Below are 44,985 nucleotides of genomic sequence, written 5' to 3'. Positions count from 1 at the left end.
GGCTCAAGCCGGGCCCACTCGCCGTTCGTCAGATCTCCACGTCCCACGAGACGTGATCATGAACGAACAAGATCCATTTTCGCAACAGACCCTAGGCGGACGGCAACCCGCGCAGGTGGCGTACGAGCTGCCCGAGGGCGGTCCAGCTCTCGACGGTCTCGCCGTCGCCGACCGGATAGTAGAAGCCCGGCCGGGAGCTGTGGCCCAGCTGCACCGGTCGTCCCTTCAGCGGCGTCTTTCTCGCGGTGTCGAGCCCGGCCTCCCGGACCTCCGCGGGGCCCAGTACGAAGGCGTACGGCAGCGGGGGGTGTTCGAAGCGGGGCGGGGCGCTCAGGTCCCGGCGCGCCTCGCGCAGCTGGCACATCATGGTCTTCAGCCCGTACCGGGTCACCAGCTCGTCGGCGAGCTTCGGCAGGGCCTCCAGGGCCGGCTCCTCCCCGGGGCCGTAGCCCAGGGTGAGGGTGACGTCCTCCTCGACGCCCTCCGGGGTGCGGATCACGCGCAGGGTGGCGACGGCGGGCCGGTCCGAAGTGCCGACGGCCACCGTCCAGGTGGACCGGGGTGCGCGCTCGTACGCCAGGTCGGTCAGCTGGCGCCGCGACCAGGTCAGACCGGCCGGCTCCGACGTCCCCCAGCCGGCCGGCGGGCCGTCGGCCAGCGCCTGCCAGGCGGCTTCGAGCGCGCCGCCGAGGACGAGGTTCTCCGTGGGCCGGTGGAGGGTGCGGAAGGAGACGATGAGCTGACGCTCGCCGGTGGGCGAGACCTCCTCGAAGGCGTCCGCCACCGGGGTCTCGCCGTTCTCGTTGCGGTCCGGGGAGAAGGCGTCGTCCTGCCAGCGCAGCACCGCCCCGGTCAGCCCGTCGTAGTAGCCGCACCGCTCGTCCTGCACCACCCAGCGCGAGGACGTGGACTGCAGCAGCATGCGGGTGGGCAGGGAGAGCCGGCAGTGCGGCGGGGTGACGATCTGCAGGGTCCGGTCGCTCTCCAGGGCGGCCCGCAGCGCCTCGGCGAGCCAGCTCGTCATGGGGACGACCGGCCGGTCCTGGAGGACGACGGCGACCTTGTCGGTGAGCATGTCGACGGCCGGCTGGGCGGCGGCGGGGACCGGGACGGCCGTGACGCCCGAGACGTCGACCGGGCGGGCCGCACCGACGGTGCCGGGAGCGTCCGGCGGCCAGACCCGGCCACCCAGGAGCATGGTCAGACGGGCCGCGAAGGCGCCCGCCAGCTGCTCGGCCTGGGGGACGCCCACGGCGGCACGGGCCTCGACCCACCACGCCGGGCCGTCACCGGACGGCTCGGCGCCGGGCCCCAGCAGCCGGGCCGCCTCCCCCGGCACCTGGAGCATCAGCGGCACCTCGATCGAGACGAGCGGCCGGCCCTCCGCGTCGCAGAGCTGGACCACGGCACCCTCGCCGGTGGTCTCGACCCGTAGGTCCGGTCCGCCCGCGAGCAGGCCCGCCAGGACGCTCAGCGGGTCCGGCATGCGCTCGGTGAGCGCGATCACGTCCTTGGTCATGCAGTGTTGTTCCTTTTGCTCATGTGTGATCGGCTGTCGTCCCGGTGCCGCCGGCCGCGGCGGCGGGCACAGCGGCAGGCGCCGCCCGGATCACCCGGATAGCTCGGTCGCCGTCGCCCCGAGCAACGCCTTGGCGCGGACGAGGAGGTCGCCGTCCGCCAACTCCACCGAGCCCGTTGCGACATCGGTGACGATGCGCCACAGGACCTTGGACCATTCCCCGACGAAATCCTCCGCCCCCACCACCACGTCGCCCCGCTCGGCGAGCAGCGACTCGTGGTTCCCGAGCGTGCTGTGCCACCTCGCCCGGATCCTCAGGTCTCCGCCCTCACGGGTCAGCTTCCATTCGGCGGAGAAGGTGTCCGACCCCCAGAACACCTCGGCACCGGAGAACTCCGGTCGCCGGACCTCTTCCAGCAGGGGCACCAGATCGTCGAGCATCACCGCGATGTTGTAGCGGTACGTCAGCCGGACCGGTACCTGGTTCCACACGAGGACGGCGTCCTCGGATTCGGAGGAGTACATCTCAGCGACCGCATCCGCCAGATCAGCAGCTGAGGCGATCCGACGCGGCCCGATGGGGCAGCGGCCCTCCCGGATCTCGAATTGCGTCTCGCGGAGGTCACGGATTCCGGCCAAGGGATCGCGTCCGTACTCGTCGACGTACTCACGGCGTCGCGAGTCGACCTCGTCGGGATGCGCCAGGGAGCAGTAGTGCCAGAAGTCGACCAGCACCCGGAACGCGTCGTCGAGGGTGAACTCTCCCTGAACGTGCTCGACGTAGTGGTTCTCCACCCTCACGCCTTGCGGGCTGATGGTGGCGGTGTGCGCGTTGCCGTCCAGATCCTCCGGCGCGAAGCCCGGGTCGGCCTTGGCCTCGGTCACCAGGTCGATCGCTTCCAGGATGGACAGCGGCGAGAGCTGGATGTCGGCCGTCACCCACTGTCCCAGGACGCTCAGCTCGGCAGGCCCGGAGAAATCCGGCACCCCGAAGGCGCCCGTGCCGAAGTACTTGGTGCGGGTCACTGCTCTGTTCTCCTTCTCGCCGGCACGACAGTCGTGTACGAGCCGGCTCGCGTGCGTGAGTCCGTTGAGGACGCTGCGGATTCGGGCCGACGGGTCCTTCCAGGCCCTACTTCGGTGGGCGGCGCGGAGGGATGACTCGTACCTGGCCACCTCGCGCGCTGATCCATGACTCGAGTTCCACGCCGGCCAGTTCCCGGGACGATGCGCCACTGAAGACGGTGATTGGCCCGAAGACGGTGCCTGTCAGGCCGCGCACCACCGTGGAGTCGTCGACCGTGACCTTGAAGGTGTTCTGAAACAGGACCGCATCGGTCAGGTCCGCTTCCCTCATGTCGACGTCGAAGAGCGAGGCCCCCATGATCCGTGTTCCTTTGAAGCCCGCTCCGGACGCGTCAACCCCGTGCAGCGATGCCTTCACCATGTCGGCGCCGTCGAGCCGCGCCGAACGGAGCACGGCCCCATCGAGGTTCGCTCTGACGAAGTCGGCGCCGGTCAGATCCGCCCCGGTGAGATCCGCCGACTGCAGGTCGGCCCGGTAGAAGGACGCTCCCGCAAGTCGCACACCCGCCAGGACAGCCTGCGTGAACCACGAGCCCGCGAAGTCGCCGCCCGACAGGTCCGCACCCCGGAAGTCACGCTCCATGCCATTGAGGTTGTATTCCTCCGAGGCGAGCCATTCCTGCAGTTGCCCTGTCGCTTCCGGGTCGGCCGGGAGCACAGTCGGCTTCCAGTTGTTACGTATACCAGATGACACGGTCTCCCCAACCGCGGCTTGCGTCAACGGCCTTGAGACTGTCGATTGCCGCTTGATTTGCGCTCCGAACGTCGGTGATAACTATGCGCCCATGTCTCACCGACGGCCTCGGCCATGTCGACGGCGCGCCGGCACTCCCGAACAGCCGGGGCAACCCGCCTGGATCGCAAAACTCAGCGCCATGTGGTCACCCGGGCGGCATCGGCTGTTCCGGCGCCCCGTTGAACAGGTAGTCGTACATCGCCTGAATGTAGGAGCGGAGAGTCTCCCTGTCGGGAAATTCGATATCGGTCAGCCTCTCGTATTCGGCCGGCCCGAATGACTCGTCCGCCAGAGCCTGGGCAAATCCCGAACGGACCGCTTCGACGAACGACTCGTTGAATCCCATCAGCGTGGGCCTGAGGTATCCGCTCGTATCATAGCCCTCCATCATGTTGAGATACCCCTTGACAAAGCGCTCGAATCGCTCGTCCACTGAACTCCTCTTTTACGGGTGACGGGTTGGCGAACATGGCGTGCAGGGTCAACTTACCATCGTGGATGCGGACCGGAACGATCGATCCATCTTCGAAGTCAACCGGCTTGAACTCGCTGAGGTTGTTGGGGTCGCGATAATAACTGCTGAATCGATCACGAGCTTCTGACCCCAAGATGTCCTCGATGGATGTTTCCTTCGGCATTTCCCCGGTTCGCGCGAACTCGTCGCGGAAATATGCGTCGGCACGCACCATGTCCTCCGCACCTCGTAAGTCGTGCTCGACGCCGAAGAGGCTGTAGCCCTCCCCAGCAAGCCATTCCTCCACCTGACGTGTCGCTTCAGGACCGGCCGGGAACCGGCCGGCTTCCAGCTCACGGGTACCGGATGACATGATCGCGCAACCCTTCACTCGCTCAGCGCTTCGCGGACGTGCTGCCGCACTTCCTCGTCACCGACCGCCATCACGTACTCGCCGAACCGCAAGGCCTCCGGCCCCTTGGCGCGGTGGACGATGGGAATGGCATGGATCAGCGAACGCGAAGAGCATCTGACGTTCAGCACGCTCATGGCCAGCTCCACGGCCAGGCGCCCGTCGACGGTGGACACCCCGGACGCAAGGTCCACCAGCTGAGTGGGCAGGTCGAACCGGCATTTCTGACCTGCCGCCAGGAATCGCACGCCGCGAGCGATGACGTCCTTGATGTCGTCGAGCAGCGCCTGAAGCGTGGCGTTGTCGAACAACTCGCCCAGCTTGTCCTCGAATACTCACTGTCGGCGAGCCGCACCAGTGCACGGGCCGCGTCCAGACGCAGCGCCTCGGTTCCCTTCTCCCGCGCCAGATCCCGCTCGGCGACAGCGTCCGCGAGTTGCGCGAAGGTGCTGTCCACCGAGAACTTCCGGTCGATCGAGAAGTCGTACCAGGGAGTTTTCTGGGATCCGCGGCGGCGAGGATCACAGCTTCGTTCCCGCCGCCTCGCCCCAGGTCGTCAGCACCACGCAGGCCAGGAACCGCTCGATCTCGGGCACGCCGGAATCGTTCATAAGGGCGACGAGCTCGGGGACGCGGTCAGGTGACGCGGACTTTCGAACGCGTCGTAGATCATACCGTCGATGTCATCCGTCGGCTGCCCATCGAAATCCGTACCGAGCAATTCACCGTAGCCGTGCATTGGCTTCTGCTTTCACTGGCTTGCTGCCCCCGAGCTACTCGCCCTCGAAACGAGGACGAGCAGCTCGGTGAACCGGTCACCCGCCGCGGGAGCAGCGGGTTCCGGCGAAGCGAACGGGTTGCGTCGGGGTTTACCTCGGCGGGCGGCGCGGAGGAACCACTTGAACCAGCCCGCCTCGGGCGCTGATCCATGACTCGAGTTCTGCGCCTGCCAGTTCCCAAGACGATTCGCCACTGAAGACGGTGATCGGCCCGAAAACGGTGCCTGTCAGGCCACGCACAACTGTAGAGTCATCGACTTTGATCTCGAAGAAGTTCTCGTAGAGGACGGCATCGGTCAAATCCGCCCCCCTCATATCGGTGTCGAGCAGCGAAGCGCCGAGGATTTTCGTTCCGCGGAAGCTCGCTCCTGACGCGTCGACGTCGCACAGTGAGGCCCGGGACATTTTCGCCCCGTCGAGCCGCGCCGATCGGAGCACCGCCTCGTCCAGGTTAGTCCTGACGAGATCCGCACCGGTCAAATCCGCACCGGTCAGATCCGCCGACTGCAGGTCGGCCCGGTAGAAGGAGGCTCCGACGAGTCGCACACCCGTGAGGACCGCATCGGTGAACCACGCGTTTGAGAAATCCCCGCCCGAGAGGTCGGCGCCGCGGAAGTCGCACCCCATGCCATTGAGGTTGTACTCCTCCGAGGCGAGCCACTCCTGCAGTTGCCCTGTGGCTTCCGGGTCGGCCGGGAGCGCAGTCGGCTCCCAGTTGTTACGGATACCAGATGACACGATCTCCCCAACCGCGGCTTTCAACAACGGCCTTGAGGTTGTCGATTGCCGCTTGATTTGCGTTCCGAACGTCAATGATAACTATGCGCTTATGCTTTTCAATCTGCTTCGCCAGCTGCTTGTTGACCCACGCCTCATTATTGGCCGGGTCGAACGCACCCTTGAACGGCTGGGACTTGTCACGCACATTGTTGAACGGCGGCCAGTCCGAGTGGACACCCTTGATGTCATAGTACTCGCCAGTGGTCGCGGAATAGAACTCGCCCTCATCTGCCAGCTCCGGGCGACGGATGTCCGCCGGGAGGCGCCCCTGCTCCCGCAGGTCTAGGCCGACCCGAGCCTCATCCATCGATTTGTCATCGATCTTGTTCCGGTGGTCCGGGTCGTGCTTCAGGTGGTCGAATTCCTCCGGAGCCCGCTTTTCGACTTCATCGAGGTGGCCCCAGTGCGCCGCCTTTTCCTCCGCCGTCAACGCCGGAAGCGGCTCGTTCGCACGATCACCGGGCGTCGTGCCCGACTCGCCCGGCTTCTCCGCCTGGCTGCCTGCACCGTTGCCGGATCCGTCGTCAGCGGAACGAGCCCCCGACTTGTCGCCGCCCGCGCCGTTGCCGTGCGCCCCATCGCCGCCGTGGGCACTCTCCGAGTGGCCACCGGCACCCGCACCAGGGGTGTCGCCGTAGCCGTCGGTGCCGTGACCGCCGCCACCGGAAGGCGTGTGCGCACTGCCGCCACCACCGCTCGGCGTGTGTGCACCGGATCCACCGCCCGACGGCGTGTGCGCGCCCGAGCCGTTGCCGGTCGGGTGGTCCGCGGCGTGGCCGCCCGTGGTCGGCGTGCTGTGCGTGCCGCCGCCCCCGCCTGATGGGTGGGATCCGCCGGTCGGGTGGGGCGGGGGCGTCGGGTGGCCCGTCGAGTTCTCCACGCGGCTAGGGCCGCCGGCGCCTTCGAGGACCTTCTCCTTGGCCGGTGCGGTCTCGTGTTCCCTGATGTTGGGCAGGTCGTCCTTGTGCGGCTCCCTGACGGGTTCGGTGTCGGGTACGGCGTTGCCGTGCTCGTCCCTGATGACACCGTCGTTGCCGATGACGCGCTTGTTGCCGGCGTGGTCGACGTACTCCCGGCCGGGGGGTGCGGGCGTCTTGTCGCCGGAGCCGGCGGGAGTCGAGGGCGAGTCCCCCGTGTGTCCGGGGGCCGGCGTCGCGTCGGTCGGGTGGGGTGACGTGCCCGTGGGCATGTTGCGGGCCATGTCGTCCACGCCCGCCCGGCTGGCCTTCAGGCTCTCCATCAGGTCGCCGACCTTGAGCTTGGTCAGGCCCGCCGCCTTGCCGAGGTAGCTCATCGGGTCGACGAGCGCGCCCGCCTTGCCCGCTGCGGTCAGGGCTTCCGCGCCCACGCCCAGCTTCCCGGACTTGCCGAGTTTGAGCGCCGTGCCCGAGCCGATGGTCAGGACGTTGAACACCACCGTCCCGAACGCCCGGGAGGGGTCCTTGCCCCACTGGTCCCACGCGACCAGCGACTTGCCGAAGTTACGCAGGGCGGCCTTCTGGCGTTCCCGCTCGCTGTGGTCGGTCGGGCCGAGCGTCTTGTCCATCACCCAGTCGTACGGCGTGATGAGGTAGCCGCTGATGCCACCGAAGACATCGCCGATGCCCGACCAGGTCTTCTTGAAGTTGTCCCAGTCGAAGACGTTGACCATGCTGCCCAGGCCCTTGAGCGTGCCCAGGACACCGTCGACGAAGAAACCTTTCAGCGCACCGCCGACATTGTCCTTCGTCCACTCCCACGCAGCCCGCAGGCCCGTGTACTCACGCTCATCGACGGTCCCCCAGGGCGTCTCCTTCGCGTCCTTGACGTCGCTCTCCTTGAAGCCGTACATGCCGGCCTTGTGCGACCCGTCGTCCACGACGAAGTGCGTACCGCCCACCAAAGCGGTGATCTTGTTGGCCGCGTCGCGCTCGACGCCCTGGAACGCCACCCACGTCGTACCGACCTCACGGACCAGACGGGCATTCTCGTCGATCTTGCCCTGGTCCTGCTGCCAGTCGTCATCGTCCTTGTTGTCCGCGACGAACTTCTCCGCTTCCACGCGGAGTTGCTTCATCTTCTCCACCAGCGGACGCGCGGTCGACGCGAAACTTGTCAGCGCACCACTGACGGACTCCAGCTTCGTGGCGAAGTCATCCGCCTTGTCCCGCACCGGAACCGTCGAGTTGAGCAACTGCTCCTGCTCGGGCGCGTCATAGACCGGGTCCAGCGCCTGGAAGGCGTTGTGGACGTCCCGGCCCGTGCCGCGAATGCTGGAGGCGGTCTTCTTCAGCGACGCAGCATGCGTCTCCAACGTCTCCAGATTGCCGGTGAAGGTCGGTATCTTCCCCAGATCGATCACTTCTTGGGGCCCTTCAGCTCTTCCGCGGTCGGAGCCTTGGAATACTCCCTCTGCTTGTTCGCCGCCATCTCCAGGTCACCCTTGACGTACTCCTCGGTGGCCAGGCGCGCCCCAGTGATCGACTTACCCGTCCGGACGGGAAGGAACTTCAGGTCGTTCTCCGTCTTCTGCTGGAACTCCTGCAACGCCTGGGCCACAGGGCCGAACGCACCCCCCTTGGGCAGCTCCGTCCCGCCCAGCACCATCGTGCCCGCCCATGTGGCGGCGCCCACCAGGCCGTCGCCGTACGACGTGAACTCCTCCTCGAACTTGCTCGCGGCCTCTGCGGTCTTGCTCAGGACCCCGCGCACGCCATCCGGCTTGATGTCCCAGTCGGGCACGACGCTCCCCCGTTCCGTGAATGAATCTTCCCGCCGCCGGCTGCCTCGCCCCAGCGCCGCTCCCTGCCTTGGCAGTCGTCCGTGACACGCCGTCGTCCGTGACACCGTCGGCCGGAAGCCGGGTTCATCCCTACTTCTGCGCAAATGAACGACAAGAGCTTATGTGTGCGCCCCCTCTCCTGACCTGCAACGACCGCCCGCATGGCGCGCGTTGTTACGAATTCACGACAATCGGAAGCCGGTCCCGTGGCGCGGGCGGAGGGCACTCGGAGCCCACTGCGGCGTGCGGCGGGAGGGTGGCACCGCGTCTGCATGCGTGACACCCTGACGACCGTGATCATCAGGGTGAGCGAGGCACGCGTACGTCCTGAGCGTTTCGAGGCGTTCCGCGAAATGATCGTTTCTGCGGTACGCGCGTTTTCCGGCCGATACCCAGGGCTGGTGCAGCACGAGGTGCTGCTCTCGCCGCCTGGTGCGCTGCTGTACGTCAGCCGCTGGCACAGCGAGCAGGATCTGATCGGCTACGCCGGCGAGCACTGGCGTGACCAGCCGGTGGTCCTGCCGGGCGAGGAGGAGTACCTCCTGGCACCGCTTCAGGTACGGCACTTCATGCTGGAACCCCTGAGCTAGCGGGTGTGCCGCGTCAGGTCGGGCGGACGGGCAGGGCTTCGACGCTGTTGCCGATGAAGCTGCGCTGGCGGGGCAGTTCGACCTCCGGGACGGCGAGGTCGAGGTCCGGGAAGCGGGTGAACAGCTGCTCCAGGGCGATCACTGCCTCCAGCCTGGCCAGCGGGGCGCCCACGCAGTAGTGCACGCCGTGCCCGAAGGAGAGGTGGCGGGCGGTGCCCGGGCGGGTGAGGTCGAAGCGGCCGGCGTCCGGGCCGTGGAAGGCCTCGTCGCGGCCCGCCGCGGTGTAGCCGGCGAGGACCGGGGTGCCCTGCGGGATCCGGTGTCCGCCCAGGTCCAGGTCGCGGGTCGGGTAGCGGAACGGGAACCAGCTGACCGGGCCGTCCCAGCGCAGGGTCTCGTCCACCACGTCCGACCAGCTCGCCTTGCCGTCCAGCACCAGCGCGAGCTGGTCCCGGTGGGTGCACAGCGCGCGGACGGCGTTGCTGATCAGGTTGAGGGTGGTTTCGTGGCCGGCGACCAGCATCAGGCGCATGGTGCCGATGAGTTCGGCCTCGCTGAGCCGGTCGCCCTCGCCGTCTCCGTCTCCGTCGCCGTCGCGGGCTGCTATCAGGGCGCTGGTCAGGTCGTCGCCCGGGGCGGCCCGGCGGGCGGCCGCGATGGTGCCCATCAGTTCGATCAGCTCGCGGGCGGCGGCCATCTTCTCGGCGGGGCCGGCGCCGGTGTCGATGATCACCGTGTAGGAGAGGTGGTGCAGCCGTTCGCGGTGCTCGGGATCTACGCCGAGGAGTTCGCAGATCACGCTCATCGGCAGCGGGAGCGCGAAGTGGGTGCGCAGGTCGGCGACGCCGTCCGGGTCGGCGGCGGCCGCCCGGCCGAGGTCGTCCAGGAGGGCGGCGGTCAGCTCCTCGATGCGCGGGCGCAGCCGCTCGACCTGGCGGGCGGTGAAGGCGTTGCCGACGAGGGAGCGCAGTCGGCGGTGGTCGGCCCCGTCGGCGGTGTGCATGCCCTGCGCGTTGGCGAAGACCCGCAGCGGCCAGTCCGCGGGAATGGTGCCGTCGTTCAGTGCGGGGCAGTGCCGGGAGTCCTTGGCCACGTCGGGGTGGGCGAGGAACTCCTTGAGCGCGTCGTGGCCGAGGACGACGGCGCCGGGCACCCCGCCGGGCAGGACCACGTCCGCGACGGGTCCCCGGGCGCGCAGGGAGGCGTTGACGGCGTGCGGGCAACCGCCGGACGGGTCGACGGCGTAGGGGGGTGCGGGCTCGGCCCCCGGTGCGGGGGCGGCGGCGTGGGCTGGGGTGTCGGGTGACAAGCGGGCTCTCCTGACCGTTGGGACGATTCGCGGCCAACAGTGCGTCGCGGAGGGCCCGTTGGACAAGAGCGGGTTACCGGGTCGTGATCACGGTGGTGGCCGGCCGGGCGAGGTGCAGCCGGGTGTGGTACCAGCCCGCGGCTTCCTTCCCGGCCGGGTCCTCGCCGAGCGCGGTGACGGCCGCCACCGCGCGCCGCTGCTCCTCCGGGTCGGTGAAGCGCCGCTGCGGGCTGGTGCCTTCGGCCCGTTCGACGGTGAGCCCGTACGACTCCAGGCAGGCGGCGATCGCCCGGTAGTCGTGGGTGCGCAGGACGAACGCGGCCACCGGAACCGGCTGTCCGACGGCGGTGAGCAGCCGGCCGAAGGTGCGCTCGGTGAGGAAGCTGGTTCCTCCGGTGACGGTGATCAGGCCGACTCCGGGGGCGGAGCGCTGCAGCTGCTCCCCCGGGTCGGTGGTCTCCAGGTCCACGGCGTGGCCCTCGTCGAGGAGTCCGGCCGCGACCGCGTACGCGACGGCGGGCGCCGAGGCGTCGATGCCGAGGGCCGGGACGGCGTCGGGGCGGCGGCGTGCGGCGTAGAAGTCGCGGTCCCGGGCGATGAGGGCGGTGGTGGTGAGCCGGGCGGCTGCCGGGGCGGTGTAGTGCGCGTACAGCTCGTCGAGGGTCACGTCGTGGTTCACCAGTGCGGCGTTGATCCCGTACGAGCAGCACAGGTCGAGCATCGCGGGCCGGGTGGTGCCGAGTCCGGCGGCGAGGGCGCGGAAGACCGGTTGGGCGTGGGCGGGGGTCTGGTACGCGTAGGGACCGAGGCGGGTGAAGTACCCGCGGGGGTCGGGGAGGGTGTAGACCTCGTCGAAGCTGGTCATGCCGGTCGGGCTCATCGGGCGCGGTTCTCCTCGGAGGGCCGGAGGGGTGCCGTTCGGTGGTGGGCGGCGGGGCGCGGTTCCAGTCGTATCCGGGCGCGGGCGCTGCTGGAAGGCGGCCGTTCCGGCCACCGTGACCGGGTGGCACGGGCGGCCGGTGACACGCCCGTGGTGCCGGTCGCGGCGCGGCGGGGCGGCATAGGTTGGGGGGATGACGCAGACACGGCGGACTCTCGAGGGCAAGGTCGCCTTGGTGGCGGGGGCGACGCGGGGCGCGGGCCGGGGCATCGCGGTCCAGTTGGGTGCGCAGGGCGCGACAGTGTACGCGAGCGGGCGCAGCACGCGCGGCCGCCGTTCGGAGTACGACCGCCCCGAGACGATCGAGGAGACGGCGGAGCTGGTCACGGCGGCGGGCGGGCGCGGGATCGCGGTGGCCGCGGACCACCTGGTGGCGGAGCAGGTCGAGTCGCTGGTCGGGCGGATCGAAGCCGAGGAGGGCCGTCTCGACGTGCTGGTGAACGACGTCTGGGGCGGTGAGCGGCTGTTCGAGTGGGACAGCACGGTGTGGGAGCACGACCTCGACAGGGGGCTCCGGCTGCTCCGGCTCGCCGTGGACACCCATGCGATCACCAGTCATTACGCGCTGCCGCTGCTGCTGCGGGAGCCGGGCGGGCTGGTGGTCGAGATGACGGACGGCACCGCGGACTACAACGCCGGCCACTACCGGGTGTCGTTCTTCTACGACATCGCCAAGGCGGCCGTGCTGCGGATGGCGTTCGCGCTCGGGCACGAGCTGGGGCCGCGCGGGGCGACCGCGGTGGCCCTGACGCCGGGCTGGCTGCGTTCGGAGATGATGCTGGACGGCTTCGGGGTGACGGAGGCGAACTGGCGCGACGCGCTGGGGAAGGTCCCGCACTTCGCGATCTCGGAGACCCCGTCGTACGTCGGCCGGGCGGTGGCGGCGCTGGCCGGGGACCTTGAGGTGGCCCGCTGGAATGGGCAGTCGCTGTCCAGCGGACAGCTCGCCCGGGAGTACGGTTTCACCGACCTGGACGGGAGCCGGCCGGACGCCTGGCGGTACCTGGTCGAGGTCCAGGACCCGGGCCGCCCGGCCGACACCACCGGCTACCGGTGAGCCTGCGGTTCGGGCAGCTGCAGTTCGCGGCCGGGGCCGAGCGGGGCGAAGAACCGGGCCACGTCCTCGTCGGTGACGTCGCGCAGGGCGGGCGGCGACCAGCGCGGGGTGCGGTCCTTGTCGACGACCTGGGCCCGGATGCCCTCCACCAGGTCGCGTGAGCGCAGCGCGTGGCAGGAGATCCGGTACTCCTGGGTGAGGACCCGCTCCAGGGTGGTCAGGCCGCGGGCCCGGCGGACGGCCGCGTGGGTGACCTTGAGGGCGGTCGGGGACTTGGCCAGGATCGTCCCGGCGGTCTCCTTGGCGGCGGGGTCGTCCTCGGCGAGGAGCCGCTCGACGATCTCCTCGACGGTGTCGGCGGCGTAGCAGCGGTCGATCCAGTCCCGGCGGGCGGCCAGCTCGCCGGGGTCCGGGGCGGCGGAGTACTCCGGGAGCACCTCGTGCGCGGGCGCCCCGGCGAGGGCGGCGGCCAGCTCCGGGAGCCTGGCGGCGGGGACGAAGTGGTCGGCGAGCCCGCACAGGATCGCGTCGGCGGCGCCCACGGCCGTGCCGGTGAGCGCGAGGTGGGTACCGAGCAGGCCGGGGGCCCGGCCGAGGAGGTGGGTACCACCGATGTCGGGGACGAAGCCGATGCCGGTTTCGGGCATGGCGACGCGGGAGCGTTCGGTGACGACGCGGACGCTCCCGTGGGCGGAGACGCCGACGCCGCCGCCCATCACGATGCCGTCCATGAGGGCCACGTACGGCTTGGGGTAGTGCGCGATCAGGGCGTTGAGGCGGTACTCGTCGCGCCAGAAGGCGGCGGAGGCCGAGGTGCCGGCCTTGGCGTCGTCGTGGATGGCCCGGATGTCGCCGCCGGCGCACAGCCCGCGCTCGCCGGCTCCGCGGATGACGACCTGGGCGACGGCCGGGTCCTGGTCCCAGGCGCTCAGGGCCTCCTCGATCCGCAGCACCATGGGGTGGGTGAGGGCGTTGAGGGCCCGGGGGCGGTTGAGGGTGATCATCCCCGTTCGGCCTTCGGTGTGGAACAGGACGGGCTCGTCTGCGGCGGCTTCGCTCTTCACGGCAGCCAGTATGTGTAGCGTGGGTGGCCGTGCGAAAGATCGTCCTGATGATGTCGGTCTCACTCGACGGGTACATCGAGGGTCCGGACCGGCAGATCGACTGGCATCTCGTCGACGACGAGCTGCACTGGCACTTCAACGAGGTGCTCCGCCCGATGGGGGCCTTCCTCAGCGGGCGGGTCGTCTACGAGCTCATGGCCGCGTACTGGCCGACGGCGGACGCCGATCCGGCGAACGCCGGGCCCGTGGCGGACTTCGCGGGCATCTGGCGGGACAAGCCCAAGTACGTGTACTCGCGCACGCTCCGCCAGGAGGACGTCGGCTGGAACTCCACCGTGGTACGGGACGTCGTACCGGAGGAGGTGGCCGCGCTCAAGGCGGCCCCGGGCGGCGACCTGGTCCTCGGCGGAGCCGATCTGACCGCCTCGTTCCTGCGCCACGACCTGGTCGACGCGTACTGGATCTACGTGCACCCGGTGCGGATCGGCCGCGGCAAGCCGCTGTTCCCGCCCGTGGAGGGGCGGGTGCCGCTGCGGTTGGAGGGCACGCGCACCTTCGGCAACGGGGTGGTGCTGCTGTCGTACGCGCGCCCCTAGGACCGGCGGCGGGCGCCGGGCAGCGGGGCGGCGGCCCGGGTCAGCCGCGGGGACGGGACCGGTGGGTCTGCCAGGCGGCGAGGGCCTCGGTGCGGGAGCCGTCCGGGTGACGGTCGTGCCATGTGCGCAGGAACCGGTTGAACTCGAACTGGGCTCCCACCTCCCGGGGCTCGGCGGCCTGCGCGCGAGTGGCGTGCCAGTGGGCGACGGCCTCGGCGAGGGTACGTCCGGCGCCCTCGGCGACGTAGTCCCGCATGAAGGCGTCGAAATGGAAGGCGGGCCCGATCTCCCGGACGAAGTACTCCCGGAGCACCTGGCTGCACCGCTGGCCCTCCGGAATCACCGTGTCCCCGTCGACGGGGGCGGCGAGCTGGCGGCCCGCCCGCCGCCGCGCCGGTGCGGGGGGCGGGACCGGTAGGCCGTCGAGCGCGGCGGCCAGGCGGTCGGTCAGCGCGGCCTTGCCGCCTCCCGCGGGCAGTCCCATGGTGCGCGCGAGGGAGGTCAGTTCGGCGAGGGTCCAGTACCAGCGCCGCAGTTCCGCCCCGGACAGTGCTGGATTCGGTACGGGGCGGGATTCCACGTCATTCGTACTCACGTTCCCATTTTAGGGGCGCCACGCCCTCCGGTGGCCGCGTACCGGCCGGACTCCCCCGGGTGCGGATTTCATGAACGCATCCGCCCGATCGAAGGAGAACCCGTGCCCGCCGCACCCGCCGCCCCCGCGAGCCGCCCCGCCCTCGTACTGGACGAGGCCACCGCCCTGGTCCTCGTCGACCTCCAGCAGGGCATCCTGACCCTGCCGACGACCAGGCCTGCCACCGAGGTCCTCGCGGGCGGCATCGCGCTCGCCGAGGCCTTCCGCGCCCGTGGCCTGCCCGTGGTACTGGTCAGGGTCGCGTGGTCGGCCGACGGCGGCGACCTTCCCACCACCGACGTCGACCGGCCGGGGATCGAGGCCGCCCCGCCAGCCACGTTCTCCGAGATCCCGGCCGAACTCGCCGCCCTGGGCGACGTCGTGGTGACCAAACGGCACTGGGGGGCCTTCACCGGCACCGAACTGGACCTCCAGCTGCGCCGTCGCGGCATCACCCGGATCGTCCTGGCCGGCATCTCCACCAGCGTCGGCGTGGAGTCCACGGCGCGTGCGGCCTGGGAGCTCAGCTACGGCCTGGTGTTCGCCGAGGACGCCACCGCCGACACCGACCGGGACTCGCACGCACACACCTTCGGCAAGGTCTTCCCGCGCATCGGGAAGGTCCGGACGGTCCGCGAGATCACCGCGGCCCTGGAAAGCTGAACAGGGAGGTGATCCGGGCAACTTGTGGCCGGTCACCGAAAATTGGCCCGACGCCGTCACTCACGTGCCATCAAATGGTCGCAATTGCAGTCCTTTCCGCTGTGGCCGTGCTCACGCACTGAGTAACTGCGGATTTGTGGGGCTTACTTGCTCGGACCGGATCTCCGGGTCCGCGTTGCCTGCGGCCAAGCCCCGAAGGAGCGTGTCGCCCGGCCCACCTTGATGTGGCGGCCGCCCGGCTCGGTGTCGCCGGTGGCCCCACCGTCCCAGGATGGTGGTGAGCGGGGGGGTGCTCACAAGGCCTCCGGGGTCACGGCGAGGGAGTGCAGGTAGCGCATGAGCGTCATCAGGACGTCGCGGCTGGAGTCGCGCCGCCGGGCGTCGCAGACGACGAGCGGTACGGACTCGGGCAGGTCGAGGGCGGCGCGCACGTCCTCCAGGGGGTGCTCGGGCGCGTCGGGGAAGGAGTTGACGGCGACGACGAACGGCACACCGCGTTCCTCCAGCCGGCCGATCACGTCGAAGCTGACCTCCAACCGGCGGGTGTCGACCAGGACCACCGCGCCGAGCGCACCCTCGAACAGGCCCCGCCACAAGAACCAGAAGCGTTCCTGGCCGGGCGTGCCGAACAGGTAGAGCACCAGCTCCTCGTTGATGCTGATCCGGCCGAAGTCCATGGCCACGGTGGTGGAGGTCTTGCGTTCCACGCCGGCCGTGTCGTCGACTCCGACCCCGGCCTGGGTCATCGTCTCCTCGGTGGTCAGCGGCCGGATCTCGCTGACGGAGCCGACCAGGGTCGTCTTGCCGACCCCGAAGCCGCCCACGATCACCACCTTGACGGCGGCGGCGGCCGTGGCCGGCAGCGCGTCCTCGCGCCGCGGGCCGGCCCGGAGGTGTCCGTGGTGGGGTGCCGCGGACGGCTCAGAGCTTTCGAAGTCCATCGATGACTGCCTCTATCAGTGCCAGGTCGGGGAGTTTGGCGGGGGTGACGGGCGGGCGGGAGAGCACGTGACCGCCGGTGATCAGGTCACCGAGGAGCACGGTGACCACGCTCACCGGCAGGCCGATGTAGGCGGACACCTCGGCCACCGAGAGCGGCGACTGGCACAGCCGCATGATCGCCGTGTGTTCCGGCTGCATCCCGGGCTTGGGCCCCGACTTGGCGATGATCAGCGTGACCAGGTCCAGCGGGGCGGGCGTGTCCGCCCCGCTGCGCCCGCCGGTGATCACGTAGAGCCGCTCGGGAGTCCCGTCTTCCCAGTCCCCGCCCGGGTTGCTCACGCGGGCTGCCCGTCACGCCGGGGCGGGCTGCTGAGGTGCTCTCCGATCCGGGCGACGAGGTCACGCATCCGCTGGCCCATCAGGCCGGCGTCGACGCCCTCGTTCGCGAGGACCGCGAGGTAGGCCCCGGCGCCTGCCGCCATCAGGTAGAAGAACCCGCCGTCCATCTCGATGACGACGAGCCGCATCCGGCCGCTGCTGTGCGGCAGTTCGGCGGCGACGGCACCGGCGAGGCTCTGCAGTCCGGCGCAGGCTGCGGCGAGCCGGTCGGCGGTGTCGGTCTCCGCGCCGTACTGGGCCATGCGCAGGCCGTCGGCGGACAGGACGATGACGTGCCGGGTCTGCGGAACGCTCTCGGCCAGGTCCTTGAGCATCCAGTCCATGTTGCTCTGCTGCTGACTCACGGCTGTTCCCCCTTGCTCGCCGGGTTCGGCGAGGCGTCTGTGTTCTGGCTTGCTGCGCCGCTGCGGCTCGCGACGGTCCTGCTGCTGGTCTCTCCGGTCAGGCCGCCCTGGAAGGCGGCCAGCCACATGCCGGGCTGTACCTCCGGCTCCGGTGCCGTCCCCGCTCCGGCTCCGGCCCGGGCGGCGGCGGCCTCCGCCGCGTCGATGACCGGGTCGGTGCCGCTGCCGAAGCCCGTACCGGCGCCGGTGCCGGGCAGGTCGGGCCCGGTCACGCGGGTCCGGCGGCGGCGCTGCGGGAGTCCGGTGGTGGTCCGCTCCGTCACCACGGGCACGTCGTCGGCCTCCGTCGGGTACTGCGGTCCGGTGACCGGGCGGGGGCGTGCGGCGGGTCCGGCGGGGGCGCCCGCCGCGGCCGGGCCGCCCGCCGGGCCGGCGCCCTGCGGCAGGGCGGCCCTGGGGCCGGAGGAGGTGCCGATGCCGTGCGCGACGCCGGTCGCGGACGAGGCCGCGGTGATCAGCTCCTGCGGGATAACCAGGACGGCGCGCACACCGCCGTACGCCGACGAGCGCAGCGAGACCTGGAAGTCGTACGCCTGCGAGAGCCGGCCGACGACGGCGAGGCCCAGGCGGGGCGTCTCACCGAGGTCGGTGAGGTCGATGCCCTGCTGCGCCTGGCGGAGCATGCGCTCGGCCCGCTTGCGGGCCTCCTCGCTCATGCTCACGCCGCCGTCCTCGATCTCGACGGCGATGCCCGAGTTCACGTCCACCGCGGTCAGATGGACCTTGGTCTGCGGCGGTGAGTAGCGGGTGGCGTTGTCGAGGAGCTCGGCCAGCGCGTGGATGAGCGGTTCGACGGCCGGGCCGACGACGGCGACCTGGGAGACGGAGTGGAGCTCGACGCGCTGGTAGTCGATGATCCGCGACATGGCGCCGCGCAGCACGCTGTAGAGCGGGACGGCCTTGGACCACTGGCGGCCGGGACGGGCGCCGCCGAGTACGGCGATGGAGTCGGCGAGGCGGCCGATGAGCGCGGTGCCGTGGTCCAGGCGCAGCAGGTCCCCGAAGACGTCGGGGCTGCGGCCGTGCCTGTCCTCCATCTCCCGGAGCTCCTGGGCCTGCTGGTGCACAATGGCCTGAACTCGTCGGGCGATGTTGACGAAGGCGCGCTGCGCGGAGTCGCGCAGGTCCTCCTCGGCGACGACTGCGTCGAGCACCGAGCGGAGCACGGCCTGGTGGGCGGCTCTGAACTCGGGGGTCAGGCCGGGCCCGTGGGTGCCGGGCTCCTCCAGGGAGGCGAGCACCTCCTCGGGGAACTCGCCCTTGCGCAGGCGCTCCACGACATCGGGCAGCAACTCCTGGGCCAGCCGGACGGTCTCCACCTGCTGCCGGGCGAGCGCGGCCTCCTGGGCGGAGGCCAGGGCGCGCAGGGCGGCGTTCGCCTTGCCCCGGCGGGCGGCCTCACCGCAGGCCAGGGCGACCGCGACGCAGGCGACGGCACCGACCCAGGCCACGGGGGTCCTGGCGGGTGCGGACACCAGCACCAGGGCCACGACCGTGGCTGCGGCGGTCCCCAGGGCGGGGAGCGCCCATACGACGGGTGAGGTGGGCCCTGGACTTCCGGGCGACGATCCCACGCGAACCATCAGAACCCTCAAACGATCGAAAGCGAATGATCATATGACAACGGCCCGGAATCTTAGCGGCTTTGAGCACGTCCCTTGACAGCAGGTCACGTTCCGGACACAGCCCGGGTGTTGGAGGCTCCAGTTCTGGCCGAATCCCGTTTGTGAGCCGCCCGGAAGGGGTTAGCACGTCCGTCCGGTTCGCAGGCCCACCCAGTGCGGAACAAATCCTTCCCCCCATGGACAATGGCCCTCGACCGGGCAAGATCATCCTCAGTCCGGCGCCCATTCACGGACCGAACCACGGAAATGGAACAGGAGCGCACGCGTTGAACCGTCAGGCGCGCGAACACGCCCAGAACTTCTTGCACCAGGGCGAGCGGCTGATCGCCGCATGCGGCTACGAACTCGGCCCCGGCGTGCCGTCACCGCCCGAGGACCTGCTCCCCCCGGCGGAGCCGACGGCGCTGTCCCAGCGCATCGAGGAGCGGATCCCGGGTCCGCTGCGCCGGCTGATCGCCTCTCAGCTCGACCCCCGGCACTCCCGGCCGGCCGCCGCCGCGAACACCGTCGACCGGATGCCGGACGCGGTGGACGCCCTCGGCTCCCGGCTCGTGCACGGCACGAGCATGGAGGGCGGCTGGCAGAGCGCGGCCGGACACTTCCTCATCAGCCGTGCGGCTGCCCGCGGTTCGGTCGAGGGCGTCCTCGCCGTGACGGACCGCCGCTGGCTCGCCCTGACCGACGTCTCGCCGCTGTGGCGGTCGACACCCACGATGAATCAGTACTGGGAGGCCCCCCGGGCCGCGGTGTCCGCGCTGCGCGCCAACCCCAAGGGCATGCTCCAGAAGGGCCGGGTGGACATCGAGTTCACCGACGGTTCCTGGGTCGCGGTCCTGGCGTCGCCGGCCGCCAACGCGGCGCCCTTCGCGGCGGCTGCCGCCTACCACCGCTGACCGCTGCCGATCAGGCTGACCAGCGCTGGTCACCGCCCGCCGCTGGTCGCTGATTGGTCACTGATGGTCACCGGGGTGGTCCCCGCCGGCCGCCGTGGTCCGTGTCTCAGCGCTCGGCGCGGTCCAGTTCCTCGTCCAGGGCCAGTGCCGCGGTGATCAGCGCCAGATGGGTGAACGCCTGTGGGAAATTGCCGAGTTGTTCGCCGGTGGGGCCGATCTCCTCGGCGAACAGCCCGACGTGGTTGGCGTACGTCAGCATCTTGTCGAATGCGTAGCGGGCCATGTCGAGCCGACCGGCCCGGGCGAGGGCGCCGACGTACAGGAAGGTGCACAGGGAGAAGGTCCCCTCCTCGCCCGCAAGTCCGTCCGGGGACAGCGCCGGGTCGTAGCGGTGCACCAGGCTGTCGGAGACCAGGTCCGTTTCGATGGCGTCCAGGGTCGACAGCCACCGGCGGTCGCGCGGGGAGAGGAAACCGACGGTCGGCATCAGCAGCAGCGAGGCGTCCAGCACGTCGCCGTCGAGGTGCTGGACGAACGCCTGCCGGGCGGTGCTGTACCCGCGGTCGATGATCTGCTGGAAGACCGCGTCCCGCGCCGCGGTCCAGCCGGCCACGTCGGCCGGCCGGGCCAGCTCGGTGGCCAGCCGGATGCCGCGGTCGAAGGCCGTCCAGCACATCAGCCGGCTGTAGGTGAAGTCGCGGCGGCCGCCCCGGGTCTCCCAAATGCCCTCGTCGGGCCGGTCCCAGTGGTCGGCCAGCCAGTCGAGGAGCCCGCTGAAGTTCAGCCAGCCGTCGTACCCGGCCAGCTGCGCCTGGTCGGCGGCGTGACTGAGGGCGTAGACGGCCTCGCCGTAGATGTCGAGCTGCAGCTGCCCCGCCGCGCCGTTGCCGACCCGCACCGGGAAGGATCCGCGGTACCCCTCGAAGTGGTCGAGGACCTCCTCCTCCAGGTGCGGGTCGCCGTCCACCCGGTACATGATCTGCAGCGGCTCGCCGGTCACCGTCCGCCCGTGCTGCACGCGCGCGCCGAGCCAGCGCCGGAACGCCTCCGCCTCCTCCTCCAGTCCCAGGTCGACCAGCGCCTTCACGGACAGGGACGCGTCCCGCACCCAGGTGTAGCGGTAGTCCCAGTTCCGCTCGCCGCCGACCCGCTCGGGCAGGCCCGTGGTCACCGCGGCCACGGGCGCGCCCGTGGGCGCGTACGTCATGAGCTTCAGGGTGATCGCGGACCGGTTGACCACCTGCTGCCAGCGGCCCCGGTAGCGGCTGCGCCGCACCCAGCGGTGCCAGTGGTCGTACGTGGAGAGGAACGCGCGGCGCAGCCCCGCCGTCGTCGGCGGATCCGGCGCCGCGGCCCCCGGGTCGTGGCACACCGTCAGGACGGCCGCCGTCGTGTCGCCCGCCCGCAGGAGCGCCTCCCCCCGTACGCCCCGTCCGTCCGCGGTGAGCCGCACCGGGCTGCCCGCCTGGAGGAAGGCGGTGAGGTCCGGCGTGGTGAAGTGGGCGGTGTCCGCGGTCACGGCCAGGCCGTGGCCCTCGCGCCCGTAGTCGAAGGCGGGCCGGCAGTCGAGCAGGAAGCGGACGGTGCCGCGCGTGACCCGCATGATCCGGATGATGCGGTGCCGGTCGTGGGGGGCCTCGGCCTCGCCCAGCGGCATGAAGTCGATGACCTCGCCGACGCCCTGCTCGGTCATGAAGCGGGTGACGAGGACGGCCGTGTCCGCGAGGTACAGCTGGCGGGTGACGGCCCCGGGGTCGTCGGCGCCGATGGCGAAGTGCCCGCCGCGGTCGTGGTCCAGGAGGGACGCGAACAGGCTGGGCGAGTCGAAGCGGGGGGCGCAGAACCAGTCGAGGACCCCGTCGGAGGAGACCAGCGCGGCCGTCCGCAGGTCTCCGATCAGCCCGTGGTCCCCGATCGGCGGGTAGCGGCGCATACGAGTCCCTTCACCGTCGCGGGCCGTCGTCCCCGCCCCGCCCCCACGCTAAGGCCGCGGGCGGCACCGGGCACCCGCTGCCGGAACGCCGGAGGCCTTCCGGGCGTCGGCGAGGCGGAGGCCGGGGTGGCGGGTCAGCAGGGGGTGGCGCCGACGCAGTACGGGATGCCGTGGCCGGAGCCGATGCGCTCCTCGGTGCCGTCCTGCGGGCGCCGAGGATGTCGAAGCGGTCGGGGTCGTCGAGCCGCAGTTGGTCCGGAGGGGTGAGGAGGGCGGCCGGGCGGTGACGAGCCGGGCGGTGTCGTCCTCCCCCGCCATGACCACGTGGGGGACCACGGCCACGGCCTCCTCCTCGGCCGGGTGCCCGGCGCCGCTCGTCCAACAGCCGCAGCACGGTGTCGATCACGCCGGGCGAGGACGGACGGGTTCAGCGGAGACGGGCGGCGACGTCCGCGAGCAGATGGGCTTCGTGCGGGACGAGGTAGAAGTGGTCGCCCGGGAAGAAGCGCAGGTCGAAGTGGCCGGGGCCGGTCAGGTCCGCCCAGCCGCGGACCGCCTCCTCGGGGCAGGTGGCGTCGTCCCGGCCGGTGTACGCGGTGATGGGGGTGCGTACGGGTACGGGGGTGTCCGGGCGGTAGGACTCGATGAGGCGGTAGTCGGCGCGCAGGGCGGGCAGCAGGAGCTCCCTCAGCTCGGGGATGAGGTAGACCTCCGACTGGTAGTCGCCGAGCTCGCGCACCGTGGCGACCAGCGCCGCGTCGTCCCCGTCGGCCGCCCCGGCCGGGCGGGCCCGGTGCGGTGCGGCCCGCCCGGACACCAGGAGCCGCACGGGGCGCAGGCCGCCGGCCTCCAGGCGGCGCGTGACCTCGTAGGCGACGGCGGAGCCCATGCTGTGGCCGAACAGGGCGAGGGGGAGGTCCAGGTGCGGGGCGAGGGCCTCGGTGACGGCGTCGGCCATCGCGTCCATGGCGTCGATGCACGGCTCCGCGAGGCGGTCCTGGCGGCCCGGGTAGCGCACGGCGAGGAGCTCCACCTCGTCGGGCAGGTGGGCGGGCCAGCCGTGGAAGAACTGGGCGGTGCCGCCGGCGTGCGGGAAGCACACCAGCCGTAGGGCCGGCCGGACCCGGGCGCGGTGCACCCGGAACCAGCGGTCCGCGGTGCCCTGCGGGGGCACCGCCGGGACCGCGGGGTGGTGGGAGGTCATGGCGGGGGCTTCTCCTCGGGTGGCGGGACCGGGCCGGCACCGCTAGCGGACGGCGCTGAACTGCTGCGGGCCCAGTGCGGAGGGGTAATGGGGCGACCGGCTCACCGACGGCCGGGGCTCCCGCGTGACCGCGGCCGGGGCCGGGGCGGTGGCTGGGGCCGGGGCGGCGTGCCCCGTGGTGCCGGGCACGCCGCTGCCGGTGGCGGTGGTCACGGGGCCGCCGACTCCCCGCCCGGGCCGCCCATCGCCTCGGCCAGGCTCTTGGGCCGCATGTCGGTCCAGGTCCGTTCGATGAACTCCACGCAGGCGGCGCGGCCGTCCTCCGGGTGGGCGACGGTCCAGCCGGCGGGCACGTCGGCGAAGGAGGGCCACAGGGAGTACTGGGCCTCGTCGTTGACGAGCACCAGGTAAGTGGCGTCCTCGTCCTCGAAGGGGTTGTTCATGACGGGTTCTCCTCCTGGTCGGGGCGGGTCGGGTGGTGGTGGCCGGGGGCCGTGGGCCGTGGGCCGGCGGCCGCCGCTCGTCCCCGTGGTGCGGGCGGCGGGGACGGGACCGATCCGGGCGGGCGATCCCGGCCGGGTCGTGCGGTCGCGGCGGGCGGGGACTCCGCGCTCGTCCGGTGGCGCCGGTGCCTCCGTCCGTTGGAGGGACCACAGCCGGCGCTGGTCGCAGGACAGCGGCACGACGCCGGGGGGCTCCCGGCGGGTGGGCGCGGGCCCGGTACGGGACCGTACGGGCACCGGCGCCACCGGCGTCGGAGGCGGCCTCGGCGTCTGCCGCGTCGGGGCGGGGCGGGGCGGGTCGGGCTGGGGTCGGGGGATGACGGCCCGTAAGGGGGCCTAGGACGGGGAGGGTGCGGGCTGGGGTGGGGTGCGGTGGGGGCCGGTGGGCTCGCCCGGGCCGCCGCGCGGCAGGGCGGCGCGGACCGGGGCGCGGAGCGGCGCGGGCCGGTCGGCCCTTTCGCCGGCCTGGAGCTGCCACAGGGACGTGTACGGCCCGTGCCGGGCGAGGAGGTCGACGTGGGTGCCCTGTTCGGCGACGATGCCGCCCCGGTCGAGGACGTAGATCCAGTCGGCGTTGCGGATCGTCGACAGGCGGTGGGCGATGACGAGCAGGGTGCGGTCCTCGGCGAAGGTGCGCAAGGCGTGCTGGATGGCCGCCTCGGTCTCGTTGTCGACGGCGGAGGTGGCCTCGTCGAGGATGACGACGGGGGAATCCTTGAGGATCGCCCGGGCCAGGGCGATGCGTTGCCGCTGCCCTCCGGACAGGGCGGAGCCGCGTTCGCCGATGTGCGTGTCGTACCGCTCGGGGAGGTCCTCGATGAAGGTGTGGGCCTCGGCCATCCGGGCGGCGCGCTCCACCTGCTCTCGGGAGGCGTCGAAGCTGCCGTAGCGGATGTTGTCGGCGATGGTGCCGTCGAAGAGGAAGGGGTCCTGGGCGACGAAGCCGACGGCGTGGCGCAGGCCGTGCCGGGACAGGTCGCGGACGTCGCGGCCGTCGAGGAGGACCCGGCCGCAGTCGGCGTCCTGGAACCGCATGAGGAGTTTGGCGACGGTCGTCTTGCCGGAGCCGGTGGCGCCGACGATGCCCGTGACCTTGCCGGGAGCGATCTGCAGGGACAGGTCGTTGAGGACGGGCGGCCGGCCGCGGTAGGCGAAGGTGACCCGCTCCAGGGTGAGGGCTCCGGCGACGTTCCCGCGGTCGACGGGGTGCTCGGCGCCCAAGGGTTCGGTGGGTAGGGCGTGCAGGTGCCGGACCCGTGCGTAGGCGGTGAGGGTGCGCTGGTACTGGTCGACGATGCCGCCGAGGCGGGTGAGCCGCAGCAGGACCTGCTGGGGCAGCCCGATGAGCGGGCTGAACACCTCGAAGGAGAGGGTGCCGTCGAGGACGAGGCGCCCGCCGAGCAGGAGGGTGCCGGCCATGGAGGCGGTGGTGCAGGCGCGGACGGTCTCGGAATGGCGGACGCTGCTGCGGTCGGTGCGCAAGTTGCTGTCGCGGTACACCTCGCCGAGGCCCTCGACACGTCCGGCCTCGTAGTCCTCGGTGCAGAAGCTCTTGACGGTGGCACCGGCCTCCAGGCTGTTGACCAGCTGGCTGTGCAGCCGGGCCCGGTTCTCGCTGGAGACGGCGTAGTCGGCGGCGGCGCGGTCGTGGTAGCGCAACGACAGCCAGGCCACGAAGGGCATCGGCAGGAACGCGATCCAGGCGATCTGCGGCGCGAACAGGAGGAAGGCGGGGGCCAGGATCAGGAAGCTGGTGGCCAGTTGCACCACGTCGTTCGCGGAGGACGTGAAGAACGCGCCGAGCTGGGCGACCTCGTCGGTCAGGACCCCGGCGATGCGCGTGGTGCGCTCGCCCTCCAGCTGGCCCAGTTCGAGGCGCTGCACGTGGGCGTAGGTGGAGTTGCGCCAGTCGTGCTGCACGTCCTGGCCGAGCCGGCGCCAGGCGACGCCCGCCGCGTACGAGAGGCCGGCGACGGCGGCGCAGGCCGTGGCGGCGGCCCCCGCCAGGAACCACAGCTGCGAGGAAGCGCTGGTCAGGCCGAGGGCGAGCAGCGGCGGGCACTCCCCCTTGATCAGCACCAGGGCGGTCCAGCCCAGGAAGAGGCCGAGGGTGACTTCGGCCAACTGGCAGACGGCGGACAGACCGGAGGCGAGGCCGAGCCGGGCCTTGTGCGGGCCGGCGATGTCCAGGAGGGCCCGGAGCGACGAGCGGCGATCCGGCGGTGGACCCCCCGCAGAACCTGCGGCGTCCGTGTCTCCGTCGCTGTCGAGGCCGGTGGTGGTTGCCGCGCCGCGCAGGGCGCGGCGTACGACGACCGCGGTGGCCGCGGCGACCGCGCCGAGCACCACGACGGGCTTGCGCAGGAGCTTTCCGGATGCGAGCGCGGCAGCGGCGGTCGCACCGCCGGCGACGGCGAGAACGGTTCCCGGGAGCCGCCCGCCGTCGGAACCGCCGACGGGTCGACGGGCGGCCCCGCCGGCAGGCGAACCGGAGGGACCACCCGTTTTTTGATCCGCCGCGCACCGGAGGATCGTCGAGAGGACGCCTTCCAGGACGCCCCGCACGCCCGCCGCGCCGGAATTCTCGTCGTACAGAACGAGAACCGTACCCGTCACGTGATTCGCACGTGCGGACCTGATCCAGGAAAGGCTTTCCATCGCCTCCTGGAGGACCTCGGCCAGGTGCCGCCTCCCGACCATCTCCGGGATCTTCCAGCGTTGCCTGCCGGGAACGGCGGAGCACATCGTCAACGCACTTCCGTCCCCCGGCAGCCGGAGAGGCTGTCGAACGGCCGCAGGTCCCACCAGCAGTGTCATTTTTTTCGCAGTTCCTGAGTGATTTCTCCGCGCCCTTTTCAGCGAGGGCGACCGGGCGGCGCGGCGGCCGAGAACAGAAGGGGCGTCACGCCTTGGCGGGTGCGACGGCGGGTCCGCGCCCCTTGGGCTGCTGCGACCCGTGCACGGGGGTCGAGGCGGACCTGCCCGTCTCCGCCACGTGACCGTCCTTCTGCGGGGCGGGAGCCGCCTGCCAGTCCGGGGCGGAGGTCACCTGTGAGGCGACCGCCTCGGCGGTCACCTCGGCCGCGAGGTCCTGGAGGTTCTCGGTGGCCTCGTGCGCGGCCCGCTTCACCTCCAGCACCAGACCGACGGAGGTCTTCACGAGGCCGCGCACCAGCGGCTTGCCGATCCGCTTGGCCAGGGGCGCGGCGATGAGTCCGATCAGGAACGGGGGAAGGACGGGCGGCATGATCCCCTACCTCTCTTCTTGGATGGACGAGCGTCGTTGCACGGGGCGGGGTATTGGCGAGGAAAACCGAACGGTGGAATTGGCCGCGAGCGCGGCAACACGCCGACCGCGACAGATCGACGGCGAGGGGACAGCCGAACCGATGCGCACACCGGTCGGCGGTGGCGCCGCAACGACCGGCCTGCCGGCCGCGGGGCGGCGTTCCTGCCCCTGGCCTTTTGCGAACCTCCCTCAGGCTAGCGGCAGCGAAACGTGATACCCGTGCACCGTCACCCGGATGAGTAACGAGGCGGCGAAAGACCGATTGCTTTGCGCCAGCAATGGCGACCGTAACCTCCGGGTCTCCCCCTCTCCACCCCCGGAATGCCTGGATCCGCCGCGATCTCTCCCCAGACATCGCACGCACGGTGTCGGCGCGTATTCGCCCCTCCCGGAGTGCCGCCCCGACGACGTGACCGCCCTTCACCACACGGAGTGAACCCGCACCCCGCGCGCACCGCGGGGTGCGGCTGTCGGGGTGCGGGTCTCGGGTGCCGGGGTCTGGTCAGGGGACGTCGTCCCGGGCTTGGGTGTCGTCGAGGAACCCACCGGACTGGTGCTGCCACAGCCGTGCGTAGGCGCCGTCCGAGTCGAGGAGTTCGTTGTGGGTGCCCTGCTCGATGATGCGGCCGCGGTCGAGGACGACGAGCCGGTCCATACTGGCGACCGTGCTCAGCCGGTGCGCTACGACGAGCGCCGTCCGTCCGTCCATGAGCCGCCACAGCGCCTCCTGCACGAGGACCTCGCTCTCGGAGTCGAGGGCACTGGTGGCCTCGTCGAGCAGGAGGATCGGAGCGTCGCGCAGGATCGCCCTGGCGAGGGCGACCCGCTGCCGCTGTCCGCCGGACAGTTTGACGCCGCGTTCGCCGACCATGGTGTCGAAGCCGTCGGGGAGGGCCTCGGCGAATTCGGTGACGTGTGCCGCCTCGGCCGCGCGGCGGATCTGGGCGTCGGTGGCGTCCGGCCGGGCGAAGGCGATGTTCTCCCGCAGGGTGCGGTGGAACATCGCCGGGTCCTGCGGAACGTAGGCGATCAGACTGCGCAGGTCGGCCTGGGCCAGCCGGCTGATGTCCTGGCCGCCGATCAGGATCCGGCCGGCTTCGATGTCCGTCATCCGCAGCAGTAGCCGGGCGAGCGTGGTCTTGCCCCCGCCGGACCGGCCGACGAGGCCCATCTTCGACCCGCTGGGCACGTCCAGGTCGAGGCCCTGGAAGAGCGGCTTCCCTCCCCCGTGGGTGAAGGTCACCCGCTCGAAGCGCACGTCTGCGGCGGCCCGGGGCCGCAGCGGCTCAGGTGACACCGGGTCGAGCACGGTCGGCGGTGTCAGCAGCAGTTCGGTGAACTGTGCGGCCTCCGTCATCGAGCTCTCCAGGCGGCGGTAGATCTGGTTGAACTCGAACATGATCCGGGTGGCGCTGGAGTAGTAGGCGAAGGCGACGATGACCGCCTCGACCCCGTGCTCCCCCGCGCCGAGCGCGACCGCGACCAGCAGGCCCAGTGCGTTGGTCAGTACGGACATGGGGGCGACCAGAGTGTCGATGCGGAGGTTGCCGTAGTCCCACGAACGGAGCATGAGCCGCCGGGACTCCGCCACGCGGGACCGGTGCTCGGCGGCCTCGCGCTCCTCGGCGGCGAACGCCCGGACGGTGTCCATGTTCATCAGGCTGTCGGCCACATGGCCCGACACCCGGGCTATGGCCTCCTCGCGCTCGTCGACGAGGGCCTGGCGGCGGCGGATCAGCGGCGCCACGCCCAGGGCCGTCACGGCGATCATCACCAGGAGCCCCACGACGAGCAGCGGTTCGTAGAACCACAGCACGACCGAGGCGAAGGCCAGCGGTACGAAGCTGCCGATGACCGAGAAGGTCAGGGTGTCGACGAACTCCTCGAAGCGGGAGGCGAAGCTGAGGACCCGTTTGGTCAGCGATCCGGCGAAGTTGTCGTGGAAGAACGCGGCGTCCTTGGCGAACAGCTCGTCCATCCCGATCACGTACAGGTGCTCGATGCCGAGGGCGTCGAGGCGGTTGAGGCAGTGCAGGCCGATGCGCCACAGCGCCTCGGCGAGCAGCAGGACGCCGCCGAAGCCGAGGACGTAGGGCAACACGGCGCCGATGTCGGTGTCGGCGTCTGCGGCCATCCGGCCGACGAGTTTGGCGACGATCAGCGGAGCAATGTAGTTGATGCCGATGTTGCCGAGTGCCGGGGCCAGCATCGCCGGCGCTGTCAGCCGGCGGAGCCGGGCCAGCTCCCTTGCGTAGTAGCGGAGCGCGAGGAGCACCGAGCCCCTGCGCGGTGGACTTTCGGCCGATACGGACGATCCCATCGCAACCCTGTGCTGTTGGACCGGCAGGACAGGATCCGCAGTGTCCCGCAGCGGCGCCCGCACCGTCCAAGCGTTTTCCGCACGCGGTCAGTGGTGGGCGTGGACGACGGCGTGACCCTTGCCCCGGCCGATCATCCACTTGTTGACCGGAGTGGTGACCGCGAAGGCGACCACGAAGCCGCCCAGCAGCGCACCCCAGAACAGCCCCTCGTCCAGGTGGGCGTCCATCGCGCCCGGCACCAGGGCGATGATCCCGTTGTCGACCAGCTCCATCACCGCGATGGACACGGTGTCGGCGGCCAGCGCCACCTTGATCGCGGACTTGAGGCCCAGGCCGGCCCGGAGGACCGCGAACAGGGTGAACGAGTAACCGAAGACGAACGCGAGGGTGATCGCCAGCGCCATGGTCGCGGCATTGCCCCACAGCAGGGCGGTTCCGATGACCATGCCGAGGATTTCGCCGATGGCGCACCCTGTCAGGCAGTGCAGGGTCGCCTTCGCGGCTGTCGCCCACGACGCGGAGGCGTGGTCCGTACGGCCGGCGTGGTCCGTACGGGCGGCGGAAGCCCGTGCGGCGGATTCCTGTGCGGCGGAGTGGTGGTGGTGTGCGCTGTGACCCATGACCCTCATCCCCATGTCGTCCGGTGCAGGGCCCGTGCCCCGCGCGCCCCCACTCCTAACCATATACCCCCCAGGGGTATTCCGGGGGGTATTCCGTCCGGGGCGCCCCGCCGTCACCCTCCCGGCGGCCCGGCGAGGCGCTGGAAGGCGACTCCGTGCTCCGCCAGCTCCTCCGGGAGGTGGGCGAGGGCGGGGAGCTGCTCGATGTGGTGGACCCCGGCGGGCAGCGACCCGGTGAGCACCTCGCGGGTGACGTACGCGGCGACCAGTCCGGTGACGCGGCTCTGCGCCCGCCCGGTGAGCGCGTACGCCGCGTGCGCGCCACCGCGCCGGGCGTCGACCCGTACGGCGAAGCCGTCGCCCCCCGCGTGGACCCTGCGGAAGACGGCGGTCAGGGCCTGCCGCACCACGGATCGGCCGGCGGCCCGCCGCAGCGCGAAGAGCGTGGCGGTCAGCAGCCCGGAGTCCAGGCAGAGGCGGGTGGTCACCTGCGCGGCTCCGAGCGTGCGGGGCAGCGTGTACTGGTCCGAGAAGGGGAAGGGGTAGGCGGTGCGGGGGCCGTATCCGGGCAGCTCGGCCCGGACCGGACGGGCCGTCGCCGGTTCGGCCAGGTGCTCGACCGTCCAGCGGACCGCGTCGGCGCCGTGCCGTTCGCCCGCGCCCAGCATCACCGTGAGGTCGATGCGCTCCGCGCCCCCGACGGCCTCGTGTGCCCGGCGGGCGATGAGGTTGGTCAGACCGGGGGCGACTCCGACGCTGATCACGGCCGTGGCTCCGCTGTCGACGGCCGGGCCGTGCAGGTCCGCGACGCCGTCGAGCAGCCGCCGGGTGGCGCCGATGTCGACCAGGTGGACACCACGCTCCAGGCAGGCCCGCGCGATCCGGCTGTCGGGCGGTTCGACGCACATCACGACCGCCGCCACGTCACCGAGGCCGTCGAGCGTCCGGCGGAAGCCGACCGGATCGGTGACGTCGACGCGGACTCCGCCGAGCCGCACCGCCCTGGCCCCGTCGCGCCCCGCGACGACGACCCGCCCGGGGAACCAGTCGCCGAGCGTGCCCGCAACCGTCGCCCCCACGGCGCCGTAACCACCGACCACCAGGACGCGACCAGATTTCACTGTAGTCATGCTCCAGTGAATAACACTGTAGTCTCACTACAGTCAAAGATCCCAGGCACCCCAGGAGAAACCGGTGGCCGCACCCCTGACCCGCGCGGAGAAGGCCCGCCGCACCCGGCAGCGGATGCTCGACGCCGCCGCACGACTGTTCGCGGAGAAGGGCTGGACCGGGACGACCGTCGAGGACATCGCCCGCACCGCCGAGGTCGGGGTACAGACCGTGTACTTCACGTTCGGCAGCAAGCGGGCGCTGCTGAAGGAGCTGTTGGACACGTCCGTCGCCGGTGACGCGGACCCCGTCGCCACGCTCGACCGCCCCTGGGCCCGCGAGGTCCTCGAAGAGCCCGACCCCGCCGCCCAGCTCGCCCTCCAGGCCGCGGGCGCCCGGCGCATCCTGGAGCGTGCCGCCCCGGTGCTGGAGGTCGTGCGGGGAGCCGCGACCGCCGACCCGGAGCTCGCGGAACTGTGGCGGATCAACCACGAACAGCGCCACGCCGTCCAACTCCGCTTCGCGCAGGCACTGCTCGCGAAGGCCGGCGGGTCCCTCCGGCACGGCCACGACGGCGCGGCGGCGGCCGACATCGCGCTGACGGTGCTCGGGCCGGAGACCTACGACCTGCTCGTCACCCGGCGCGGCTGGACCCCCGCCCGCTGGGAGGCGTGGGCCGCGGACGCCCTCGCGCGCCAGCTGCTGCCCTGACCGGTGCCGGCCCCCGCCCGCCTGGCTCGCCCGCCCGCCCGTCCACCGTACGAACACCGGACCCGCCCGCTACGGTGGCGGGATGGAACAGCGGATCAGCCTGATCACCCTGGGTGTGACGGACCTCGCCCGCGCCAAGCGCTTCTACACGGCGCTCGGTTGGCGCGGTACCGAGGTCCAGGAGACGGTCTTCCACCAGGCGGGCGGCCTGGCCCTGGTGCTGTGGGACCGCGGGAAGCTGGCCGCCGACTGCGGCCTCCCCGACGACCCGCCGGCTCGCTTCGGCGGCATCGCCCTGGCCCACAACGTGCGCACGGACGCGGAGGTCGACGCCGTCCTCGACGCCGCCGCGCGGGCCGGCGGAACGGTCACCCGGCCCGCCGCCGTCAACGCGATCGGCTTCTACTCGGGCGTCTTCACCGACCCCGACGGTCACGCCTGGGAGATCGCCCACAACCCCGGCTTCACCCTCACCGACGACGGCTCGCTCGTCCTCCCCGACTTCAACGCCTAGCCACACCAACCCCTGCCGCATTGCCGGGAGTTCCGAATCGGCAGGTTTGTCCGGCTGATTCCTCAGTCGACCCTTCGGGCTTCCTTAAGGGAACCTGAAGAACCCCTCCAGAAGGGTTTTTCCGCTGGTCACCGCCCTAGGCTCGGACGGAGTTCCGCTCCCCCTGCTCTAGTGAGGTGTTACCGGCATGAGCCGCAGCCGAACCACCGGAACCCCGTCCCGCGTCGAGGCCCGGCGGAGGAAGACGGCGCGTACCCGCATCGTCCTGTCTGTCACCGCAGCGGCAGCGGCGGTGGCGGTCGGGGTCGCCGTGGCCGACTCCGACGGTGACGCCCGCGTGGACCAGCGGGCCGGCGGGGCCGCCGGCAAGTCGTCCGCGGCGGGGACCGCCGCCGGGTCGGCTACCACCACCCCGACCACCGCCGCCCCCACCACCGAGGCCTCCGCCTCGGCGAGCCCGAGCCCCTCCGGGTCGCCCGAGGCCGGCGCATCGGCCTCCGCCACTCCCTCCGGCCCGGCGGGCGAGGAGGACACGGCGGCCAAGTCGGCCCCGAACCAGGGCAGCAAGCCCGCGAGCAAGCCCACTTCGGGCACGGGCGGCGGCTCCGGAGGTTCGGGCGGGTCCGGCGGGTCCGGGAGCTCCGGCGGGTCCGGGAGCTCCGGCGGCACCGTGAACACCGACGCCGAGTCCGCGGTCCTCGCCCTCGTCAACAAGGAGCGGTCCGCGGCCGGTTGCGGTCCCCTGAGCACGAACGCCAAGCTGAGCGCAGCCGCGCGGGGGTACAGCGACACCATGGCCCGGGCCGGCGTCATGTCGCACACCGGACCGGACGGGTCCACCATGACCAGCCGGGTGGAGGCCGCCGGTTACAAGTGGTCCAACCTGGGCGAGAACATAGCCCGCGGCCAGGCCGACGCCGACGCGGTCATGAAGGCGTGGATGAACAGCCCCGGCCACCGGGCGAACATCCTCAACTGCGCCTTCAAGGAGATCGGCATAGGCGTCCACAAGGGCGACGGCGGCCCGTGGTGGACGCAGAACTTCGGCGCCCCGAGGTAACGAGCACCCCCGGACCCCCCACACCTCCGGCCCCCCGAGCCCCGAGCCCCCACATCCCCACCCCCCTCCACCACGTCCTCCGACCCGTCCGCGGGTCCGGAGGACGTCGGCGTCGGCCGGCTCCGCGGGCGCTCCACGGGGCCCGGCCCCTTCGGGGGGAGCCGGTGACGGGCCGCCCGGCGCGTCGGCCAGTATGGGGCCGTGCCCCGACTTCCGCGTTACCTGCTCATATGGCTGTCGTGCACGGCCGCCAGCGTGACTGCCGTGCTCGCCACGGTCCAGTTCGTGGTCGGTTCGACCCGGCATACGCCCCCGGTCGCGCGGTCCGCCCCGACGGTCATCGAGACCCCGCCGGCCTGGCAGGCCGGACAGGAGGGCCCGTCGGGCCCGCCCTCCCCCACCGCGTCCGCGAGCCCCTCCCCCTCGGTGACGCAGCGGCCCTCCCCCTCGGCCGCCTCCGCCACCCCCGGCAAGGCCCCGTCGGGAACTCCCCGTACCACCGCGGCGAAGCCGGACGTCGACTGCGAGGGCGGTGCGGTGGGCCTGCACACCGTCCCCTCGCAGGGCGGCAAGGCCACCGTGCGGTACGGCAGCCGGGGCGTGTGCCTGATCTCGGCGGTCCCCAGCCGCGGCTTCAAGACCACCACCTCGCAGACCGCCGACGACACCCTCACGGTCACGTTCACCAGTGACGCCCACCGGTCGGTCATCACGGCGACGATCGACCCCGGGCCGAGGGCCAGCGTCCGCGAAACGTCGTTCTGAACCCGTCCGTACCGCTCGGCCGCCCCGGTCCCTTTCGCGGGGTTCACCACCTCGTGCGCGTCACGTGCCGGCTCCGGCGAAGCGGAAGGTGAGCTCTTCCTTAGGGCAATCTGAAGATCGCGCCGAGGGGGGTTCCGGCGGGGCCGGGCGGTCCTATGCTCGCGTCAGCCGAGCGGCCCTCGGCGCCGGGGAACGACTCCCCGGCGGACCGTGCGGGCCGCCGTTCCGCCGTCGCGGGGGGCATCCGTGCCCGTTCCCGCAGTCCGAACCGTGCCTTGGGGTGTCTTCGCCATGAGTTCCCGCATGCTCCGACCCGTCCGCGCCGACCGCCGTACGACGCCGTCCCGCTCCGCCGCGCCCCTCGGGACACGCCTGCCGCTGGCCGCCGCGGCCGTGGTCGCCGTGGGGCTCACCGCCGCCTGCGGGCCGTCCTCACAGCCCGTCGGATCCTCGAAGCCCACCGCGGCCCGCCAGTCCGCGCAGGCCCTCCCCTCCACGTCGGAATCCGCGGGCGCGTCCCCCGAGGCGTCCCCCTCGGTCTCCGCCCCTCCGTCCCCCTCGGCGTCCGCGTCCGCGTCCGCCACCCCCTCGCAGGGCGGGACCGGCTCCCCCGCCCCCGCCCGGACGTCCGCCAAGCCGACGGCCCGTTCGTCGGCCGCGCCCGCGCCGGCGACGGTCCCCGGCCCCGGCTACGACGGTTCGGCCGACGCCCAGAAGCAGATCGACGCGGCGCTGCGCGCGGCCAAGGCGGACGGGCGGATGGTGCTGCTCGACTTCGGCGCGAACTGGTGCGGCAACTGCAAGGCCGCCGACAAGGTGTTCGCCCAGCCGCAGACCGCCGCGATCCTCGGGTCGTCGTACCACATGGTCAAGGTGGACATCGGCGGCAACAGCTCCGCCAACTCCGCGCTCCTGCGCAAGTACAGCCCGTCGGGCGGCACCTACAAGATGCCCGTCCTGGTCGTCGTCTCCCCGTCCGGCACCGTGCGCACCGACACCCACGTCACGGGCAACCCGTCCCTGACCTCGGAGGGCCTGAACGCCTTCCTCCGCCAGTGGGCGTCATGAGACGGGCGGTACGGGCAGCGGCGGCCGGCCTGGCGGTCGCGGCCGGCTGCGTCCTCGCCGGCGTCCTGACGGACGACGCGGACGGCGCCGGCACCGGCGCCGGTGGGACGGACGGCGGGCGGGCGGGCTCGGTCCGGACCGCTGCCCGGGCGGCGGTCATCGACCCCGCCGCCCGGCAGGACGCGCCCGTCCTGGACGGCGAAGACCTGGACGGGAAACCGGCCGGGCTCGCCGAGTTGCGCGGCCACGTCGTCGTCCTCAACGTCTGGGGGTCGTGGTGCGGCCCCTGCCGGGCGGAGGCCGACGACCTGGAGCGACTCAGCCGACAGACCCGGGCCGACGGGGTCCGCTTCCTCGGGATCAACACCCGCGACCCGGACCGGGAGGCCGCCCGGTCCTTCGTACGGGCCCACGGCGTGACCTGGCCCAGCCTCCACGACCCCGCGGGCGGGCTCCTGCTCCGCTTCCCGCCCCCGCTGCTCAACCCGCAGGCCGTCCCCTCGACACTGGTGATCGACCGGCGCGGCCGCATCGCCGCCGGGATCGGGGGCGCCGTCACCGACGAGCAGTTGCGGCCACTGCTGGCGCGGGTGGCGGGGGAACCGTCGTGACGGCGGGCGCGCAAGCGGTGCTCGCAGCCGCGGACGCCCCCTCGCTCGTGAGCGGAACACTCCTGATCGCAGCCCCCGTGGCGCTCGTCGCGGGGCTCGTCTCCTTCCTGTCCCCCTGCGTCCTGCCCCTCGTACCGGGCTACCTCAGCTACGTGACCAGCCTGTCGGTCGCCGACCTGGCGGACCCGCGCGGCGGGCGGCGCAGCCGCATGGCGGCCGGCGCGCTGCTGTTCGTCCTCGGTTTCACCACGGTCCTGGTCTCCGGGGGTGCCCTGTTCGGCTACGCGGGCCGTTCGCTACTGGCCCACCAGGAGGCGGTCACCCAGGCGCTCGGTGTCTTCACCGTGCTCATGGGGCTGTCCTTCATGGGCTTCCTGCCGGGCCTCACCCAGCGGGAGCTGCGCAGCCACCGGCGTCCCGCGCTGGGGCTCGCCGGGGCACCCCTGCTGGGGGCGGTGTTCGCGGTCGGCTGGACCCCGTGCATCGGTCCGACGCTGGCCGCCGTGCAGGCGCTCGCCTGGAGCGAAGCCAGTGCGGCCCGCGGGGCGCTGCTGATGGCCGCGTACTGTCTGGGGCTGGGCTTGCCGTTCGTCGTGGCCGCGCTGGCCTTCCGCCGGGCGCTGGGCGCCTTCGGCCTGGTCAAGCGCCACTACCCGTGGGTCCTGCGGAGCGGCGGAAGCATGCTCGTACTCGTCGGTGTGCTGCTGGCCACCGGCGTGTGGAACGACTTGGTGTACGGGCTGCAGTCGTGGAGCGCGGACTTCACCACGGCCCTCTAGGGCTGCTGTCCGCGCTGCGGTGCCGAACCCCCACCCGAGAAACGAATTTGATCCCGTGACACGTGACACAGAGGCACACATGAACGTTTCCCCTCAGGCCGGACATGCCCGGAAGGCCCGCATCGCCGCCGCCCTCCTGTCCTTGGCGGCCCTCACCGCGTGCGGCGAGCGGTCCGCGGCGAACGCCGGCGCACCGGCATCCGCGCCCGCACGGGCATCAGCGCCCTCCTCCGCATCCACGTCCGCATCCACGACGAGCTTCAGCGAGAAGGGGGTCACCGTCACGCTCAGCGTGACGGACTGGCAGGCCTCGAAGGGCACCCTGACCGCGGTGTTCACCCCCGAGGAGAAGGGCTTCCACCTCTACAGCACCGATCTGCCGGCGGACGGCATCGAGGGCGTGGGCCGACCGACGGCCGTGTCCGTCACCGGAGTCCTCAAGGCGGAGGGCGGGTTGACGGCCGCCGCGAAGGTGCGGTCGATCAGCGTTCCCGGTGTCGGCGCCCCGGTTCCCGTCTATCCGGACGGCCCGGTCACCACCACCCTGCCCGTTCGGGCCGACGGCAACGGGGAGGCGACGGTGCTGCTCGGCTATGCGAGCTGTAGCGAACGGGACGGCTGCACCATCCCGGTCTCCGACCGCCCCGTGCGCCTGCGCATCACCGCCGACGGCCCGGTGTTCGATGCCCGCTAGGGTGCACGAGTCCCCCGTCGGCCGAGCCCCTAAGGTGTCCCCATGCCCAGCGTCCTGGTCGTGGAAGACGACCCCAGCATCCGCCAGTCACTGATCGAGGTCCTGGCGGAGCACGGGTTCGCCGTACGCAGCGCGGCCGACGGGTTCGGCGCGCTGCGCGAGGTCACCCAGACGCCCGTGGACGCGGTGGTCCTCGACCTCGGACTGCCCGATCTGGACGGGGGAGACGCACTGCGCATGATCCGGGGCATTTCTTCCGTGCCCGTACTGGTGGCCACCGCCCGCGACGACGAACGGGAGATCATCAGCCTCCTCAACGCGGGCGCCGACGACTACCTGGTCAAGCCGTTCTCCGGCGGGCAGCTCATCGCACGCCTGTCCGCCGTCCTGCGGCGCACCGGCCAGGTTCCCGCTGCCGGGCCCGCCCCGGCGGGTGCGCCGGTGGCGGCAGCGGTGGCGGAACCCCTGCGGGCCACCACCGTGGGCGAGCTGACGGTGGACCCGGGCGCGCGGACCGCGTACCTGGCCGGCCGGGAACTGCGCCTCACCCGGCGCGAGTTCGACCTGCTGGCGTTCCTCGCCCACCACACCGGCCAGGTCGTCTCCAAGCGGCGGCTGCTGACCGAGGTGTGGCGCGAGCCGTACGTGGACGACCAGACCGTCGACGTGCACCTGTCGTCCCTGCGCCGCAAGCTCGGCGAACGCGCGGCGGCCCCGCGCTACCTGCTGACCGTCCGCGGGGTGGGCATCAAACTGGTGGCTCCGCGTTGAGACGGTCGCTGGCCGGAGTGGCGCTCGCCGTGACCTCCATGGTCGCGCTGTCCTTCCTCATACCGCTGGCCGCTCTGGTGATGTCGCTGGTCAAGGAGCAGGGCGTCACGGCGGCCGAACAGCGCGCCGCGGCCCTGGCACCCGTACTCACGCTGACCACGGACCCGTCCGCACTGCGGGAGTCCGCGGCGAGCCTGGACGCGTCCGAGCACCTGGTGGTCCATCTGCCGGATTCCGGCCCGCTCGGCAGTTCGAAGGCCCCGGCCCCGCTGCTCGAACGGGCGCAGAAGGGACGGGAGTCCATCTCCCGGGAGGTCCCGGGCGGCTGGATCTGCCTCCAGCCGGTGGTGCTCCCGGGTGACCGGGTCGCCGTCATCGAGAACTTCGTCCCCGAGGAGGAGCTGACCCGCGGGGTGATGGAGTCCTGGGCGGTGATGTGCTTCCTCGCCGTGGGGCTGATCGGTGGGTCGGTGCTGGTCGCCGACCGGCTCGGCGCGAAGGTCGTCCGGTCCTCCAAGCGGCTGGCGCAGGCCTCGCGAGCCCTCGGCCAGGGCGATCTGGACACCCGTGTGGAGCCCATGGGCCCCGAGGAACTGCGGGACGCGGGTGTCGCCTTCAATGCGATGGCCCACCGGATGACCGAGCTGCTGGCCGTGGAACGCGAACTGGTCGCAGACCTGTCCCACCGGTTGCGGACCCCGCTGACCGCGCTGCACCTGGCGTCGGAGCGCATGGCCGGCACCCCGGAGTCGGCCAGGGTCGAGGCGGCGGTGGGCGAGCTGGAGGCGGAGCTCCGGGCCATCATCGCGGCGGCGCGCACCCCGCTCTCCGTGGGTCCCATGGGCCAGGGCATGCTCGGCGCGGAAGGGGCCGCGGGCCGGCCGGCCGGCGGCGCGCCGGAGACGTCCGGGCCGCGCTGCGAGGTGGCCGAGGTGGTCCGTCGCCGCACCGCGTTCTGGGCGGTGCTGGCCGAGCAGCAGGACCGGTCCTGCTCCGTCGACCTCACCCCGGAGGCCACCGCCGTCAGCCTCTCGGACGACGACATCGCCGCCGTGGTGGACGCACTGATCGGCAACGTCTTCCGCCACACCGCCCCCGGCACCCCGTTCGGCGTCCACGTCGTACGCACGGCCCAGGCCGTGGAGCTGGTCGTGGAGGACGGCGGACCGGGCATCCCCGAACCGGACCGGGCGCTGTCCCGCGGGAGCAGCACCGGTTCCACCGGGCTGGGCCTCGACATCGCGCAACGGGCCGGGACCGCCACGGGTGGGTCGATGCGCATCGGCCGGAGCCCCCTGGGAGGGGCGCACATCACCGTGACGTTCGCGCTGGCCGCGCCGGCCGTGTCCGGTCGCAGGTCGCGCATCTCCCGCCGCCGCCCGGCCCGGCCGCGTACGCGGTAGGCGGGCGAAGGGCGGCGGCCGGTGTGCTGCGGGCTCAGCCGACGAGCACGCCGGGGTTGAGGACGCCCCGCGGGTCGAGCGCGTCCTTGGCGGCGCGCAGTGCCAGGGCGAAGGGGTCGGGGCGCTGGCGGTCGTAGTGGGGGCGGTGGTCCCGGCCGACGGCGTGGTGGTGGGTGATGGTGGCCCGGTGGCGGTGCAGGACGTCGCTCGCGACGGCCTTCAGCTCGTCCCAGACGGCGGTCTCGTCGCCGGGGCGCCCCGCCGCGAGCACGGTGAAGTAGGGCGCCGCGCCGTCGGGGTAGACGTGGGTCAGGCGGCAGTTGACGGTCGCGGGGTGTCCGGTGGCCTTGAGCGCCGCCGCGCCGACCTCGGAGCGCACCGCTTCGATCAGGCCGGGGATCCGGTCCCAGGTGGCCGCGGTCTCGAAGGTCTCCGCGACGGCGCCCATCCTGGCCAGTCCGTCGCGCAGGTACGGCATCCGCAGGAAGGCCGAGCGCCAGGCGCTCACGGCTGCATCGGCCGGGGCACCGTCCACGGAGGGGGCCGCGCCGCGCCGCCCGCCGTGGGCACGGGCCAGGTCGACGGCCTGCGCGAGCCGGGCGCCGACCGGCACGTCCGCCGACTCGAAGCCGAGGACGAGCACGGCGGAGCCGTCCTGCGCGGCCCCGGAGAGCCCGGCCTCACCGGCGTCCAGCAGCCGGCAGTTGGCGGGCGCGAGGTCGGACTGGGCGACGTCCCGCACCGCCCGGAGCGCGTCGTGGAAGTCGGCGAAGGCGACGGAGGCGGACGCCTTGTGGGCGGGCCGCGGCTGGAGCCGGATCCAGGCCTCGGTGATGACGCCGAGCGCCCCTTCCGATCCGAGGAAGAGCCGGTCGGGCGAGGGGCCCGCGCCGGAGGCCGGCAGCCGCCACGAGGTGCTGGTCCCGGCGGGGGTGACGACGCCCATGGACTGGACGAAGTCGTCGATGTGGGTCCGGCCGGTGGCGTAGTGGCCGCCGGCCCGGGTGGCGAGCCAGCCCCCGAGCGTGGAGAACTCGAAGCTCTGCGGGAAGTGCCGCAGCGTCAGCCCGTGGGGCCGCAGCTGCTCCTCCAGGCTCGGGCCGAGGGTCCCGGCCTGGATGCGTGCGGCCCGGCCGGTGGTGTCGACCTCCAGGACCCGGCCCATGGCGGTCAGGTCGAGGGACAGCACGGCGCGGTGGGCGTCCCCCCGGTACTCCACGCCGCCGGTCACGCAGGACCCGCCGCCGTACGGCACGACCGCGATCCCCCGTTCCCCGGCCCAGTCCAGGAGATCGGCCACCTCCCGGTCGTCCGTGGGGCGGGCGACGAGGTCGGGTATCCGTCCGGGCCGCCCGCGCAGGGCGCGCACGACGTCGCGGTAGGCCTTCCCCATCGCGTGCGCGGCGCGGTCCTCCGGATCGGCACCGACCAGGTGCGCGAGGCTCGCCGGCGGCTGGACGGCCGGGCTGCCGATCTGCAGGTCGTGCACGCGCGGCACGGGAAGGGGCCGGGTGAGGGTGCCGGGGAGCAGGGCGCCCATCGCGGTGCATTCGGCGTCGTCGGGATGGGCGTCGGCCCACCCCCATCCCCACCAGGAGCGGGTGCGGGGCGTCGGCTGCGCTGGGGTTCCCGTGGTGCCGTCCATGGGGGTGCACTCCAAGGATCGCTGGGGCGGGGTCGGGGGGAGGAGCGAATTTACCAAGCGGTAAATTACTTACTGATAATATGGGTCCGTGGCAACCCTTTCCTCGAAAGCCGGCACCAAGGGCGTCCCGCGCGAGCAGCGCCGGCAGCAGATCCTGGCCGCCGCCACGGAGGAGTTCGGCACCCGCGGGTACGCGGGTGCCTCGCTGGCCGCGATCGCTGCGCGGGTCGGCGTCACCAAGACGCTGCTGCACCAGTACTTCGGCACCAAGGAGGACCTGTACGTCTCGTGCCTGACCCCCGTCGGGGACCGGATCCTGGGCGCCGTGGCGGAGGCGATGGGGGCGGACGGCGGGACCGGTGCCGCACCGCACACGCCCCTGCGGGTGCTCCGGGCGATCTTCACCGCGCTGGAAGGGCAGCGAGAGGCCTGGTTCGTCCTCTACGACCCCTCCCTGCCCGTGGACGGGGAGGCGGCCCGCCGTGCAGCGGACTACCGGACGCCCATCGACCGGCTCGCCGCCGACGGCACCGCCGCCGTGCTGCGCGCGGCCGGTTCCACCGACCCGTTGGACGCGGACGCGCTCATGTACGTGTGGCGCGACCTGGTCTCCACCCTCGTCCGCTGGTGGGTGAAGCACCCCGAGCAGTCCCCGGAGGCCATGACACGGCGCTGCGCCCGCCTCTTCGAGGCCGCCGCAGCCCTCACCCCCGGTTCAAGTGCCGTTCACGCGGGGCTCTCGGGGAATCCCTAACCTCCCCGTGTCCGCCCCCCGACCGGAAGGGAAGAACCCGGTGTCCTCCACCGTCTCCGCCCGCCGCGCGGCTCTCCCCGCCGCAGTCCTGGCCGCCCTGCTCGTGCCCGCGACGCCCGCCCACGCGGCCGGCGTCTCCGTCACCGCGACCGTGGAGACCGCCCCGGTCGCGCACGGCGGGGACGCCGCCGACGACCCGGCGATCTGGGTGCACCCGAGCGACCCCGCCAAGTCCGTGGTCATCGGCACCGACAAGAAGGGCGCGCTGGAGGTCTACGACATGACCGGCGCACGCCTGCAGCGGATCAGCGGCGACTACGGCAACAACGTCGACCTGCGCGGCGACATCGTCGTCTCGGCGGACGACGAGGCCGCGGGCGGCAGCGGCGCCATGCACGTCTACCGCATCGACCCCGCCACCCGAAAGCTGACCCGGCTGGCGGACGTCCCGACCGCGGTCACCGCACACGGCATCTGCCTGTACTCCTCCAAGGCCTCGGGCAAGCTGTACGCGTTCCCCAACTCCACCTCCGGCCGCGTCGAGCAGTGGGAGCTGGCCGTCAGCGGGAACTCCGTGACCGCGACCCCGGTCCGCCTGTGGGACGCGGGTTCCGCCGTTGAGGGCTGCTACGCCGACGACACCACCGGCGAGCTCTACCTCGGCGAGGAGGACGTGGGCGTGTGGATCTACGGCGCCGAACCGACCGCCGGAACCGACCGCACCCGGCTCGACTCCACCGGTCCGGGCGGCCACATCACCGCCGACACCGAGGGCATCACCGCCGCCGGGAACCGGATCTACGTCTCCTCGCAGGGCAGCGACGACTTCACGGTCTACGACCGCACCACCCACGCCCACCTCGGCCGGTTCTCCGTCGCGAACGGGACGGCCGCCGATGACTGCGAGGACACCGACGGCATCGACGCCACCGCCGCCGACCTCGGCCCGGCCTTCCCGCAGGGCGTCTTCGTCTGCCAGGACGGGTCCAACGGCGCTCCCGGCACCAGCGGCAACCAGAACTTCAAGTTCGTCCCGCTCCAGCGCATCACGGCGCACTTCGGCTGATGGCCGGGGCGCCGGCGTCCGCGTCGGCGCCCACGCCCCGGTGCACCGCGCCGCTCACACCAGTTCGGGCTGCGGTTCGCGTCGCGGTTCCGGCAGCCGCACCGGCTCGGCCTGCCGGTCCCACCGCCGGGTGGCCCGTACGTAGCCGTAGACCACCGAGGCCGTCGCCAGCACGAGCAGCGGCCCGAACACCCACGGCTGTCCGGCCATCTCCACCGACAGGTAGCGGTACGAGGTCAGGAGCGCGACGAAGACCGCGGCACCGTAGCCGACCAGCTGGATCCCCTGCCGGTCCCAGCCGCGGTCGAACGAGCGCATCGCCGCGTCGATCGTGAGGGTGAACACCACACCGGAGATGATGTCCGCGCCGTAGTGGTAGCCGAAGCCCAGGGTCGCGCCGAGCGTGGTGATCAGCCAGAACGTGCCCAGGAGCCGCAGGGCCAGGGGACCCTTGCGGGAATGCACGAAGATCGCGGTGGCCCACGCCGTGTGCAGGCTGGGCATGCAATTGCGCGGGGTGACCTCGTCGAAGGGCATCGGCTGCGGGGTACCGACCGGCGGCGGCGTGTTCGGCCACAGGTCGGCCAGCGCCCACTGGCCCCCGTCGGCACCGTAGGCGAAGATCGGCCCGACCACCGGGAAGACCATGTAGATGCCCGGTCCGAGCAGGCCGATGACCAAGAAGGTGCGCACCAGGTGGTGGCCCGGGAAGCGGCGCTCGGCCGCCACGTTGCGCAGCTGGTACAGCGCGACGATGACCGCGGCCACCGCGAGCTGGACGTAGACCCAGTCGAGCACGTGGGCGCCGACCGTGCCGGTGGCCTCGACGATCCGGCCGGCCACCCATGACGGATTGCCCAGGGCGTGATCGGCGGCCGCCACGTACGGGTCGAGCACCATGGGCCGGGTCTTCGAGGTGATCAGCAGCCAGGTGTAGCCGGTCTTGCGGCCGGCCACGAGCAGCAGGGCCAGTCCGACGCCCTTCAGCAGCAGGGCGCGCTCCCGGCCGGTGCGGCGCGTCACGGCGATGACGGCACCGCCCAGGGTCACCCACAGGGCGCCGTTGCCGAACATCATCTCGGCGCCGACCGCCCACCGCACCAGCCAGAAGACGAGGTCGATGGCGATCGCGGCACCGACCGCGAGGAACCGCTGCCGCCAGGTGAGCACCACCAGCATCAGCGTCATGCTGGCGTACAGCACCGTCCCCGATGCGGGAGCGAAGATCACCTCGCGCGCCTGGGCGGTGATCGGACCCGGCACGCCGTAACCGCGCGCGGCGATCTCCAGGGCGATGAGGAATCCGAGGGCCACCACGCTCACCGCGGCCCACAGCACCACCCGCGGCCGGCGCCATGCAGCGGACCCGGCTCCCCCGTCGATGCGCGCCAGCACGCGCGAAACCGCAGATATCAATTCTTCAGCCGATGTTCATGATTCAACTTGGTCAGCGTTGGCTCGAACATGCTAACGGAGCGGTCGGTTTCGACGTGGAGGGCGGCACCCCGGACGCACGAAAGGCCGCCCTCCCATGGATGGGAGAACGGCCTTCGATCTACGACCTGCGTTTCCGCACGGTCGGGACGACAGGATTTGAACCTGCGACCCCTTGACCCCCAGTCAAGTGCGCTACCAAGCTGCGCCACGTCCCGTTGTGCTGCTGTGGGGCTTCCCACGTGGGGTTTTACCTCCCCGGCGGCACATGCAGAACATTACCCCACGTTGAGGGGTGCGTATGCACGGGTATCCGTCGCGGGGCAGGATGGCCGCATGGACGGACGGGATCGGGACGCTGCCGGGCGGGCGCGGAGCGCACGGCCGAGGGACGGGTTGGGGCGGCCACTGCCCTACGGGGAGCCAGGCGTGCCGCGCCAGCCCGAGGGGGTGGTGCGGGCACCGGTGGAGACGGTCGCGGAGGCGCAGCGGCTGCTGGACGCCGGGATGCCGTTCCACGCGCACGAGGTGTTCGAGGACGCCTGGAAGTCCGGGCCGGCGGGGGAGGCGCCCCTGTGGCGGGGGCTCGCGCAGCTGGCGGTCGGCCTGACCCATGCCGCGCGCGGGAACGCCCGGGGCGGGGCCCGGCTGCTGCGGCGCGGGGCCGACGCCCTGGATCCCGCCCCGGTTCCGGAGGCGTACGGGGTCGACGTGCCGGGGCTGGTGGCGTGGGCGCGGGAGTTGGCGCAGCGGGTCGAGGCCGGGGGGCCTCCCGTCGACGCCGCGGCCGAGGCCCCGCGGCTGGCCCCGGCCGTCGGCCCGCGGGCTTAGTGCTCTGGCCGGAAGGGTTTGCCGGCTCACGGCGTCCGGTGCGGTGCATCGCAAGGCGGAGGGCCGCAGCTCGTAACCGGCGCACTCGCGCGGTCCGACCACGCAGCGAGGTGCCGTGCCGGGCGTCGCAAGGCGGTGAACCGTTCCGGCCAGAGCACTAGTAGTGCTTTGTTAGGTGGTGTCGTAGGGCTGCCAGGGGATGGTTTGCTGGCAGGTGGGGCAGGTGCCGGTCCAGGTGGCGATGAGGTGTTGGAGG

46 protein-coding genes and 1 tRNA gene are annotated in these 44,985 nt (G+C 72.1%); 18 read left to right on the top strand and 29 right to left on the bottom strand.

Going from position 1 to position 44,985, the window contains the following annotated elements; translation table 11 throughout:
• Positions 1–91: 91 nt before the first annotated feature.
• The 9 genes from ACFV7Q_RS20030 to ACFV7Q_RS19990 all read right to left on the bottom strand — a co-directional run bounded on the left by ACFV7Q_RS20030 (position 92) and on the right by ACFV7Q_RS19990 (position 8,487).
• Positions 92–1,519 carry a DUF6177 family protein gene (locus ACFV7Q_RS20030; RefSeq protein ID WP_385430098.1) on the bottom strand — a complete coding sequence of 476 codons (1,428 nt, stop codon included), beginning with the start codon at positions 1,517–1,519 and terminating at the stop codon, positions 92–94.
• Positions 1,520–1,609: 90 nt separating this feature from the next.
• Entirely contained in the window at positions 1,610–2,545 is a 936-nt protein-coding gene (locus tag ACFV7Q_RS20025; protein WP_385430096.1) for a hypothetical protein, read from the bottom strand.
• A 106-nt stretch (positions 2,546–2,651) separates the two neighbouring features.
• Entirely contained in the window at positions 2,652–3,263 is a 612-nt protein-coding gene (locus tag ACFV7Q_RS20020) for a pentapeptide repeat-containing protein (protein ID WP_385430094.1), read from the bottom strand.
• Between the two features lie 223 nt (positions 3,264–3,486).
• Complete coding sequence (locus ACFV7Q_RS20015; RefSeq protein WP_385430093.1) at positions 3,487–3,687, bottom strand: hypothetical protein; 201 nt, start codon at positions 3,685–3,687, stop codon at positions 3,487–3,489.
• Between the two features lie 28 nt (positions 3,688–3,715).
• On the bottom strand, positions 3,716–4,168 hold the full coding sequence (locus tag ACFV7Q_RS20010; protein WP_385430091.1) for a hypothetical protein: 453 nt from the start codon (positions 4,166–4,168) through the stop codon (positions 3,716–3,718).
• 14 nt (positions 4,169–4,182) lie between these two features.
• The gene (locus ACFV7Q_RS20005) at positions 4,183–4,518 is read right to left on the bottom strand and encodes a hypothetical protein (protein ID WP_385430089.1); all 336 of its coding nucleotides are present in this window, start codon (positions 4,516–4,518) and stop codon (positions 4,183–4,185) included.
• Between the two features lie 558 nt (positions 4,519–5,076).
• Positions 5,077–5,724, bottom strand: a complete 648-nt coding sequence (locus ACFV7Q_RS20000; RefSeq protein ID WP_385430087.1) for a pentapeptide repeat-containing protein — start codon at positions 5,722–5,724, stop codon at positions 5,077–5,079.
• Positions 5,705–8,107 (bottom strand): hypothetical protein, encoded by a 2,403-nt coding sequence (locus tag ACFV7Q_RS19995; RefSeq protein WP_385430085.1) that lies wholly within the window; start codon positions 8,105–8,107, stop codon positions 5,705–5,707. Before ACFV7Q_RS19995 ends, ACFV7Q_RS20000 begins: the two co-directional genes overlap by 20 nt.
• The gene (locus ACFV7Q_RS19990) at positions 8,104–8,487 is read right to left on the bottom strand and encodes a DUF6507 family protein (RefSeq protein ID WP_385430083.1); all 384 of its coding nucleotides are present in this window, start codon (positions 8,485–8,487) and stop codon (positions 8,104–8,106) included. Before ACFV7Q_RS19990 ends, ACFV7Q_RS19995 begins: the two co-directional genes overlap by 4 nt.
• 312 nt (positions 8,488–8,799) lie before the next feature.
• On the opposite strand from ACFV7Q_RS19990, the gene ACFV7Q_RS19985 reads away from it, so the two are divergent.
• Entirely contained in the window at positions 8,800–9,117 is a 318-nt protein-coding gene (locus tag ACFV7Q_RS19985) for an antibiotic biosynthesis monooxygenase (RefSeq protein ID WP_385430081.1), read from the top strand.
• 13 nt (positions 9,118–9,130) lie between these two features.
• Here the strand turns inward: ACFV7Q_RS19985 and ACFV7Q_RS19980 are convergent, their stop codons facing one another.
• Entirely contained in the window at positions 9,131–10,426 is a 1,296-nt protein-coding gene (locus ACFV7Q_RS19980; protein ID WP_385430079.1) for a cytochrome P450, read from the bottom strand.
• Positions 10,427–10,499: 73 nt separating this feature from the next.
• Positions 10,500–11,306, bottom strand: coding sequence for a hypothetical protein (locus tag ACFV7Q_RS19975; RefSeq protein WP_385430077.1), 807 nt, complete (start codon positions 11,304–11,306; stop codon positions 10,500–10,502).
• 193 nt (positions 11,307–11,499) lie between these two features.
• Here ACFV7Q_RS19975 and ACFV7Q_RS19970 point away from each other — a divergent pair, with 193 nt between their 5' ends.
• Positions 11,500–12,423 (top strand): SDR family oxidoreductase, encoded by a 924-nt coding sequence (locus ACFV7Q_RS19970; protein WP_385430075.1) that lies wholly within the window; start codon positions 11,500–11,502, stop codon positions 12,421–12,423.
• Here the strand turns inward: ACFV7Q_RS19970 and ACFV7Q_RS19965 are convergent.
• Positions 12,414–13,427: an enoyl-CoA hydratase/isomerase family protein gene (locus ACFV7Q_RS19965; RefSeq protein WP_385430104.1), complete on the bottom strand. Its 1,014-nt coding sequence runs from the start codon at positions 13,425–13,427 to the stop codon at positions 12,414–12,416. The genes ACFV7Q_RS19970 and ACFV7Q_RS19965 overlap by 10 nt on opposite strands.
• 89 nt (positions 13,428–13,516) lie before the next feature.
• On the opposite strand from ACFV7Q_RS19965, the gene ACFV7Q_RS19960 reads away from it, so the two are divergent.
• The gene (locus ACFV7Q_RS19960) at positions 13,517–14,083 is read left to right on the top strand and encodes a dihydrofolate reductase family protein (protein WP_385430073.1); all 567 of its coding nucleotides are present in this window, start codon (positions 13,517–13,519) and stop codon (positions 14,081–14,083) included.
• 40 nt (positions 14,084–14,123) lie between these two features.
• Here ACFV7Q_RS19960 and ACFV7Q_RS19955 read toward each other — a convergent pair whose 3' ends face one another.
• Positions 14,124–14,678, bottom strand: a complete 555-nt coding sequence (locus tag ACFV7Q_RS19955; protein WP_385430071.1) for a DUF6434 domain-containing protein — start codon at positions 14,676–14,678, stop codon at positions 14,124–14,126.
• Positions 14,679–14,780: 102 nt separating this feature from the next.
• Between ACFV7Q_RS19955 and ACFV7Q_RS19950 the strand changes: the two genes are divergently transcribed.
• Positions 14,781–15,380: a hydrolase gene (locus ACFV7Q_RS19950; protein WP_385430069.1), complete on the top strand. Its 600-nt coding sequence runs from the start codon at positions 14,781–14,783 to the stop codon at positions 15,378–15,380.
• 293 nt (positions 15,381–15,673) lie between these two features.
• On the opposite strand, the gene ACFV7Q_RS19945 is transcribed toward ACFV7Q_RS19950, so the two are convergent.
• The 4 genes from ACFV7Q_RS19945 to ACFV7Q_RS19930 are packed head-to-tail and all read right to left on the bottom strand — an operon-like array spanning position 15,674 to position 18,708.
• Positions 15,674–16,321, bottom strand: a complete 648-nt coding sequence (locus ACFV7Q_RS19945) for an ATP/GTP-binding protein (RefSeq protein ID WP_385430067.1) — start codon at positions 16,319–16,321, stop codon at positions 15,674–15,676.
• Positions 16,302–16,661 carry a DUF742 domain-containing protein gene (locus tag ACFV7Q_RS19940; RefSeq protein WP_385430065.1) on the bottom strand — a complete coding sequence of 120 codons (360 nt, stop codon included), beginning with the start codon at positions 16,659–16,661 and terminating at the stop codon, positions 16,302–16,304. Before ACFV7Q_RS19940 ends, ACFV7Q_RS19945 begins: the two co-directional genes overlap by 20 nt.
• Positions 16,658–17,044 (bottom strand): roadblock/LC7 domain-containing protein, encoded by a 387-nt coding sequence (locus tag ACFV7Q_RS19935; RefSeq protein ID WP_385430102.1) that lies wholly within the window; start codon positions 17,042–17,044, stop codon positions 16,658–16,660. The genes ACFV7Q_RS19940 and ACFV7Q_RS19935 overlap by 4 nt, the downstream gene beginning before the upstream one ends.
• Positions 17,045–17,061: 17 nt before the next feature.
• A complete protein-coding gene (locus ACFV7Q_RS19930) occupies positions 17,062–18,708 on the bottom strand; it encodes a sensor histidine kinase (RefSeq protein ID WP_385430063.1) in 1,647 nt (548 codons plus the stop codon).
• Positions 18,709–19,016: 308 nt separating this feature from the next.
• Here ACFV7Q_RS19930 and ACFV7Q_RS19925 point away from each other — a divergent pair, with 308 nt between their 5' ends.
• On the top strand, positions 19,017–19,643 hold the full coding sequence (locus tag ACFV7Q_RS19925; protein ID WP_385430061.1) for a hypothetical protein: 627 nt from the start codon (positions 19,017–19,019) through the stop codon (positions 19,641–19,643).
• 106 nt (positions 19,644–19,749) lie between these two features.
• Here ACFV7Q_RS19925 and ACFV7Q_RS19920 read toward each other — a convergent pair whose 3' ends face one another.
• From ACFV7Q_RS19920 to ACFV7Q_RS19880, 9 genes are all read right to left on the bottom strand, one after another.
• Complete coding sequence (locus ACFV7Q_RS19920) at positions 19,750–21,576, bottom strand: glycoside hydrolase family 15 protein (protein WP_385430059.1); 1,827 nt, start codon at positions 21,574–21,576, stop codon at positions 19,750–19,752.
• A 427-nt stretch (positions 21,577–22,003) separates the two neighbouring features.
• Positions 22,004–22,780, bottom strand: a complete 777-nt coding sequence (locus tag ACFV7Q_RS19915) for a thioesterase II family protein (RefSeq protein WP_385430057.1) — start codon at positions 22,778–22,780, stop codon at positions 22,004–22,006.
• A 42-nt stretch (positions 22,781–22,822) separates the two neighbouring features.
• Positions 22,823–22,993: a hypothetical protein gene (locus ACFV7Q_RS19910; protein WP_385430055.1), complete on the bottom strand. Its 171-nt coding sequence runs from the start codon at positions 22,991–22,993 to the stop codon at positions 22,823–22,825.
• Positions 22,990–23,223 (bottom strand): MbtH family protein, encoded by a 234-nt coding sequence (locus ACFV7Q_RS19905; RefSeq protein ID WP_385430053.1) that lies wholly within the window; start codon positions 23,221–23,223, stop codon positions 22,990–22,992. Before ACFV7Q_RS19905 ends, ACFV7Q_RS19910 begins: the two co-directional genes overlap by 4 nt.
• Positions 23,224–23,619: 396 nt before the next feature.
• Positions 23,620–26,028: an ATP-binding cassette domain-containing protein gene (locus ACFV7Q_RS19900; RefSeq protein WP_385430100.1), complete on the bottom strand. Its 2,409-nt coding sequence runs from the start codon at positions 26,026–26,028 to the stop codon at positions 23,620–23,622.
• Positions 26,029–26,185: 157 nt separating this feature from the next.
• Positions 26,186–26,530, bottom strand: coding sequence for a DUF5132 domain-containing protein (locus ACFV7Q_RS19895; protein ID WP_385430051.1), 345 nt, complete (start codon positions 26,528–26,530; stop codon positions 26,186–26,188).
• Between the two features lie 544 nt (positions 26,531–27,074).
• Positions 27,075–28,892: an ABC transporter ATP-binding protein gene (locus ACFV7Q_RS19890; protein WP_385430049.1), complete on the bottom strand. Its 1,818-nt coding sequence runs from the start codon at positions 28,890–28,892 to the stop codon at positions 27,075–27,077.
• Between the two features lie 87 nt (positions 28,893–28,979).
• The gene (locus ACFV7Q_RS19885) at positions 28,980–29,522 is read right to left on the bottom strand and encodes a DUF4396 domain-containing protein (protein WP_385430047.1); all 543 of its coding nucleotides are present in this window, start codon (positions 29,520–29,522) and stop codon (positions 28,980–28,982) included.
• A gap of 104 nt (positions 29,523–29,626) precedes the next feature.
• Positions 29,627–30,643, bottom strand: coding sequence for a saccharopine dehydrogenase family protein (locus ACFV7Q_RS19880; protein ID WP_385430045.1), 1,017 nt, complete (start codon positions 30,641–30,643; stop codon positions 29,627–29,629).
• Positions 30,644–30,707: 64 nt separating this feature from the next.
• Here ACFV7Q_RS19880 and ACFV7Q_RS19875 point away from each other — a divergent pair, with 64 nt between their 5' ends.
• The 10 genes from ACFV7Q_RS19875 (at position 30,708) to ACFV7Q_RS19830 (ending at position 38,999) form a co-directional block, all read left to right on the top strand.
• Positions 30,708–31,334, top strand: coding sequence for a TetR/AcrR family transcriptional regulator (locus ACFV7Q_RS19875; RefSeq protein WP_385430043.1), 627 nt, complete (start codon positions 30,708–30,710; stop codon positions 31,332–31,334).
• A gap of 82 nt (positions 31,335–31,416) precedes the next feature.
• Positions 31,417–31,848 (top strand): VOC family protein, encoded by a 432-nt coding sequence (locus ACFV7Q_RS19870; RefSeq protein ID WP_385430041.1) that lies wholly within the window; start codon positions 31,417–31,419, stop codon positions 31,846–31,848.
• Positions 31,849–32,035: 187 nt separating this feature from the next.
• A complete protein-coding gene (locus tag ACFV7Q_RS19865; protein ID WP_385430039.1) occupies positions 32,036–32,908 on the top strand; it encodes a CAP domain-containing protein in 873 nt (290 codons plus the stop codon).
• Positions 32,909–33,109: 201 nt separating this feature from the next.
• A complete protein-coding gene (locus ACFV7Q_RS19860) occupies positions 33,110–33,673 on the top strand; it encodes a hypothetical protein (RefSeq protein WP_385430038.1) in 564 nt (187 codons plus the stop codon).
• A gap of 303 nt (positions 33,674–33,976) precedes the next feature.
• Positions 33,977–34,741 carry a thioredoxin family protein gene (locus tag ACFV7Q_RS19855; RefSeq protein WP_385430036.1) on the top strand — a complete coding sequence of 255 codons (765 nt, stop codon included), beginning with the start codon at positions 33,977–33,979 and terminating at the stop codon, positions 34,739–34,741.
• Positions 34,738–35,352 carry a TlpA family protein disulfide reductase gene (locus tag ACFV7Q_RS19850; protein WP_385430034.1) on the top strand — a complete coding sequence of 205 codons (615 nt, stop codon included), beginning with the start codon at positions 34,738–34,740 and terminating at the stop codon, positions 35,350–35,352. Before ACFV7Q_RS19855 ends, ACFV7Q_RS19850 begins: the two co-directional genes overlap by 4 nt.
• Positions 35,349–36,131 (top strand): cytochrome c biogenesis CcdA family protein, encoded by a 783-nt coding sequence (locus tag ACFV7Q_RS19845; protein ID WP_385430032.1) that lies wholly within the window; start codon positions 35,349–35,351, stop codon positions 36,129–36,131. Before ACFV7Q_RS19850 ends, ACFV7Q_RS19845 begins: the two co-directional genes overlap by 4 nt.
• Positions 36,132–36,210: 79 nt before the next feature.
• The gene (locus tag ACFV7Q_RS19840; RefSeq protein WP_385430030.1) at positions 36,211–36,825 is read left to right on the top strand and encodes a hypothetical protein; all 615 of its coding nucleotides are present in this window, start codon (positions 36,211–36,213) and stop codon (positions 36,823–36,825) included.
• Between the two features lie 42 nt (positions 36,826–36,867).
• The gene (locus tag ACFV7Q_RS19835; protein WP_385430028.1) at positions 36,868–37,596 is read left to right on the top strand and encodes a response regulator transcription factor; all 729 of its coding nucleotides are present in this window, start codon (positions 36,868–36,870) and stop codon (positions 37,594–37,596) included.
• Complete coding sequence (locus ACFV7Q_RS19830; protein WP_385430026.1) at positions 37,593–38,999, top strand: ATP-binding protein; 1,407 nt, start codon at positions 37,593–37,595, stop codon at positions 38,997–38,999. The genes ACFV7Q_RS19835 and ACFV7Q_RS19830 overlap by 4 nt, the downstream gene beginning before the upstream one ends.
• Before the next feature lie 34 nt (positions 39,000–39,033).
• On the opposite strand, the gene ACFV7Q_RS19825 is transcribed toward ACFV7Q_RS19830, so the two are convergent.
• Positions 39,034–40,644, bottom strand: a complete 1,611-nt coding sequence (locus ACFV7Q_RS19825) for an FAD-binding oxidoreductase (RefSeq protein ID WP_385430024.1) — start codon at positions 40,642–40,644, stop codon at positions 39,034–39,036.
• A gap of 88 nt (positions 40,645–40,732) precedes the next feature.
• Here ACFV7Q_RS19825 and ACFV7Q_RS19820 point away from each other — a divergent pair, with 88 nt between their 5' ends.
• Positions 40,733–41,398, top strand: coding sequence for a TetR/AcrR family transcriptional regulator (locus ACFV7Q_RS19820; RefSeq protein ID WP_385430022.1), 666 nt, complete (start codon positions 40,733–40,735; stop codon positions 41,396–41,398).
• A 7-nt stretch (positions 41,399–41,405) separates the two neighbouring features.
• Entirely contained in the window at positions 41,406–42,464 is a 1,059-nt protein-coding gene (locus ACFV7Q_RS19815; protein ID WP_385430020.1) for a phytase, read from the top strand.
• A 54-nt stretch (positions 42,465–42,518) separates the two neighbouring features.
• Here the strand turns inward: ACFV7Q_RS19815 and ACFV7Q_RS19810 are convergent, their stop codons facing one another.
• Together ACFV7Q_RS19810 and ACFV7Q_RS19805 are read right to left on the bottom strand one after the other, a co-directional pair.
• Positions 42,519–43,859 (bottom strand): phosphatase PAP2 family protein, encoded by a 1,341-nt coding sequence (locus ACFV7Q_RS19810; RefSeq protein WP_385430018.1) that lies wholly within the window; start codon positions 43,857–43,859, stop codon positions 42,519–42,521.
• Positions 43,860–44,042: 183 nt separating this feature from the next.
• Positions 44,043–44,116: transfer RNA gene (locus tag ACFV7Q_RS19805), tRNA-Pro, on the bottom strand.
• Between the two features lie 211 nt (positions 44,117–44,327).
• Between ACFV7Q_RS19805 and ACFV7Q_RS19800 the strand changes: the two genes are divergently transcribed.
• Positions 44,328–44,729: a DUF309 domain-containing protein gene (locus tag ACFV7Q_RS19800; RefSeq protein ID WP_385430016.1), complete on the top strand. Its 402-nt coding sequence runs from the start codon at positions 44,328–44,330 to the stop codon at positions 44,727–44,729.
• The last annotated feature ends 256 nt before the right edge of the window (positions 44,730–44,985 follow it).

It is taken from the genome of Streptomyces sp. NPDC059851, from assembly GCF_042732005.1.
GTDB lineage: Bacteria > Actinomycetota > Actinomycetes > Streptomycetales > Streptomycetaceae > Streptomyces.
The sequence above is the reverse complement of the archived record's forward strand: the minus strand, read 5'-3'. Positions and strand labels throughout refer to the sequence as shown.

Coding starts and splice junctions, on each gene's coding strand:
- ACFV7Q_RS20030 (WP_385430098.1), bottom strand. CDS start 1,519: ATGACCAAGGACGTGATCGCGCTCACCGAGCGCATGCCGGACCCGCTG.
- ACFV7Q_RS20015 (WP_385430093.1), bottom strand. CDS start 3,687: ATGGGATTCAACGAGTCGTTCGTCGAAGCGGTCCGTTCGGGATTTGCC.
- ACFV7Q_RS20010 (WP_385430091.1), bottom strand. CDS start 4,168: ATGTCATCCGGTACCCGTGAGCTGGAAGCCGGCCGGTTCCCGGCCGGT.
- ACFV7Q_RS19985 (WP_385430081.1), top strand. CDS start 8,800: ATGCGTGACACCCTGACGACCGTGATCATCAGGGTGAGCGAGGCACGC.
- ACFV7Q_RS19975 (WP_385430077.1), bottom strand. CDS start 11,306: ATGAGCCCGACCGGCATGACCAGCTTCGACGAGGTCTACACCCTCCCC.
- ACFV7Q_RS19970 (WP_385430075.1), top strand. CDS start 11,500: ATGACGCAGACACGGCGGACTCTCGAGGGCAAGGTCGCCTTGGTGGCG.
- ACFV7Q_RS19965 (WP_385430104.1), bottom strand. CDS start 13,427: ATGATCACCCTCAACCGCCCCCGGGCCCTCAACGCCCTCACCCACCCC.
- ACFV7Q_RS19945 (WP_385430067.1), bottom strand. CDS start 16,321: ATGGACTTCGAAAGCTCTGAGCCGTCCGCGGCACCCCACCACGGACAC.
- ACFV7Q_RS19935 (WP_385430102.1), bottom strand. CDS start 17,044: ATGGACTGGATGCTCAAGGACCTGGCCGAGAGCGTTCCGCAGACCCGG.
- ACFV7Q_RS19930 (WP_385430063.1), bottom strand. CDS start 18,708: ATGGTTCGCGTGGGATCGTCGCCCGGAAGTCCAGGGCCCACCTCACCC.
- ACFV7Q_RS19920 (WP_385430059.1), bottom strand. CDS start 21,576: ATGCGCCGCTACCCGCCGATCGGGGACCACGGGCTGATCGGAGACCTG.
- ACFV7Q_RS19915 (WP_385430057.1), bottom strand. CDS start 22,780: ATGACCTCCCACCACCCCGCGGTCCCGGCGGTGCCCCCGCAGGGCACC.
- ACFV7Q_RS19905 (WP_385430053.1), bottom strand. CDS start 23,223: ATGAACAACCCCTTCGAGGACGAGGACGCCACTTACCTGGTGCTCGTC.
- ACFV7Q_RS19900 (WP_385430100.1), bottom strand. CDS start 26,028: ATGTGCTCCGCCGTTCCCGGCAGGCAACGCTGGAAGATCCCGGAGATG.
- ACFV7Q_RS19895 (WP_385430051.1), bottom strand. CDS start 26,530: ATGCCGCCCGTCCTTCCCCCGTTCCTGATCGGACTCATCGCCGCGCCC.
- ACFV7Q_RS19890 (WP_385430049.1), bottom strand. CDS start 28,892: ATGGGATCGTCCGTATCGGCCGAAAGTCCACCGCGCAGGGGCTCGGTG.
- ACFV7Q_RS19885 (WP_385430047.1), bottom strand. CDS start 29,522: ATGAGGGTCATGGGTCACAGCGCACACCACCACCACTCCGCCGCACAG.
- ACFV7Q_RS19880 (WP_385430045.1), bottom strand. CDS start 30,643: ATGACTACAGTGAAATCTGGTCGCGTCCTGGTGGTCGGTGGTTACGGC.
- ACFV7Q_RS19870 (WP_385430041.1), top strand. CDS start 31,417: ATGGAACAGCGGATCAGCCTGATCACCCTGGGTGTGACGGACCTCGCC.
- ACFV7Q_RS19865 (WP_385430039.1), top strand. CDS start 32,036: ATGAGCCGCAGCCGAACCACCGGAACCCCGTCCCGCGTCGAGGCCCGG.
- ACFV7Q_RS19855 (WP_385430036.1), top strand. CDS start 33,977: ATGCTCCGACCCGTCCGCGCCGACCGCCGTACGACGCCGTCCCGCTCC.
- ACFV7Q_RS19850 (WP_385430034.1), top strand. CDS start 34,738: ATGAGACGGGCGGTACGGGCAGCGGCGGCCGGCCTGGCGGTCGCGGCC.
- ACFV7Q_RS19840 (WP_385430030.1), top strand. CDS start 36,211: ATGAACGTTTCCCCTCAGGCCGGACATGCCCGGAAGGCCCGCATCGCC.
- ACFV7Q_RS19835 (WP_385430028.1), top strand. CDS start 36,868: ATGCCCAGCGTCCTGGTCGTGGAAGACGACCCCAGCATCCGCCAGTCA.
- ACFV7Q_RS19825 (WP_385430024.1), bottom strand. CDS start 40,644: ATGGACGGCACCACGGGAACCCCAGCGCAGCCGACGCCCCGCACCCGC.